Source organism: Stenotrophomonas sp. YJH_SMC_135, from assembly GCF_059372355.1.
In genome coordinates, this window is the sequence record NZ_JCAFVN010000001.1 from 1165650 (window position 1) to 1219880 (window position 54231).

At 66.5% G+C, this 54231-nt stretch carries 58 protein-coding genes, 1 tRNA gene and 1 pseudogene (2 of these 60 running past the window's edge); 40 read left to right on the plus strand and 20 right to left on the minus strand.

The window, feature by feature from the left end; all coding sequences use genetic code 11:
* The 4 genes from AC5P98_RS05860 to AC5P98_RS05875 form a co-directional block, all read left to right on the plus strand.
* Positions 1 to 678, plus strand: the 3' portion of a protein-coding gene (locus tag AC5P98_RS05860) for an APH(3')-II family aminoglycoside O-phosphotransferase (RefSeq protein ID WP_014646913.1). The gene continues 126 nt to the left of window position 1, outside the view; 678 of the gene's 804 nt are visible here — the last part of the coding sequence; the start codon falls outside the window, past its left edge; the stop codon is at positions 676 to 678.
* A gap of 97 nt (positions 679 to 775) precedes the next feature.
* Entirely contained in the window at positions 776 to 1366 is a 591-nt protein-coding gene (locus AC5P98_RS05865; RefSeq protein ID WP_032959994.1) for a TetR/AcrR family transcriptional regulator, read from the plus strand.
* Positions 1363 to 2397 (plus strand): DUF418 domain-containing protein, encoded by a 1035-nt coding sequence (locus tag AC5P98_RS05870; protein ID WP_046430305.1) that lies wholly within the window; start codon positions 1363 to 1365, stop codon positions 2395 to 2397. Before AC5P98_RS05865 ends, AC5P98_RS05870 begins: the two co-directional genes overlap by 4 nt.
* Before the next feature lie 99 nt (positions 2398 to 2496).
* The gene (locus AC5P98_RS05875; protein ID WP_032959991.1) at positions 2497 to 3501 is read left to right on the plus strand and encodes an aminoglycoside phosphotransferase family protein; all 1005 of its coding nucleotides are present in this window, start codon (positions 2497 to 2499) and stop codon (positions 3499 to 3501) included.
* Between the two features lie 109 nt (positions 3502 to 3610).
* Here the strand turns inward: AC5P98_RS05875 and AC5P98_RS05880 are convergent, their stop codons facing one another.
* From AC5P98_RS05880 to amaB, 7 genes are all read right to left on the minus strand, one after another.
* Positions 3611 to 4498 (minus strand): DMT family transporter, encoded by an 888-nt coding sequence (locus tag AC5P98_RS05880; RefSeq protein WP_049406338.1) that lies wholly within the window; start codon positions 4496 to 4498, stop codon positions 3611 to 3613.
* A gap of 32 nt (positions 4499 to 4530) precedes the next feature.
* Positions 4531 to 5592, minus strand: a complete 1062-nt coding sequence (murB, locus tag AC5P98_RS05885; protein ID WP_049406332.1) for a UDP-N-acetylmuramate dehydrogenase — start codon at positions 5590 to 5592, stop codon at positions 4531 to 4533.
* An 8-nt stretch (positions 5593 to 5600) separates the two neighbouring features.
* Positions 5601 to 6656, minus strand: coding sequence for a quinone-dependent dihydroorotate dehydrogenase (locus AC5P98_RS05890; RefSeq protein ID WP_049406334.1), 1056 nt, complete (start codon positions 6654 to 6656; stop codon positions 5601 to 5603).
* Between the two features lie 8 nt (positions 6657 to 6664).
* Positions 6665 to 7435, minus strand: a complete 771-nt coding sequence (locus AC5P98_RS05895; RefSeq protein WP_049406336.1) for a class I SAM-dependent methyltransferase — start codon at positions 7433 to 7435, stop codon at positions 6665 to 6667.
* Between the two features lie 4 nt (positions 7436 to 7439).
* A complete protein-coding gene (locus tag AC5P98_RS05900) occupies positions 7440 to 7724 on the minus strand; it encodes a DUF4190 domain-containing protein (protein ID WP_014646921.1) in 285 nt (94 codons plus the stop codon).
* 300 nt (positions 7725 to 8024) lie between these two features.
* Entirely contained in the window at positions 8025 to 8864 is an 840-nt protein-coding gene (locus tag AC5P98_RS05905; RefSeq protein WP_049406558.1) for an SDR family NAD(P)-dependent oxidoreductase, read from the minus strand.
* A complete protein-coding gene (gene amaB, locus AC5P98_RS05910) occupies positions 8864 to 10396 on the minus strand; it encodes an L-piperidine-6-carboxylate dehydrogenase (protein WP_014646923.1) in 1533 nt (510 codons plus the stop codon). Before amaB ends, AC5P98_RS05905 begins: the two co-directional genes overlap by 1 nt.
* A gap of 183 nt (positions 10397 to 10579) precedes the next feature.
* Between amaB and AC5P98_RS05915 the strand changes: the two genes are divergently transcribed.
* The 3 genes from AC5P98_RS05915 to AC5P98_RS05925 all read left to right on the plus strand — a co-directional run bounded on the left by AC5P98_RS05915 (position 10580) and on the right by AC5P98_RS05925 (position 12972).
* Positions 10580 to 10656 (plus strand) — tRNA-Arg (locus tag AC5P98_RS05915).
* A gap of 287 nt (positions 10657 to 10943) precedes the next feature.
* Positions 10944 to 12065: a nucleoid-associated protein gene (locus AC5P98_RS05920; RefSeq protein WP_049406556.1), complete on the plus strand. Its 1122-nt coding sequence runs from the start codon at positions 10944 to 10946 to the stop codon at positions 12063 to 12065.
* The gene (locus AC5P98_RS05925) at positions 12055 to 12972 is read left to right on the plus strand and encodes a GTP pyrophosphokinase (protein WP_080354530.1); all 918 of its coding nucleotides are present in this window, start codon (positions 12055 to 12057) and stop codon (positions 12970 to 12972) included. Before AC5P98_RS05920 ends, AC5P98_RS05925 begins: the two co-directional genes overlap by 11 nt.
* Before the next feature lie 31 nt (positions 12973 to 13003).
* On the opposite strand, the gene AC5P98_RS05930 is transcribed toward AC5P98_RS05925, so the two are convergent.
* The 3 genes from AC5P98_RS05930 to AC5P98_RS05940 all read right to left on the minus strand — a co-directional run bounded on the left by AC5P98_RS05930 (position 13004) and on the right by AC5P98_RS05940 (position 15075).
* The gene (locus AC5P98_RS05930; protein ID WP_053091706.1) at positions 13004 to 13993 is read right to left on the minus strand and encodes a tyrosine-type recombinase/integrase; all 990 of its coding nucleotides are present in this window, start codon (positions 13991 to 13993) and stop codon (positions 13004 to 13006) included.
* 180 nt (positions 13994 to 14173) lie between these two features.
* On the minus strand, positions 14174 to 14491 hold the full coding sequence (locus tag AC5P98_RS05935) for a hypothetical protein (RefSeq protein WP_495229905.1): 318 nt from the start codon (positions 14489 to 14491) through the stop codon (positions 14174 to 14176).
* Positions 14488 to 15075, minus strand: coding sequence for a hypothetical protein (locus AC5P98_RS05940; protein ID WP_049406547.1), 588 nt, complete (start codon positions 15073 to 15075; stop codon positions 14488 to 14490). The genes AC5P98_RS05935 and AC5P98_RS05940 overlap by 4 nt, the downstream gene beginning before the upstream one ends.
* A gap of 86 nt (positions 15076 to 15161) precedes the next feature.
* Between AC5P98_RS05940 and AC5P98_RS05945 the strand changes: the two genes are divergently transcribed.
* Positions 15162 to 15383: a hypothetical protein gene (locus AC5P98_RS05945; RefSeq protein ID WP_049406545.1), complete on the plus strand. Its 222-nt coding sequence runs from the start codon at positions 15162 to 15164 to the stop codon at positions 15381 to 15383.
* A 5-nt stretch (positions 15384 to 15388) separates the two neighbouring features.
* Here AC5P98_RS05945 and AC5P98_RS05950 read toward each other — a convergent pair whose 3' ends face one another.
* Together AC5P98_RS05950 and AC5P98_RS05955 are read right to left on the minus strand one after the other, a co-directional pair.
* Complete coding sequence (locus AC5P98_RS05950) at positions 15389 to 17503, minus strand: DNA cytosine methyltransferase (RefSeq protein ID WP_049406543.1); 2115 nt, start codon at positions 17501 to 17503, stop codon at positions 15389 to 15391.
* The gene (locus AC5P98_RS05955) at positions 17496 to 17699 is read right to left on the minus strand and encodes a hypothetical protein (protein ID WP_049406541.1); all 204 of its coding nucleotides are present in this window, start codon (positions 17697 to 17699) and stop codon (positions 17496 to 17498) included. Before AC5P98_RS05955 ends, AC5P98_RS05950 begins: the two co-directional genes overlap by 8 nt.
* A gap of 64 nt (positions 17700 to 17763) precedes the next feature.
* On the opposite strand from AC5P98_RS05955, the gene AC5P98_RS05960 reads away from it, so the two are divergent.
* On the plus strand, positions 17764 to 18450 hold the full coding sequence (locus AC5P98_RS05960; RefSeq protein ID WP_049406539.1) for a hypothetical protein: 687 nt from the start codon (positions 17764 to 17766) through the stop codon (positions 18448 to 18450).
* A 55-nt stretch (positions 18451 to 18505) separates the two neighbouring features.
* Here AC5P98_RS05960 and AC5P98_RS05965 read toward each other — a convergent pair whose 3' ends face one another.
* Positions 18506 to 18718 (minus strand): hypothetical protein, encoded by a 213-nt coding sequence (locus tag AC5P98_RS05965; protein ID WP_049406537.1) that lies wholly within the window; start codon positions 18716 to 18718, stop codon positions 18506 to 18508.
* A gap of 61 nt (positions 18719 to 18779) precedes the next feature.
* Here AC5P98_RS05965 and AC5P98_RS05970 point away from each other — a divergent pair, with 61 nt between their 5' ends.
* From AC5P98_RS05970 to AC5P98_RS05980, 3 genes are all read left to right on the plus strand, one after another.
* Positions 18780 to 19487, plus strand: coding sequence for a hypothetical protein (locus tag AC5P98_RS05970; RefSeq protein WP_049406535.1), 708 nt, complete (start codon positions 18780 to 18782; stop codon positions 19485 to 19487).
* 304 nt (positions 19488 to 19791) lie between these two features.
* On the plus strand, positions 19792 to 20670 hold the full coding sequence (locus tag AC5P98_RS05975; protein ID WP_234413146.1) for a hypothetical protein: 879 nt from the start codon (positions 19792 to 19794) through the stop codon (positions 20668 to 20670).
* A 630-nt stretch (positions 20671 to 21300) separates the two neighbouring features.
* Complete coding sequence (locus tag AC5P98_RS05980; protein WP_049406532.1) at positions 21301 to 21765, plus strand: GNAT family N-acetyltransferase; 465 nt, start codon at positions 21301 to 21303, stop codon at positions 21763 to 21765.
* Between the two features lie 7 nt (positions 21766 to 21772).
* Here AC5P98_RS05980 and AC5P98_RS05985 read toward each other — a convergent pair.
* A pseudogene (locus tag AC5P98_RS05985) lies at positions 21773 to 22332 on the minus strand (GNAT family N-acetyltransferase).
* A gap of 146 nt (positions 22333 to 22478) precedes the next feature.
* On the opposite strand from AC5P98_RS05985, the gene AC5P98_RS05990 reads away from it, so the two are divergent.
* Positions 22479 to 23372 (plus strand): helix-turn-helix domain-containing protein, encoded by an 894-nt coding sequence (locus tag AC5P98_RS05990; protein ID WP_049406528.1) that lies wholly within the window; start codon positions 22479 to 22481, stop codon positions 23370 to 23372.
* Positions 23373 to 23457: 85 nt separating this feature from the next.
* On the opposite strand, the gene AC5P98_RS05995 is transcribed toward AC5P98_RS05990, so the two are convergent.
* Together AC5P98_RS05995 and AC5P98_RS06000 are read right to left on the minus strand one after the other, a co-directional pair.
* The gene (locus tag AC5P98_RS05995) at positions 23458 to 23817 is read right to left on the minus strand and encodes a response regulator (RefSeq protein WP_014646927.1); all 360 of its coding nucleotides are present in this window, start codon (positions 23815 to 23817) and stop codon (positions 23458 to 23460) included.
* Complete coding sequence (locus AC5P98_RS06000; RefSeq protein ID WP_401733632.1) at positions 23807 to 24970, minus strand: two-component system sensor histidine kinase NtrB; 1164 nt, start codon at positions 24968 to 24970, stop codon at positions 23807 to 23809. Before AC5P98_RS06000 ends, AC5P98_RS05995 begins: the two co-directional genes overlap by 11 nt.
* A 151-nt stretch (positions 24971 to 25121) precedes the next feature.
* Between AC5P98_RS06000 and AC5P98_RS06005 the strand changes: the two genes are divergently transcribed.
* From AC5P98_RS06005 to AC5P98_RS06025, 5 genes are all read left to right on the plus strand, one after another.
* Positions 25122 to 28235, plus strand: coding sequence for a response regulator (locus tag AC5P98_RS06005; RefSeq protein WP_049406526.1), 3114 nt, complete (start codon positions 25122 to 25124; stop codon positions 28233 to 28235).
* Positions 28232 to 29056 (plus strand): CheR family methyltransferase, encoded by an 825-nt coding sequence (locus tag AC5P98_RS06010; protein ID WP_049406524.1) that lies wholly within the window; start codon positions 28232 to 28234, stop codon positions 29054 to 29056. Before AC5P98_RS06005 ends, AC5P98_RS06010 begins: the two co-directional genes overlap by 4 nt.
* A complete protein-coding gene (locus AC5P98_RS06015; protein WP_032957669.1) occupies positions 29056 to 29631 on the plus strand; it encodes a chemotaxis protein CheB in 576 nt (191 codons plus the stop codon). Before AC5P98_RS06010 ends, AC5P98_RS06015 begins: the two co-directional genes overlap by 1 nt.
* Positions 29628 to 30761, plus strand: coding sequence for a hybrid sensor histidine kinase/response regulator (locus AC5P98_RS06020; RefSeq protein WP_032957670.1), 1134 nt, complete (start codon positions 29628 to 29630; stop codon positions 30759 to 30761). The genes AC5P98_RS06015 and AC5P98_RS06020 overlap by 4 nt, the downstream gene beginning before the upstream one ends.
* Before the next feature lie 83 nt (positions 30762 to 30844).
* Complete coding sequence (locus tag AC5P98_RS06025) at positions 30845 to 31273, plus strand: BLUF domain-containing protein (protein ID WP_049406521.1); 429 nt, start codon at positions 30845 to 30847, stop codon at positions 31271 to 31273.
* Positions 31274 to 31276: 3 nt separating this feature from the next.
* Here the strand turns inward: AC5P98_RS06025 and AC5P98_RS06030 are convergent, their stop codons facing one another.
* Positions 31277 to 31600, minus strand: coding sequence for an ArsR/SmtB family transcription factor (locus tag AC5P98_RS06030; RefSeq protein ID WP_049406519.1), 324 nt, complete (start codon positions 31598 to 31600; stop codon positions 31277 to 31279).
* An 86-nt stretch (positions 31601 to 31686) separates the two neighbouring features.
* On the opposite strand from AC5P98_RS06030, the gene AC5P98_RS06035 reads away from it, so the two are divergent.
* From AC5P98_RS06035 to AC5P98_RS06045, 3 genes are all read left to right on the plus strand, one after another.
* Positions 31687 to 32124: a YeeE/YedE family protein gene (locus tag AC5P98_RS06035; RefSeq protein WP_049406518.1), complete on the plus strand. Its 438-nt coding sequence runs from the start codon at positions 31687 to 31689 to the stop codon at positions 32122 to 32124.
* Complete coding sequence (locus tag AC5P98_RS06040) at positions 32121 to 32534, plus strand: DUF6691 family protein (RefSeq protein ID WP_014646936.1); 414 nt, start codon at positions 32121 to 32123, stop codon at positions 32532 to 32534. Before AC5P98_RS06035 ends, AC5P98_RS06040 begins: the two co-directional genes overlap by 4 nt.
* 67 nt (positions 32535 to 32601) lie before the next feature.
* Positions 32602 to 33654: a linear amide C-N hydrolase gene (locus AC5P98_RS06045; RefSeq protein WP_014646937.1), complete on the plus strand. Its 1053-nt coding sequence runs from the start codon at positions 32602 to 32604 to the stop codon at positions 33652 to 33654.
* Here the strand turns inward: AC5P98_RS06045 and AC5P98_RS06050 are convergent.
* Positions 33651 to 34457 carry a DUF6491 family protein gene (locus AC5P98_RS06050; RefSeq protein WP_049406516.1) on the minus strand — a complete coding sequence of 269 codons (807 nt, stop codon included), beginning with the start codon at positions 34455 to 34457 and terminating at the stop codon, positions 33651 to 33653. The genes AC5P98_RS06045 and AC5P98_RS06050 overlap by 4 nt on opposite strands.
* Positions 34458 to 34560: 103 nt before the next feature.
* Between AC5P98_RS06050 and AC5P98_RS06055 the strand changes: the two genes are divergently transcribed.
* Positions 34561 to 35256, plus strand: a complete 696-nt coding sequence (locus AC5P98_RS06055; RefSeq protein WP_049406514.1) for a helix-turn-helix transcriptional regulator — start codon at positions 34561 to 34563, stop codon at positions 35254 to 35256.
* A 167-nt stretch (positions 35257 to 35423) separates the two neighbouring features.
* Positions 35424 to 36374, plus strand: a complete 951-nt coding sequence (locus AC5P98_RS06060) for a DMT family transporter (RefSeq protein ID WP_032957678.1) — start codon at positions 35424 to 35426, stop codon at positions 36372 to 36374.
* Between the two features lie 9 nt (positions 36375 to 36383).
* On the opposite strand, the gene AC5P98_RS06065 is transcribed toward AC5P98_RS06060, so the two are convergent.
* Entirely contained in the window at positions 36384 to 36704 is a 321-nt protein-coding gene (locus AC5P98_RS06065) for a hypothetical protein (RefSeq protein ID WP_162292848.1), read from the minus strand.
* 27 nt (positions 36705 to 36731) lie between these two features.
* Between AC5P98_RS06065 and thrA the strand changes: the two genes are divergently transcribed.
* The 3 genes from thrA to thrC are packed head-to-tail and all read left to right on the plus strand — an operon-like array spanning position 36732 to position 41463.
* Positions 36732 to 39236 (plus strand): bifunctional aspartate kinase/homoserine dehydrogenase I, encoded by a 2505-nt coding sequence (thrA, locus tag AC5P98_RS06070; RefSeq protein ID WP_032957680.1) that lies wholly within the window; start codon positions 36732 to 36734, stop codon positions 39234 to 39236.
* Positions 39233 to 40147, plus strand: a complete 915-nt coding sequence (locus AC5P98_RS06075; protein WP_049406512.1) for a homoserine kinase — start codon at positions 39233 to 39235, stop codon at positions 40145 to 40147. Before thrA ends, AC5P98_RS06075 begins: the two co-directional genes overlap by 4 nt.
* 29 nt (positions 40148 to 40176) lie before the next feature.
* Positions 40177 to 41463: a threonine synthase gene (thrC, locus tag AC5P98_RS06080; protein ID WP_049406510.1), complete on the plus strand. Its 1287-nt coding sequence runs from the start codon at positions 40177 to 40179 to the stop codon at positions 41461 to 41463.
* Positions 41464 to 41565: 102 nt separating this feature from the next.
* On the opposite strand, the gene AC5P98_RS06085 is transcribed toward thrC, so the two are convergent.
* A complete protein-coding gene (locus AC5P98_RS06085) occupies positions 41566 to 42318 on the minus strand; it encodes a Crp/Fnr family transcriptional regulator (protein ID WP_010482595.1) in 753 nt (250 codons plus the stop codon).
* Between the two features lie 127 nt (positions 42319 to 42445).
* Here AC5P98_RS06085 and hisS point away from each other — a divergent pair, with 127 nt between their 5' ends.
* The 14 genes from hisS to AC5P98_RS06155 form a co-directional block, all read left to right on the plus strand.
* Positions 42446 to 43843 carry a histidine--tRNA ligase gene (gene hisS / locus AC5P98_RS06090; protein WP_049406507.1) on the plus strand — a complete coding sequence of 466 codons (1398 nt, stop codon included), beginning with the start codon at positions 42446 to 42448 and terminating at the stop codon, positions 43841 to 43843.
* 26 nt (positions 43844 to 43869) lie between these two features.
* On the plus strand, positions 43870 to 44136 hold the full coding sequence (locus AC5P98_RS06095) for a hypothetical protein (protein WP_230374597.1): 267 nt from the start codon (positions 43870 to 43872) through the stop codon (positions 44134 to 44136).
* A gap of 198 nt (positions 44137 to 44334) precedes the next feature.
* Positions 44335 to 44643, plus strand: coding sequence for a YerC/YecD family TrpR-related protein (locus AC5P98_RS06100; protein WP_005416326.1), 309 nt, complete (start codon positions 44335 to 44337; stop codon positions 44641 to 44643).
* Between the two features lie 34 nt (positions 44644 to 44677).
* Positions 44678 to 45589, plus strand: a complete 912-nt coding sequence (gene hisG, locus AC5P98_RS06105; RefSeq protein WP_049406503.1) for an ATP phosphoribosyltransferase — start codon at positions 44678 to 44680, stop codon at positions 45587 to 45589.
* Positions 45586 to 46881 (plus strand): histidinol dehydrogenase, encoded by a 1296-nt coding sequence (hisD, locus tag AC5P98_RS06110; RefSeq protein WP_046430361.1) that lies wholly within the window; start codon positions 45586 to 45588, stop codon positions 46879 to 46881. Before hisG ends, hisD begins: the two co-directional genes overlap by 4 nt.
* Positions 46878 to 47972 (plus strand): histidinol-phosphate transaminase, encoded by a 1095-nt coding sequence (gene hisC, locus AC5P98_RS06115; RefSeq protein WP_049406501.1) that lies wholly within the window; start codon positions 46878 to 46880, stop codon positions 47970 to 47972. The genes hisD and hisC overlap by 4 nt, the downstream gene beginning before the upstream one ends.
* Entirely contained in the window at positions 47969 to 49042 is a 1074-nt protein-coding gene (gene hisB / locus AC5P98_RS06120; protein ID WP_049418914.1) for a bifunctional histidinol-phosphatase/imidazoleglycerol-phosphate dehydratase HisB, read from the plus strand. The genes hisC and hisB overlap by 4 nt, the downstream gene beginning before the upstream one ends.
* Positions 49039 to 49641, plus strand: coding sequence for an imidazole glycerol phosphate synthase subunit HisH (gene hisH / locus AC5P98_RS06125; RefSeq protein WP_032957991.1), 603 nt, complete (start codon positions 49039 to 49041; stop codon positions 49639 to 49641). The genes hisB and hisH overlap by 4 nt, the downstream gene beginning before the upstream one ends.
* Positions 49638 to 50372, plus strand: coding sequence for a 1-(5-phosphoribosyl)-5-[(5-phosphoribosylamino)methylideneamino]imidazole-4-carboxamide isomerase (gene hisA, locus AC5P98_RS06130; protein WP_014646952.1), 735 nt, complete (start codon positions 49638 to 49640; stop codon positions 50370 to 50372). Before hisH ends, hisA begins: the two co-directional genes overlap by 4 nt.
* A complete protein-coding gene (hisF, locus tag AC5P98_RS06135; RefSeq protein ID WP_014646953.1) occupies positions 50366 to 51142 on the plus strand; it encodes an imidazole glycerol phosphate synthase subunit HisF in 777 nt (258 codons plus the stop codon). The genes hisA and hisF overlap by 7 nt, the downstream gene beginning before the upstream one ends.
* Positions 51132 to 51752 carry a bifunctional phosphoribosyl-AMP cyclohydrolase/phosphoribosyl-ATP diphosphatase HisIE gene (hisIE, locus tag AC5P98_RS06140; protein WP_014646954.1) on the plus strand — a complete coding sequence of 207 codons (621 nt, stop codon included), beginning with the start codon at positions 51132 to 51134 and terminating at the stop codon, positions 51750 to 51752. The genes hisF and hisIE overlap by 11 nt, the downstream gene beginning before the upstream one ends.
* 154 nt (positions 51753 to 51906) lie before the next feature.
* Positions 51907 to 53496 (plus strand): calcineurin-like phosphoesterase C-terminal domain-containing protein, encoded by a 1590-nt coding sequence (locus AC5P98_RS06145; protein ID WP_049404074.1) that lies wholly within the window; start codon positions 51907 to 51909, stop codon positions 53494 to 53496.
* Positions 53497 to 53532: 36 nt separating this feature from the next.
* Complete coding sequence (locus tag AC5P98_RS06150; RefSeq protein WP_005409434.1) at positions 53533 to 53817, plus strand: hypothetical protein; 285 nt, start codon at positions 53533 to 53535, stop codon at positions 53815 to 53817.
* A gap of 84 nt (positions 53818 to 53901) precedes the next feature.
* On the plus strand, positions 53902 to 54231 hold the 5' end (the start) of the coding sequence (locus AC5P98_RS06155) for a glucokinase (protein WP_032957988.1). 693 nt of this gene lie beyond the right edge of the window; only the first 330 of its 1023 coding nucleotides appear in the window; it begins with the start codon at positions 53902 to 53904; its stop codon lies off the right edge, out of view.

Genomic DNA, 54231 nt, shown 5'->3' on the forward strand with positions numbered 1-54231 from the left:
CGCCCGGGACAGGCTGATGCGTTCCTGAAATCGGAAGTGATCGATGCCTTCAGTGAGCTGGGCGATGAGATCGCGCGCCTGCGCTGGCTGCAGGCGCAGGGCCAGCCGGCACCAACGGTAATTGCCACCGCCGAAGAAGCGGGCCGGCGCTGGTTGCTGATGAGCGCGCTGCCCGGCCGCGACCTGGCCTCGTCGCCTGAGCTTCCGCCCCAGCGCCTGGTGGAACTGCTGGCCGATGCGCTGCGGGGCCTGCATGCCATACCGGTGGCGGCCTGTCCGTTCGACCAGCGGCTGGCCTCGCGCCTGCAGGCCGCGCAGGCACGGGTCGAGGCGGGCCTGGTCGACGCCGATGACTTCGATGACGAGCGCCTGGGGCAGAGCGCACAGCAGGTGTTCGCCGAACTGCGCGCTACCCGGCCCAATCACGAGGATCTGGTGGTCAGCCACGGCGACGCCTGCCTGCCGAACCTGCTGGCAGCCGAAGGCCGTTTCAGCGGCTTCATCGACTGTGGCCGGCTGGGTGTGGCCGATCGCTACCAGGATCTGGCGCTCGCCGCGCGCAGCCTGGTCCACAACTTCGGCGACACGCGCTGGGTCGCGCCGCTGTTCCGGCGCTATGGCGTTGTGCCCGACGAACGGCGGCTGGCGTTCTACCGTCTTCTCGACGAGTTCTTCTGAAACCGCACAGGGCAGCGTAGGGCAGGGCTGAACGGTGCCCTGCTAGCGGATCCGCGCGCCCTTAAAAATGGACGAACGTTCGTTCACTATTTGTGGCATGAACCGGACTGACCGCAACGAGCAACGCATCGCGCAGATCCTGCAGGCCGCCCTGCAGTGTTTCCTCGTCAAGGGCTTCCACCAGACCAGCATGCGTGACATCGCGCAGGCGGCCGGCGTCAGCCTCGGCAATCTCTACAACCACTTCCCGGGCAAGGAGGCGATCATCCTTGCGGTGGCCGTGGCCGAAGGCGAGGAACTGGCACCGTTGCTGCAGCGACTGGCCGCGTCCGATGGCGAGCGCGCACGGGTGCTGGTTTTCCTTCAGGACTTCCACGCACTGTGCCAGCAACCGGAGTGGGCAACGCTCGCCGTCGAAGTGCTGGCCGAGAGCGCACGCAATCCGGCCGTGGCCGAGGCATTTGCGGCCAATCGCAGGCAATTGCAGGCGACGCTGGCCGAAGCCCTGCAGCAGGTGGCACGGCGCGAACGTCGGCGCCCCGTGCTGGCCCCGGCACTGCAGGCACAGGTGCTGCTGGATGCCATCGAAAGCGATGCCCTGCGCCGAGGGCTGGGCGAAGCCGGGGGCACCGATGAGGCATCGCTGGATCTCGGCCTGCTTGCGCTGCTGCTGGGCGCACGCGCATGAGCGCCGTCGACCGGCGACTGCACGGCGTTGATCTGGCGCGTTACCTGGCCTTGGCCGGCATGGTGCTGGTCAACTTCCGCCTGGCGATGGCCGTGCCGGCAGAGGGCGCCGGATGGTTGGCAGGCGTCTTCCACTTTCTGGAAGGCAAGGCTTCGGCGACGTTCGTTACGCTGGCCGGGTTGGGCCTGGTACTGGGCACGCATCGGCAGGGTTGGTGGCCGGCCAGTGTGCAGACCTGGCGGCGCGCACTGTTCCTGCTGGTGCTGGGCCTGCTCAACCTGACGCTGTTCCCGGCCGATATCCTGCATTACTACGCGGTGTATTTCGCGCTGGCCGTGCTGTGGCTGCGGGCCTCGCCGCGGGTGTTGCTGGCCAGCATCGTGGGGATCGCGGCCTGTTCGTTCTGGGCGTTGCTGCACTGGGACTACAGCCAGGGATGGAACTGGCAGACGCTGGAATACGCCGGTCTGTGGCAATGGCCGGGCGCGGCCCGCAACCTGCTGTTCAACGGGTTCCATCCGCTGCTGCCGTGGCTGTGCTTCTTCCTGCTGGGCATGCTGCTGGCGCGGCTGCAACTGTCGCAACCGCGGGTCCAGCGCGCGCTGCTGGTGCTGGGCCTGATGCTGATCGTGGCTGGACATGGCGTGCAGCAGCTTGCGCAGGGAACGCCCTGGCAGGCGTGGCTGGGAACGCAGCCGATGCCACCGGGACCGGCCTACGTACTCACAGGCGCGGGCGCGGCCTGCAGTGTCATTGCCGCCTGCCTGTGGCTGACGCGTGTACGACCGGGTGACTGGCTGGAACCGTTCACCGCGGCCGGGCGCATGACCCTGACCCTGTACGTCGGCCATATCCTGCTGGGCATGGGCACGCTGGAAGGCCTGGGCCTGCTTGATGGCAGCGCGTCGCTCGCGTCGGTGCTGCTGTGGGCATTGTTGTTCCTGATGCTGGCCACGGGCGCAGCGTGGCTGTGGTCCTGGCGGTTCGCGCGGGGCCCATTGGAAGCGGTGATGCGACGCGTCGCCGGCTAGCACTTTGGTCGCGCAGGCACGATGTTGTGACGGACATGTCTGTGTCGCGGCCCGCGCATCTGCGATAGTGGCGGCAGGTAATACTCTCCGCTTGCATCCATGTCATTCGCTTCGGCGCAGCATCTCGGCGAAGTCCTTCAGCAGTCCTATGGCATCACCGCCAATGCCGTGGTGCCACGCCCGGTTGGCGCCGATGCCAACGCCAGTGTGTATCGCATCGATGCACGGCGCGGGCAATGGTGGTTGAAGTGCCGCAGTTACCAGGTTGCCCCTGCCGTCTGGGACACCCTGCATTGGCTGCGCGGCACGCTGGGCATCGAGGAAATCGTCGCGCCCTGGCCGGCCCTGACCGGTGGAGCGTCAGTGCAGCGCTGGGGCCTGCAGTTCACCCTGTTCCCGTATGTGGAAGGCCAGTCCGGCTTCGAGGCGGCGTTGAGCCGCACGCAGTGGCAACGATTGGGCGAGGTGCTGCGGCGCCTGCACGAGGCGTGCCCGCCACCGGCGCTGCAGGAGGCGCTGCCGAGCCTGCGGATGGAAACCGCGGCGCTTGATACGGTCGGGCAATGGCTGGCCGGCGAGGGCCTGGCGGCCGCCAGGGATGGGCTGGGCCGGGCCTTCGTATCCGTCTGGGACCAGCAGCATGCGCGCATCGCGGCGCTGCATGCGCAGGCACTGCAGCTGCACGCGGCGTTGCAGGATGTCCCGGTGCGGCTGCACCTGTGCCACACCGACCTGCATGCCGGCAATCTGCTGATGGGCAATGACGGCAGCCTGCACCTGATCGATTGGGATGGCCTGTCGCTGGCCCCGCGCGAGCGCGACCTGATGTTCATCGGTGGCGCGGTCGGTGGGCGCTGGGGGCGCGAGAACCCGTTGGGATTCGAGGAAGGCTATGGCAGTGACCGCGGCGATCCACGCTGGATCGCCTGGTACCGGCACTGGCGCATCCTGCAGGACCTGATCGAGTTCCAGCAGGTCCTGCTGGGCAGTGATGGAGAGGACCGTTCGCCGCAGCTGCGCCGGCAGTCGCTGCATTTCCTCAGCGAACAGTTCGCACCGGGCAATGTATTCGACGCGGCAGAGCGGGTGTATCGCGCGCTGTAGATCCACGCCATGCGTGGATGGCATTTCCACGATGAACCCTCACGCTGCGCGATGAGTCGAGCATGGCTCGGCTCTACAGGGGGCCGCGGTGTCTGCGCGGGGTGTGGATCTACTCTGCGGGCTTGGCCGCTGCAGAGGCCGCCGCGCTTGCAGCGCGGCGTGACAGCACGGCTTCGCGGTGGGCGATGTAGGCGTTGGCGGCGAGGATGATGCCGGCACCGATGATCGTCCAGCGGTCCACCGTTTCGTTGAACAGCAGCCAGCCGAACAGCGTTACCAGTGGCAGCTGCAGGAAGCTGATCGGGGTCAAGGCGGAGACTTCGCCCAGCCGTAGCGCGCGGGTCCACAACAGCTGGCCGACGGTGCCGAGCACGCCGGTGGCCAGCAGCCACAGCCAGGCCGACCCGGTTGGCCAGGCCCAGACGAACAGCGCCGGCACCAGCGACAGCGGCACCCAGAACACGTAGGTATAGAGCACCACGGTATCGGCACTGTCGACGCGGGTCAGCTGCTTGATCTGGATCGCCACCAGCGAGCTGAGTACCGCCGCACCCACCGCGACCAGGCTGCCGGCGGTGAAGCCGGCGGTGCCGGGACGCACGATCACCAGCACGCCGATGAAGCCGACCACGACCGCGGCCCAGCGGCGCACGCGCACGGTTTCACCCAGCCACAGCACGGCGGCAATGGTGACGAACAGCGGCGTGGAATAGGAGAGCGAAACCGCCTGCGCCAACGGCAGGTGACCCAGCGCCCAGAATGCGCACAGCATCGAGCCCAGGCCGATTGCACTGCGCACGAAATAGCGTGGCAGCTGCTGCGTCTTCAAGGGCGCACGGCCGGGCCGCAGCAGCATCGGCAGCAGCGCCAGCAGGCCGAAGGCGTTGCGGAAGAACGCCACTTCCTGGGTGGGCACGTAGCGCGTGGCATAGCGGATCGCCACCGCCATCAGGCCGAACGCCATCGTGCTGCCGAGCATCAGCAGCGCCGCCCGCATCGGGGTGGCGCTGGGGGAAAGGGTGGGGCTGTTCACCACTGTGCGCCGAGCAGGCGGGGCTCCGGTTCGATCGGCACGCCGAATTTTTCCAGCACCGAGGCCGAGATGCGGCGCGCCAGCGCCAGCAGTTCAGCGCCGCTGGCATTGCCGTGGTTGACCAGCACCAGCGCGTGGCTGGGGGCCACGCCGGCATCGCCGTCGCGGAAGCCCTTCCAGCCGCAGGATTCGATCATCCAGGCTGCCGAGACCTTGCGCTTGTCGTCCTGCTCGGCCGGGAACACCGGCAGGTCGGGGAAGTGCTGCAGCAGCACGTCGACCTGTTCCAGCGGCAGCACCGGGTTCTTGAAGAAGCTGCCGGCGTTGCCCAGTACCTCCGGGTCGGGCAGCTTGCGGCGGCGGATCGCGATCACCGCGTTGGCCACGTCCACGGCGCCCGGCAGCTCCACGCCCTGCGCCTGCAGCTCTTCGCGGATGCCGGCGTAGTCCATGCGCAGATCGTGCAGCAGTGGCAGTTTCAGTTCGATGGCAGTGATCAGGTAGCGATCGGGCTGTTGCTTGAACACGCTGTCGCGGTAGGCGAAACCGCACTGTTCGTTATCCAGGCGCACCCAGGCCTGCTCCTGGCAGTCCCAGGCTTCGACCGCCTGGATGAACTCGCCGACCTGCGCGCCATAGGCGCCGATGTTCTGGATCGGTGCGGCACCGGCGGTGCCGGGAATCAGCGCCAGGTTTTCCAGGCCGGACAGGCCTTCCTGCAGCGACCACATCACCAGGCCATGCCAGGGCACGCCGGCGCCGGCGCGGATCACCGCGTGGTCGGCGCGGTGTTCAAGGAAACTGATGTCGCGGTTGCCGAACACCAGCACGGTACCGGGCAGGTCCTCGGCGATCAGGACGTTGCTGCCGGCACCCAGCACCAGCAGTGGGCCGTTGGCCACCTCGGGCAGTGCCAGCACCTCCGGCAGCAGCGCGGCATCGTGCAGTTCCAGCAGCTGTTCCGCATTGGCCTGCACGTGGAAGGTATTCAGTGCCTGCAGCGGCGCATTGCGGGTGAGTGTCCAGCGCAGCGGGGCGTTGCCGTCGATGGTGTCCATGGGCGCGCTCACAGTGGGGCCACCGCGCCGCGGCTGGGCGCTTCGCGGCGGCGACGGATCGCCTCCACGCATTCGGAAACCAGCGCCGGTCCACGGAAGATCAGGCCGCTGTAGCACTGCACCAGCGCGGCACCGGCCGCCATCTTGGCCACGGCATCGGCACCGGACAGGATGCCGCCGACGCCGACCAAGGGCACCGACTCGGGCAGGCGCGAGCGCAGGCGGCGCAGCACCAGCGTGGACTGCTCCAGCACCGGCGCACCGGACAGGCCACCGGCCTCGTTGGCCAGCGGATCGCCGGCCACCTTGCTGTGGTCGATGGTGGTGTTGGTGGCGATCACGCCGTCCACCTGCAGCTCGCCCAGCACGCGGGCGGCGGCATCGATGTCGCGCTCGCTGAGGTCCGGCGCCACCTTCACCAGCATCGGCACGCGGCGGCCGTGCTGGGCCGCGAGATCTTCCTGGCGGTCGCGCAGTTGGCTGACCAGCTGGCGCAGCGCGGTTTCTTCCTGCAGTTCACGCAGGCCGGCGGTGTTGGGCGAGGAAATGTTGACAGTGATGTAGTCGGCCAGCGGGTACACCTTGTCCAGGCAGGCGATGTAATCGTCCACGGCCTGTTCGTTGGGGGTGTCCTTGTTCTTGCCGATGTTGATGCCGAGCAGGCCTCGGCGGTTGCGCGCGCGCTCGACGTTGCGCACCAGCGCGTCCACGCCCGCATTGTTGAAGCCCATGCGGTTGATGATCGCGTTGTGATCCGGCAGGCGGAACAGGCGCGGCTGCGGATTGCCGGCCTGCGGGCGCGGGGTGATCGTGCCGATTTCGACGAAGCCGAAGCCGAGCGCGAACAGCGCATCGATGTGCTCCCCGTTCTTGTCCAGGCCGGCGGCCAGGCCGACCGGGTTGGGGAACGTCAGCCCGAACACCGTGCTGGGCATCGGCGCGATGCGTGCGGCCAGCAGCGGCGTGGTGCCGGTGCGATAGGCCAGGTCCAGTGCGGACAGGCCAAGGCCGTGGGCGCGCTCGGCGTCGAGCGAGAACAGGAAGGGGCGGGCAAGCGAATACATGCGTCGGTTCAGTCCAGCGTGCCGAGGAAGGCTCGGGTTCGATATTCAAAAGCGACCTGGCCGTCGACCGCGTGGGCGGCGAACAGGTGCTGCAGAGCGTCGATCATCGGTGCGTGGCGCGGATGACCGGATTGAGGGGCGTAGGAGGAGGACAGCAGGCGCCCGCGCAGGGCGTCGAAGTCCAGGTGCTGCACGTTCGGCAGCTCCACCCTGCCGCGCAGGCCAGCGCCGAACCAGGCCTGCATGGTGGCGTCGTCCTGGTAGCGCTCGGCCACGGCGGTGTAGTCGGTGCCGTAGTCCAGCAGCAGCTGTTCGTAGCCGACCAGGAACGGGCTGGCATCGAGGAGGCGAGAATTCCAGTAGATGAGGGCCTGGCCGCCGGGGCGGAGGATGCGCTGCCACTCGGCGCGTACCGCCACGGTGTCGAACCAATGGAAGGCCTGCGCGACGCTGACCAGGTCGATGCTGGCATCGTCCAGTGCGGTGGCCTCGGCGCGGCCGTCCACCGCACGGAACTGCGGGTACTGCGGTGCCAGCCATTCTTCGGCCGCGCCGCGCATGGCCGCATTGGGCTCAACCGCGACAACGGGATGGCCGCTGGCCAGGAACAGGCGGCTGGAAATGCCGGTGCCGGCGCCGATGTCAGCCACACGCACCTGCTGGCTGACACCCATCGGGCCGTGCAGCCACTCCAGCAGCGCGGGTGGGTAGTCGGGCCGGTAGCGGACGTAGTCGGCGACGCGGCTGCTGAAGCGTTCAGTGCTGTCGGAGGCGGTCATGGCGTCAGTTCGACACCGCCGCCAGCCACGCCAGGCCGCCGAAGAACAGGATGAAGACCACGATGGCGGCAAGTGCCGCGCCGACCATGACCCAGCCCAGCACCAGGCCGGTGACGGCCAGGCCATCGCCTTCCAGTTCGTGCGGGCGGCGGCGGATTTCGGCGCGGGCCATGTGGCCGGTGATGATGGCGACGATGCTGGCCACGAAGGGCAGGACGGTCCAGCTGGCGATGCCCATGACCAGGCTGACCACGGCCAGGGCGCTTGTCTGTCGGGGTGCCACGCTCATCGGGGTCCTCCTTGGCAGTGTGCACATGATAGTGCCTCTGCCCCGGCAATCCCATGCCCGGCGGATGCGATGGCAGGCGTCGCCCCTGGCCGGCGAATGGGATTTCGGCCCTGGTCGGCGTCGACCTTGGTCGACGAAAGGGATATCGGCCTTGGTAGGCGTCGACCTTGGTCGACGAAGGGATTTCGGCCCTGGTAGGCGTCGACCTTGGTCGACGAAGGGATTTCGGCCCTGGTAGGCGTCGACCTTGGTCGACGAAAGGCATGCCAACCAGGCTTGGCGGCTACCGAAGTGCCGGTATCAGCCCATCAACACCTGGCCGCCATCCACATTGAGCACGCTACCGGTGACCCAGCGCGCCAGCGGCGAGCACAGGAACAGCGCGGCGTCGGCGATCTCGCGCGGGTAGCCGAAGCGGCCGAACGGAATCTTCGCCAGGGTGCCGTGGTACAGCGCGGGGTCCTCGACGCGACGACGGTCCCAGAGGCCGTCATCGAACTCGATCGAGCCCGGGGCGATGGCATTGACCCGGATCCGGTCCTTGGCCAGCGCCAGCGCCTGTGACGTGGTGTAGTGCGAAAGCGCCGCCTTGGCCGCAGCATACGGCGCGCCACCGGGGCGCGGCTGCTGCGCGGCAATCGACGACAGATTGAGGATGCAGGCGTCGCTGGAGGCACGCAGCCATGGCAGTGCCAGGCGCGAGGCACGCACGGCCGCCATCAGGTCGATCTGCAGGCTGGCGGCCCAGCCGTCCTCGTCATCGGCCATGCCGTAGCCGGTGGCATTGTTGACCAGCACATCGATACCGCCGAGGGCATCGGCGGCGGCCTGCAGCCAGGCCTGGATCTGGCCGGGATCGGCCAGATCGGTGGAGAACGCGTGCAGTTCGAAGCCCTGCGCCCGTGCATCGGCACGCAGGGCATCCAGGCCGGCCTGGCCGCGGGCGCAGGCCGAGACCTGTGCGCCGGCGCCGGCAAAGGCCAGCGCCATTTCACGGCCAATGCCCTTGCTGCCGCCGGCGATGAGCACGCGGCGGCCGCTGAAATCGAGGGTCGGAGCCCCTGCGGGGATCCGACCCCTCGCTGGGGCCAGATCCCCGGAGGGGCTCTGGCCCACGGACGTGTCCGCGTCGTTCGCCATCACAGGTCGAACTTGATGCCCTGGGCCAGCGGCAGCGAATCCGAATAGTTGATGGTGTTGGTCTGGCGGCGCATGTAGACCTTCCACGCATCCGAACCGGACTCGCGGCCACCGCCGGTGTCCTTCTCGCCACCGAAGGCGCCGCCGATCTCCGCACCGGACGTGCCGATGTTGATGTTGGCGATGCCGCAGTCGCTGCCGGCGGCCGACAGGAACTTCTCGGCAGTCTTCAGGTTCTGGGTGAAGATCGAGGACGACAGGCCCTGCGGCACGCCGTTCTGCATGTCGATGGCTTCATCGAGGGTGTCGTACGGCATCACGTACAGGATCGGCGCGAAGGTCTCGTGCTGCACCACGGCGTCGCTGTTCTTCAGGCCGGAGACGATGGCCGGCAACACGAAGTTGCCCGGGCGGTCGATGCGGCTGCCACCGGTTTCGATGGTGCCGCCGGCCGCCTTGGCCTGGGCGATCGCATCGAGGAACTGCTGCACGGCGCCTTCGCTGTTCAGCGGGCCCATCAGGTTGGCCGCATCGGTCGGGTCGCCGATCTTGCCTTCCACCTGCTTGTAGGCCTTGACCAGGGTGGCCAGCACGTCGGCGTAGATCGAGCGGTGCACGATCAGGCGGCGGGTGGTGGTGCAGCGCTGGCCGGCGGTGCCGACGGCGCCGAACACGATGCCCGGCACGGCCAGCTTCAGGTCGGCGGTTTCGTCCAGGATGATGGCGTTGTTGCCGCCGAGTTCCAGCAGGCAGCGGCCGAGGCGGCGCGCGACCTTCTCGTTGACGGTGCGGCCGACCTGGGTCGAGCCGGTGAAGCTGATCAGCGGCACGCGGCGGTCATCGACCATCTTTTCCGACAGCGCGGTGCCGGCATCGTTGATCAGGAAGAAGATGTCCGGGAAGCCGGCTTCGCGCAGCGCGTCGTTGCAGATCTTCAGCGAGGCGATGGCGGTCAGCGGCGTCTTGTTGGACGGCTTCCAGATGCACACGTCGCCACAGATGGCGGCCAGGAACGAGTTCCAGCTCCACACCGCGACCGGGAAATTGAAGGCCGAGATGATGCCGACCAGGCCCAGCGGGTGGTACTGCTCGTACATGCGGTGGCCGGGGCGCTCGGAATGCATGGTGTAGCCGTACAGCATGCGGCTCTGGCCCACGGCGAAATCGGCGATGTCGATCATCTCCTGCACTTCGCCATCGCCTTCCGGCTTGCTCTTGCCCATTTCCAGGGCAACCAGCGAACCCAGGGCGTCCTTGTGCCTGCGCAGTGCTTCACCGCACAGGCGCACGGCTTCACCGCGGCGCGGGGCCGGCGTGGTGCGCCAGACCTTGAAGGCTTCCTGGGCGCGGGCAACGACGGTCTCGTACTCGGCCTCGGTGGTCGCGCGGACCTGCGCGATCGGCTCGCCGGTGGTCGGGTTGACCGGGGTGATCAGCTCACCGCTGGTCGCGCTCGACCACTCCCCGTTGCCCAGGTACGTGCCAGCGTTGATCGCGTCCAGGCCAAGGGACTTGAGCAGCTCGGAAGACATGCAGACTCCTGTATTTCGTTACGTTGTTTGGCGCCATCGCGGGCAGGTGGGGGACGCGATGAACTGAATCGCCGATGGTAGCAGAGCGCCCCGGCCGGCCATGGTGCAACGCGCCAGCCAGGCCTGGCCGAACATGAATGCTTGGAGGGCAGGGCACGTTGCCTGTAAACTTCCCGGCTGCATGGCCCCGTAGCTCAGCTGGATAGAGCGTCCCCCTCCTAAGGGGAAGGTCGCCCGTTCGAATCGGGCCGGGGTCACCATAAATCAAAGGCTTAGCCTTGCGTGCGGCGTGTCGGCATGGCATTGAATGCCATGATTCGACGGCCGTTTGGCACAGATGGCACAGGGCGAGTCGGGCTTGGCGCGTGCGGATGAGACGTCCCCCGCGAATGTCCTCGCGCCGACGGATAGCGAGCTTCGCTATAGCGAACTGCTCTGATGTGACTTCGGACACGATTTTGGGTAAAAGGGGGCTGTCGTCGACCCTCGACGGCCCGGTCCGGGGGGGGCCGGCCAGGATCCTCCCGCCAAAGATGGATGTCTGGGGATGAACGTTGCAGTTGCCATTGCGCCGGTTTCCGTGAAGCCGGCAACAGCACTTGATACGTCCAATTTGCTGATCGACGAGATCATTTCGCATCGGGTGTATGCCAAAGATGCAAAGAAGGTGGTGAAGCCTCCCCACCTGAAGGACGAACTCATGATCCTTCCGGGCGAGGGGGTCGACGCGCTGCAGCAACGCCTCACCAAGGCATTCGGCAGTCGGTCCCATGGAATTGAGCTTTCGATTGAGCGCGACGATGCCGGCAGCTTCATGCAGCTCGGCGCGCATGCCATTGCGCTGCTGCCGAAGGCGGACTTCATATCCGCTTCGAAGACTATGGCTATCAATCTTTCAACTGCTCAAGCGAGCACTAGCGGTCTCTCAGGCATCGTTTTCGTAATTAGGGGGCGCATGGGTGCAGCATCGAAACGTTTTGTCTCGGTGATCAAGGCTGAGCTTCATGATGGTTTCGGCTCATCTGACGACGCTGAGGATGCTGCATTTAAATATTTGAAGAATCTAGCTTTAACGCCTTCGCAGCGCTTGTATAAAGTCGGGTTGCTGCTTGAAGAGACGCCTGTACCTGCCACCATCCTTGGTGATTATAGTCGGGCGAATTACAGAGGTTTTCTGTTTGATCATCTGATCACTGCTACGGAGACCCGATCTGCTGCAGCTTATTTCTATCAAGCATTCCTCGGCATGGGAATACAAAAGTCTTCGAAGAAGCTGACCCAGGACTTTTATGAAAATGTCAGAGCATTTATCGCATCTTCTCCATTGTCTGAGGATCAGCGTTGGGAGCTAAAAGAGGCGCTTCGAGTGGAGCTCCGCAGTACGTCGGCTGTAATAAGTGCTTCGGATTTTGCCGAGCAGAACATGCCTACCGAGGAAATTCGGGATTCGTTCCTTGATTTTATGGATGCCAGGTCTTTCCCCAAGGCCGCCGTTGCGAAGGACGTCGAGTTCGTAAAATCGAAGCTGCGTCGTCCGCGGAAGCTGAGTTTTACAAGTGGCGTCAAGATCATCATTCCGCCGGACTCTGAAAAATGCGTCGTCGAAGTTGTTGATCAGAACGACGAGCAGGCTACGGTTGTGGTTCGTGGTACTTTCCATGAAGAGTGATCTCGACATCGGCGATTTCATCATCGAAAATCGAGCCAGTCTGCAGGAATGGGGAGATCTGATCGCTGCTGCTATCGGGGACAAACACGGCGATTCGTTCAAGGTTCCTGCCACTCCTCGCGTGAAAGATCCGGACTCTGCACGAAAGAAGCAACTGAAAAAGCAGTACGCCAATCCCGTGGTTGATATGACTGACTTGGTTGGAGTTCGCTTCGTCGTGCTCACCTCTGACGAACTTGGTCCGATCCTGGAGACGATCGAAACCAGCGATTGCTGGAATCATAAGCAGACACGTGACCCGAACGCTGAGGCCAGAGAGAATCCGGCGACGTTCGGTTATCAATCGCATCACTATGAGCTGCGACCTACTAATGGAGCGCAATGGTGCTGTGAAGTGCAGGTTCGTACATTGCTTCAGCACACTATGGCTGAGCTCTCTCACGACGCCATCTATAAGTCTCCCATCCCAGTGCCGTCTCAGGCTGAGAGATTGGTAGCTCGTAGCATCGCTCTCATGGAGACGACCGATGAGCTAATGTGCATGGCAATGGACACGATTCGCACTGCTCAAGCTCCTTTTGAAGCAATGAGAAAAGAGGCTCTTGTTCAAGCGTCTTCGGTTGGCGGAGCCGGTGCGGATTTGTTGGATGACTTGTTCGAAGCCTATCCCGAATCCATTACGTTTGAAGGGCTAGCGGAGTTCAGAGATTTTATTCGTAGCCGCAGCTACATTCTGGAAAGGATCGCATCGCGCAAAGGGCGCGGCGTCTTTGCCTTCCCAGCATCTACGCTGTTGGTCTATTGGCTCGCATTCAAGCATCCTCGTAGTACATCGAGGCACTGGCCCTATCCGGGCTCAGTTAGAGATCTAGAAATGATCTACTCGGATCTCGGCATAGGTCGTTAGAATAACGAGCGCGAAGGCGCGAAGCTGGACTTTAGAAGTGCAGCTTCGCAACCGCGCTTTCATCCCCATCGGGGGTTAGATGGGCGTAGAACTTCTCAGTGGTCGCATAGTCTGCGTGTCCCGCAAGAATCTGAATGCGACGCAATGGCACGCCAGCCATCGCCATGTGAGCGCAGAAGGTGTGGCGTAGCCTATGTAGGTGCCCGCCAACACCGGCGTGCTCGGAATCTTTTTTAAACCAGTCCGACACAGTGTCCTTGTGCACCGTAACCAGCGGGTCAGGCAGATGACGTAGCGCCCACCTGGCGTAGCGGTTGAGGGGAACCTCCCGCCACTTCCCTGACTTCGTCCGTCCTTCGCCGTTCTCGTCCGGATCGCTCTCCACTAGGAGGCGGCCGGCCACGACCGAGCTTTTTTCCAAGCCGATGATCTCGCCCCGCCGCAGCCCGGTGTGGGCCATAAAGAGCCAAAGCGGCGCCCGACTAGGGTTCGCCCTATACAGCCGGCGCATCGCCGCGCGGTCATAGAACTTGACTGCCACGCTTCGCACGCCGCGAGGCGCCTTCACGGAGGCCAGAGGGTTCACGTCCAGCTCTTTCCATTCGACACCGCGGTTGAACGCCGCCTTCAGCCGTCGAATCTCCTTCCCCACAGTCTCCTTTGCCGCCTTGTCGTCCAGCAGCCTAGCGCGCTTGTACTGCTCCACCTCGACCGCTCGGATGCTGTCGATCGGCCGGTGGCCGAAGCGCTCGATGAAGCGCTTCACCTCACTCCTGGCTTTCGAGATGGTGGTCGGGTGCTCGGCCTCGTACCAGTCCAGATACCACTCCAGGTAGTCGCGAACCTTAGGTAAGCGCGCCAAGATCCGCACCCCATGGGTCAGCTCTGCTTCTTTCGCGGCACGTATTCTCTCCGCCTCACGGGCGTCAGGTTGCCCAATGGACCGGCGAAAGCGCTCGCCGCCTTCCGCCCAGTCGAGATAGGCCTTGCTACCCCGCCAGTAGAGTCGAACCTTTGCCATTCCTCTGCACCTTGGATCGCGGCATAGAGCGCCGCCTTTTCGTACAACTGCTTTCCCATGAAGCGGCGGGGAGTGAGTCCGTAGCACATGGCGTTCTTCCTGAACTGGCTATTGGAGACGCCGCAGTAGTGGGCGGCCTCCTCAACGGTCAGCCAATCCTTCCCTGACAGATCGAGCCTTTCAGCGGCGCCCATTGGCGCCTCCCGCGGCTTTCCTCCGGGCCGGCGCCTGCTCGGCGAGGCTGAGGTTGAACTGCACGATGTTGTCGGGGACGGCCGCCGGAGACAGTGGCCGCGCGCTGCGGGGCGGATGGTTGAGCCGGCGCCATGCCGCGATGGCTGCGTCGGGATCGGCATGCTTGCTGGTCGACCTGCAGGCGCACTCGACCATGTGGCCACCGCCGGCGGAGGCGCAGCGCCTGTCGTGGATGTGGCGCGCGCGGTGGCCGGCGGTGCAGTTCGGCAACCCTTCCGGGTGGCTGATATGTTCCTGGGTCATGGCTTCTTGCACTCCTCGATGTGGGCGACCAGCTTTTCCAGCAGCAAGGCGGCTTGCTCGGCCCTCCTGCGGCGTTCGTAGGGGTTGAGGTTCGGACGGGCATCCCTGAGCCATTCCAGCGGCTCGACCAGCCACTGCGGGTCGAAGGGCAGCAGAGTGCGCGGGTCGACCTTCTCGACCAGCGGGGAACAATCGGGGCCCGCCCAGTCCTCGGGATCACCGCACCTGGTGCACACGCCTGCCTTGAAGGCGTGGTCGCGTTCCGGCTGGATGACGCGCGGGGATTCCCACAGGGCTCGCACGACCCAGCCGCGCTGCGCGGCGTGATAGAAGTGCTCAGGGGTGGCAGTCACCCAGCACCCTGGCCCCACGTCGTTCTTGTTGCGGTACTCCCAGCGCACGGGCGGTTGCGAGTACAGCTCCTGCAGGAGGGTGTCGCTCCACTCGCGAACCTGATCGGCAGAGATGGGTGCGCCGGCGGCGCCCAGGCGGCGCATGGTGGTGACGACCGCGGCGACAGGCGACGAAGCCTTGGTGACTTCAATCGCGGTCGCTGGTGTTGTTACATGGGCATGTGTCGTCATGTCAACTGTTCGTGCAGCGAAACGCTTGTTTGCGAAGGGATGAGCGTTGTAAGTTCAGAAGAGCCGTCAGCACTGGAACTAACGTTATGAATTTCGAACAAGTCGACATGCTCGAGGTGCAACTTTTCGCCGCGGGGCGCCGCTTCACGGCACTGCTTAAGATCGAGTCGTCGAGTCGCGTGCATGTCAGGGAAATCTGTCTGGAGAGCGGGGAGGTCTTTCCCACCCATCACGTCCCATACTCCAGTGTGGAAGAGGCAAAGAACGCCGCACGGGGAACTGTTGAGGATTGGGCTAATGGCACCTGATGCAGTCATGCTGCCTCCGCGATACCGGCCTGCACACGGTCCAGATTGGCCTCGGCCAAGGCGCGTAGCGGCGGCGGGCTTACACTGTTGCCTACCATGCGGACGGCGGCGCTGGTGCTGAGCGGCGTGCCGTTGGCCGTGCGATCGATGATGTATCCGGGTGGGAATCCTTGGGCGCGGTACAGCTCGTGCGGCTTGAGCATGCGCAGGCCGATATCCACGATCACGTAGGGTGTGCCCTGGATGTGGACGGTCACCAGTGCCAGGCGATCCTTGGTGGTCACCGTGTCCACGGGGTCGTGCAAATCCACAGCGATGCCGCTGCCGTAGTACTTCACCAGGAACGCTGCGACGCGCAGGGCGCCGGCTTCCTGCTCAGGACTGAGGGTGCATTCAACCAACGTCTGATTGCCGGCGCTGGTGATGGTTGGCACTTGACCTGCACCGCCTGCGCCGCAGTGCGCACTGGTGTTGGTCACCAGGTGGGCGGTGACCAGGCGTTGCTGACTACCGCTGGCAGTGATGGTGCTTACCGGATCTCGCGTATCGTTGCCCGCGCCCTGGTAGAAGCCACCATTGGCCTGTTCGAGGAAGGCTGTAGCCACTGCGTGCCCGCCGCTGCCGCTGGCGGTCACGGTTCCCACCGGTACGCGCGTGTCCTTACTACCGGTGCCCCAGCGCTTGGGGCCGTCTGGCCGACCTTCACCGTGCGCGGCCTGGACCATGAAAGCGGTGGAGACGCCAAGGGCATGCGCGGCACCGGCCGGGCGTGCGGCACCAGCACCAGAAGTTATCGTCGGCACCGGCTCGGTGGCGGCCGTGCCGATGCTGTCGCCTCGGAACTTCACCAGGTGCGGCGCGGCCACAGCGTGCTTCACACCGCCCGCGACGATCGTGCCCAGCGGCTGCTGCAGGTCCAGTGCACGCGGGGCCTTGCCCTCGCGCTCGCCGTAGCCGGTCTGGACAAGCGTCGGAGATACCACCGAGAAGTGGCCACCCTTCACCCCGGCGCAGACCGTGCGCAGCGGCTCGTCGGCGCGCATAGAGCCGAGGGCATGGCTGCTGTTCGCATGCTCGGCGATGAAGGGGGCTAGTTCCGGCGCTGCCAGCATCAGCTCACCGCGGTGGGCAGCGGTGATGGTGCGCATGGGATCACGCACGTCGTGTCCGCATTCGCCGCCATGGTGCGTCACCGGCACAATGAAGGGATCGGCTGAGTTGATGACGTGGCGCATGATGCCCTTGGCGATGCGGCGCATGGTGGCATCGGCCAGCGGCCGAGCGCGGGTGAAGATGGACGGGCAGGGGATGGAGAAGTCCAAGCAGTCGGCAGCGGTTACGCGCGGCTTCTGGCCCGGTGCGGGCCCGTGGCTGGCCTCCGGCCACACGATTGCCTCGCCGTCGCGGCGGCCGAGCAGGAACGGGCGTTCGCGGCTGGTGCCGGCGCCGTAGTCGCTGGCCACCAACTTGCGCCATTCGACTGCGTAACCCAGCGCACGCAGGGCGGCCACGAACTGCCGCCAGGTGCGGCCGCTATGGCATTTGTCCGGCACCAGCTGCTGGTTCTCGACCGGAACGCGCTCGCCGCGCGCTGCCACTGTGCCATCCATCTTGATGACGCGGCCGGTTTCCTTGCAGCGCTTCGCCACCAGCGGGCCCCAGGTAAGGATCTGCCAGACGTTCTCCATGGAGATGATGCGCGGCGCGGTGTTGGTCCCGTGCAGTCGATCAGCGCGCAGCAGCTGGCCAACCCACTTCAGCACCACCCACGACAATGCGCGGGTCTTGCGGCTGCGCGGCTGGCCGCCCTTGGCCTGGCTGAAGTGCGTGCAGTCCGGCGAGGCATGAAACCAGCCGATGGGCCGGCCGGCCACGTCCACGCGCGGGTCGGCGTGCCAGATATCCTCGCGGTGGTGCTGGGTCAGGGGGTGGTTGGCGGCGTGCATGCCGATGGCCAGCTCGTCGTGGTTGTAGGCCAGGGCGGGATCGATGCCGAGGGCCTGCTTGAGCCCTTCCGATGCGCCGCCACCGCCGGCGAACAGATCCACGACGATCTCGCCGGGGCGCAGGCGGGAGCGCTGCGGCATGGGGAAGTTGAAACCGCGGGAGCCGTCAGCCATTGGTATCTTCCTCGTCGTCTTCCTGGTCGCCGTCATCGGCGTCCATGCAGGTGGAGCAGGTGTGTTCGCCGCGGTGCCACTCGCCGCAGTCGTTCCAGCAGAAGCCGTTGCCGCAGGTCTTGCAGACACCGGCATCGGCGAGGTCGAGCGGCTCATCGCAGACGCAGCACAGCCCGATAGGCATGCCCTTACCCATGGGCCCGCTCCGTGTGCAGCGGGGCCATGGCAGAATGCCGGACAGTCCACAGGGGGATCAGGGAATGAGCATGTTGGATGGCGTTAGTCAGTGCTGGCCCATCGCGCACGATTGCCATATCTGGTGGGAAGCGTGGAGCGCGATCGGAGCGCTCGCCGCAGTTCTCACTGGCATAACGGCTATCGGTGTTGCGTGGGTAGGAATAGGCGTGACTTCCGCCTCTGCATACGCGGTTTGGAGGCTTGGGATAGCCGCCAACCGAGCAAGCCAAGAGGCTACGCGCATTGCTGGAGTGCAAGCCGAACGGACAAGCTACAAGGAGGACACAGAGCAACTTCTGGTGTTGGTCCAGGTGGCCCCTGAGTTGGTCAACGTGCGCATAAAAGTTGAGCGCATTTTGGCTGGTTTGAACCACGACAGCTTGGGTGGAATGGCGTTTGCGACGGACAAGGAATATCGAGACGCATTTCTTGCGGCGGCTGAAAAGCTGTCGTTGCCGATCCTTGGGGAGATCACTGGACGTCTGCACTACGTTGACCGTCCAACAGCGGCTCGGATGCTCAGGATCAAGGGCGTGGTGGAAACTGTTCAGGCTGATTGCAGGATTTTGAATGGCCAAGAGTCGGAAGAGGAATTGCTGCACTTCCACCGGACTGTTTTTGTCACACTGAGACTGGCCGTCGCTGATCTGACCGCCGTATGTGGCGAGTGTGAGAAGGCTATGGCTCGACTCCAACTGGTCAACCACTAGGAGGCAAGAACGCACGCTAGGCATTCTGGTGCTGTTAGGCAGGATGGGGCACAACTCACTCATACCTGCATGTCCTTTTGTTGGTGGTGCGCGCGCTGTGCGCGGCGAGGTGTTCCCAGCGTTCGGCTTCGCCCAGGTAGAACTCGTGGCGTTCCTGTCGGACGGTGGCGGTGAACTGCACGTCGTGCAGTGCGTGCTCGGCGGCTGCGCGGTTGGCCGCTGCCATGCGGGCCGGGTCGTGATCGAAGATGTCGAGCTGGTTACTCACGGCACGCCTCCGGCCGTCTGCTCATGGCAGAATTCCAGCTAGGCCACATGGGGATCAGGGAATGAGCTGGTGGAAGGGGGTTAGTACGTGCCCAGAGTTGGGTATCGACGGCTGCGTCGTTTGGTGGGATGGATGGGCGGTTGTCGTCGCCGTCGTCGCGGTTTTTGCGACCATCTTTCTCGGCGTAGCTACGCTTTGGCTGGGGCGGCAGGCGAATCGTCTTGGAGATCAAGCCAATGCGCTTTCCCAGATGGCATTCAATTCTCAGCGCGAAGCTGAGAAGGTAAGGCAGGACGCCGAGCGCGATCTCCGCAATCGTGAGAAAGCAGTTGCTTTGGCCTACTGCAACGTGGAACTTAAGGAGCTGCAGCTGCGGACGATGGTGATATATGCGTTTATGGGGCTGGGAGCAGATTTCTGCGAAGATGCTTTCGTTGGAAGCATCAGTACACGCGAGCTTCTCAGTAAGAACGCGAAGAATCTCAAGACTGATCGACTTCGGTCTCTTCTGGGTAGGTTGCACGCTCTGCCCGAGGAGGAAGGCGTGGACCTGGCTCGCTTGCTTGGCATCTGCGCAAGTGTTCAGGACCAACTGGCCCTGGCGGCGAAATCTCGCCTGGAGCCCTCCGATGAAGTCGGGTTGCGGCGCCTTCGAGAGACACATTCGCGGCAGCGGGCATCTTTGAAGCGTGCAAATGAGATCGCCAAAAAGTACTCGGATATGGCAGCCGAAGCCATTGGAGAACATGCTGCTAGTCCTGGACGCTGAAGTGGTTGCCGGCTTGTGGAAATCTCGCCGACTGCGCCGGCCGGGCGGTTGCTCGGTGCGTGTCGTCGGCGGGCAGCGGTGTTCGTGCTTTCTCTGCCGAGCGCTGCCGCATCTCCTCGCAGAACGCGGGCCATCCGGGCGGCGCCGCAGCACAGGTGATCTCAGTACCTGGCATTGGCTGTGGTTATCGCGATCGCGATGGAATTGCCGACCTTTTTTCTTACCAAGCGATTGGGATAGCATCGACTTGGCTTTCGAGGGAAAGAAGCCTCGATCGCCGATCGGTCTAACATGCAGATGGACAATGCTTTTGAAATACGCTCTTGCTGGGATGCTTGGATTTGTTGGCTTAGGCGCTCTTGTCGCAGACGTGAATGCTGCCGCTGTCCGATGCGACACCTGTCGAATTGATGGTGACTATCGCGCTGAGGCCGTTCGTCAAGGGCCCGGGACTCACCTGATTTTTAATGTTACTGACAACCAGATTCAGCAGTACTACGTTGGTACAAGCTCCGGTGGCGGCGGTGGTGGCATTGAGCCGAGAGCCGCAGGACCTCTGGTTGTGCGGGAGACTCCACCGGCGGGTGCCGTTGAAGAGGTGAACCGAGCTCATCGCGTACAAGTCGTTGGTGGTGGCACACTTCGTCCCACGTTCATCGTGCCAATCGCGACGCTCGGCCTCAATCCGAGCGCAAGTGCTATGACGGCTTACGAGTACGTATCGGACTACAACCTCCGTGCAATGGTCGAAATTGCGACGGGTAGCACGGATGTCATTTCCAAGGTGGTCGGAACCGACGTTTTCACGGCAATGGCCGACCTACTCCAGCACGTTACGAACTACACAGGCCTGCGCGATCAAGCGAGGATCATAATGAAGGTCGTGTTTAAGGACGGCTCCTCGGTTGTTGTCGTCGTCAACCTCGAGCATCAGAATGGACAGTCCGAAGTCGGTAGTGAGCGTACCGCCGCAGGGCAGTTGATTCCGACCGATATTCAGCAGGTGAATGGTACTTGGACTGACTACGGCGGAGAGAATCTTGCAAGGATGGTCACCCATCTTCAAGGTCTCGGTGCAACGATGTCGGCATCTGGCCCGTCGTCGACCGGTAGTGTCAAGGCAATTACCTGTAGTGGCGCCGGGGTCGCTAAGGTTTGCAACGTCGAATATATGATCCGCTGATGGCGTGTTGGTCGACTTGCAATAGGCAAATGGGGCCGCTTTAGCGGCCCCATTTTGTTTGAACTCTCAATTGGCTTCTTATTTCTTGCGGCGACTGAGCGCAAGGACTATCGCAATAATCGCTACTGGGATCAGGATAACCGCCAGTAGGATGATCCAATGCCAGATGCTGAAACCACCCATGCTTTATATCCCTATGAAGTGACGCTTGGATGGTAGCATCTCGAAGTCGATGCCTCTAAAGCGTGATTCGTATCGAATGACACAGATCAACCTCGCTGCCGCACGCTAGGATGCAGCACGACCGTGGTGCTTGAGCGGCGCCGTGCGAAGGAGTTGAGTCGAGCACGCCCATCGAGTCCACGCCAGCGGCGGCGAGTCGCTCGACCATCCCAGCGAAGGCGTGCAGGTCGATGCCCGATTCGGTCACCGGCGTAAGAGGCAAGGCGCTGAGGCCGTGGATCATGCCGGATCCCGAGGGCAGAAGGAAAAGAGGGGTTGTCAGGTGTGTCGGCGGTGGACGATCGGCATTGCTTATTGCCCTGGGACAAAATTCAAGCGCTGCCGTGCAACGTGATTCGGCCACCGGGATCGCGCACCATGGCGGCCATCCTTCCTTGCGCGCACGCCATGAGTGAGTACCTTCGCCCCGTGCAGCCCCCGCACTACGCCGTCATCGGTGCGTGGCTGGATTCGGCCAGCGCAACCCAGCGCTGGGCCGGTCCTGGAGTGCTGTATCCGCTCGCGGCCGATGCATTCGCGCACGCACTGCAACTGCAGCAGCGCCCGGGTTGGGTGCTGCTGGATGCGCATGGCCACTGCCTTGGTTTCGGCCAGTACTGGCCAACGACCTCCGGCACGCTGCACCTGGGCCGCATCATCGTTTCGCCGCGGGCACGCGGGCGTGGACTGGGACGTGTACTGATGCAGGCGCTGATGGCGCAGGCGTTGCAGTCGCCCGGGGCGGAGCGGCTGACCTTGCGTGTCTATCGTGACAACGTCGCGGCGGTGACCCTGTACCGCGACCTGGGCTTTCAGCCGATGGAAGACGCTTCGACGCCGGAACTGCTGTTCATGCAGCACCGTGCCGGCTGAGTGGTGATCACGCGCGCAGCACGGAAGCCTGTTGCGCCTGCCATTGCTCGCGGGTGATGCGGCTGATGTGTTCGGTGTGGTGTCGCCGAGGAAGCTGTTGAACTTGTTCACTTCGGTGTGGTGATGCTGGAAACCGCATTTGCTCTGTACGCTCAGGGACTGCAGGTTGTCGGCGAAGTAGCCGCACCACAGTGCGTCCAGGCGCAGGCCGAGGAAGGCGTGCCGCATCACTTCGCGCACTGCTTCGGGCACCAGGCCGCGCCCCCAGTACGGTACGCCGATCCAGTAGGCGATCTCGCCTTCGCGTTCGCCGATCTCGAAGTTGCTGTCGGCACCGATCAGGATGCCGACGCAGCCGATGGCGCGGCCATCTTCGCGGCTCTGCAGGGCATAGACCTCCGGCCGGTTGAACACGGTGCGGATGATCTCGCCACTTTCCTCGACGCTGGTGTGGGCTGGCCATCCGGCGATGGACCCGACGCGCAGGTCGCGGGCGTATTCGTACAGGTCGACGGCGTCGGTGTCGCGCCAGGGGCGCAGGATCAAGCGTTCGGTATGCAGCGGCATTGCCGTTCCAGGGGCAGGAAGAGAGCGCACAGGCTAGGCCGTGCCGCGTTACCGGCACAGGGCGGGACCTTGATGTTTTCGGTACTTTTCACAACTGCCTCGTTGGCGCAGGTATGCTGTGCCCCGGATTCCAGCCGGATCAGCCAATGGACCGCATACCCCAGCTTCTGGATCAGGACGAATCGATGCGCCTAGAGGTCAGTACGCTGGCCGAGGGGCAGGGGGTTCCGCTGTCGTTCGGGCACGCGTATCTGGCGGTACTGGTGTGCGTGTCCGGGCGTGCGCGCTTCGCGCTGAACTTCCGTGAGGTGGCGGTGCAGCGGCACGACGTGCTGGTGCTGGCCGAGGACACGCTGGCGCTGCTGCGGAAGCGATCGCGTGGCTTCCTGGCGGTGGTCTGCCTGATGCCGAAGGCGCTGGCGTCGGAGGTGGCCTACGTACTGCCCAACGCGCTGTTCAAGTTCCTGCATGAGCATCCCCATTGCGTGCCGTCGCCGCTGGAGGTGCCGCTCCTGCAGGGCTGGCTGCAGCAGCTGATGGACGCGCAGCATACTGGGGGCCGCTATCGGCACGTGATGCTGCGCAATCTACTGCAGACCTTTTTCCTGAAATTCGCCACGCTGTTGCCGGCACAGAAGGGGGCCGCAGCGCCGGTCAGCCGGCGCGAGCGCCTGGCCTGGAATTTCTGGGAACTGGTCGGCCAGCGCAGTACCCGCCAGCGCGACGTGCAGTCCTATGCCGATGCGTTGTGCATCACGCCGTTCTATCTTTCACAGCTGACCCGCGAGTGCTTCGGTGAAACACCCAAGGCGTTGATCGACCGCCAGGTGGTGCTGGAGATCAAGGCGCTGCTGAGCTACAGCGAGCTGCCGATCGGGCGCATCGCCGAGCGATTGTGCTTCGAGGATGCGTCCTACCTGTGCCGCTACTTCCGGCGGCACACCGGGCAGTCGCTGACCGGCTACCGCCGTGCGGGGCAGGGCGGCGCTAGTGGGATACGAACAGCGGTGCCGGCACTTCGGACAGCAGATCCTCGGTAGCCCCGCCCAGCACGCGTTCGACCACGCAGTCGCGGCGGTAGGGCCCCAGCACCCGCAGATCGGCTTCGCCAGGCCTGGCGAAAGGTCAATCCTGCTTCAACAGCTCGACCAGCTGGCGCAGGCGATAGGGCTTGGGCAGGAACTCCACCTGCTCCGGCAGCGGCGGCAGCTGCGAGCGCGCGTAGCCGGAGGACAGGATCATGCGTGCCTGCGGCTGTTCGCGGGCGACGTGCTCGCTCAGTTCGATGCCGGACATGCCGTTGGGCATGCTGACATCGCTGAACACCACGTCAAAACGCGCCTCGCCCTTGAGCAGCTCCGCCGCCTCGTGGCCATCGGCGGTGGTGGCGACCTCGATGCCGAAATCGCGCAGGGCCAGGCCGATCATCTCGCGCAGATCGTTCTGGTCCTCCACCATCAGTACGCGGATCGGTTCATCGGTCATGGGTTGCTTCCTCTGATGCGGGTAACAGCAGGCTTACCGTCGTGCCGACACCGGGCGTGGTGGACACATCGACGAAGCCGCCGCTCTGGGTAGTGAATCCGAACACCTGGCTCAGGCCCAGGCCGCTGCCCTTGCCGATGTCCTTGGTGGTGAAGAAGGGCTCGCTGGCGCGCTCGGCGATGTCGGCCGCCATGCCATGGCCTTCGTCACAGACGCTGAGGGTGACATAGCCGCGTTGCAGCGTAGTGTCCGCATCCGGGTCGAGCCGATGTTCCAGCGCGGTGCCGATCAGGATGCGCCCGCCATCGATGGTGGCCTCCACGGCATTTGCCACCAGGTTGGCCAGGGCAGCCTGCAGCTGCATCGCGTCGGTGCACACCTGCGGCAGGCCCGGCGTGAGGCAGGCGTCCAGCGTCACCGTGGGCGGGCAGGCGCGCTGCAGGCCCGGCAGCCATTGCTGTACCAGCGTGTTGATGTCCAGCGGTTCGCGGATCAAGGTCTGGCCCGTGCTGAAGGCCAGCAGCTGGCGGGTCAGCAGGGCGCCGCGGTCGGTGGCCGCCTGCGCAGCGTCCAGCAGCTCGGCGGCGCGTGCATCGTCACCGCGGACGCGTAGCGACAGCAGGTCCAGTGCGTTGCCGATGGTGGTCAGCAGGTTGTTGAACTCGTGCGACAGGCCGCGGCTGAGCCGGCCGACCGTCTCGAACTGCTGGGTGTTGCGCAGCGCACGCTGGGCATCGCGCAGCAGTCGCTGTGCCTGCCATTGCTCGGTGATGTCGCGGGTGATCTTGACGAAGCCAAGCAGTTCGCCCGCTTCGACGACCGGCTCGATGACCACGCTGGCGCGGAACGAGGAGCCATCGCGGCGTACCCGCCAGCCCTCGCTGGCAACATGGCCCTGCTGCGCCGCGAGGCGGAGCAGGCGCTGCGGTTCGCCGGCCTCGCGCTCGGTGGCCAGGTAGAAACGACCGAAGTGCGTACCCACCACTTCATCGGCTGAATAGCCCTTGATGCGCTCGGCGCCCGGGTTCCAGCTGCAGACGATGCCTTCAGGATCAAGCAGGTACAGCGCATGGTCGCGCACGCTGTCGATCAGCAATCGCAGTTGTCGGGAAGGGTCCGTCAGCACGGACATCGTAGAGGCAGCTGCGTCCACGTGTAGATAAGTGTTACCCCTGTGAGGGACGTGAAGCTAGGCATTCAAGTGTGAAGGATGCGTGCACACCTGACACGTGCCATTTGTCCTGTGCGGCTGAATGCGACACGGAGTACCATCTTCCACCCTTTGCCTTCTGGAACCGACCTGCATGCGTCCTGGTGCGACTACGCGTGACCGCTGGATCTGGATGACCTCTGCCGTATTGCTGGCGGCGACCATCGCGCTGGAACTGGTGGTGCCGCTGGGATACGCGGTCTGGCTGGCCTATTTCCTGGCCGTGGGCGTCACGGTGTTCCAGCGCAGTGCGCGCGCGCCGTTCGTGGTCGCGATGATCGCCTGTGTCCTGCTGGTGATCGGCTTCAACGTGGCGCCCGCCAGCAACAACTCGTCGTTCTCGTTCGTCAACCGCACCATCGGTGGCTGCGCCTTCCTGATGATCGCGCTGATCGTCTCGCGCGCCATCCAGGCCCGCCGCCAGGCCATGCGCGCGCTCTGGCTGCAGGAGGCCGAGAACACGGTGGCGTCGAGCCTGCGCGGCGACCTGGGGCCGGAGCAGATCGCCGAGGCGGCTGCGACGAGCCTGGCCGGGCAGCTGGACGCGGAGGTCGGTGCGGTCTATCGGCTGGAAGGCGGACGGCTGCAGCTGACCGGTGGCATGGCGCTGCCTTCGGGAGCGCCGGCCTCGCTGGCCCTGCACGAAGGGCTGGCCGGGCAGGTCGCTCGTGATGAACGGATCCGCCACCTGCATGGCGACGATGCCGCCGTGCTTGAACTGCAGACCAGCCTGGGCCGGCTGCCGGTGCGCGAGCGCATCCTGGCGCCGCTCAGCAGCGACGGTGCCGTGGTCGGCATCATCGAACTGGGCCGCGCCCGGGTCGGTGAACAGCGTGATCTGGATCGCGAGCTGCTGGAGCGCTGTGCCGAGACCATCGGCTTGGCGCTGCGCGCATCGCTGTTGCGTGCGCAACTGGTGGTGCTGCTGGAAGAGTCGCAGCGCCAGGGCGAGGAGCTGCAGGCCCAGCAGGAAGAGCTGCGCGTGGCCAACGAGGAACTGGAAGAGCAGAGCCGCAGCCTGCTGCAGTCGCAGAGCCACCTGGAAGAACAGCAGGCCGAGCTGGAACAGAGCAACGTGCAGCTGGAAGAGCGCACCCACGAGCTGGAGGCGCAGAAGCAGGCGCTGCTGGTCGCGCAGAGCCAGCTGGTGCGCAACAGCAACGAACTGGCCGCGACGTCGCGCTACAAGTCCGAGTTCCTGGCCAACATGTCGCACGAACTGCGCACGCCGCTGAACAGCTCGCTGATCCTGGCCAAGCTGCTGGCCGACAACAAGGACGGCACGCTCACCGAAGAACAGGTGAAGTACGCCCGTGCGATCCTCTCGTCCAACAACGATCTGTTGGCACTGATCAACGACATCCTCGACCTGTCGCGCATCGAGGCCGGCCATGTCGAACTGTCCGATGAAGTGGTGGTGGTCGACAGCGCGCTGCAGCGCCTGCGCGAGACCTTCGAGCCGATGGCGCGGCAGAAGGGCCTGGCCCTGCAGATCGAAGCCGATGCGCTGGCACCGAGCCAGCTGGTGGTCGACAGCCAGCGGCTGCAGCAGATCCTGAAGAACCTGCTGGCCAACGCGGTGAAGTTCACCGAGCACGGAAAGGTCAGCCTGCACGTGCGTGCGGCCGGCAATGGCCGCATCCGGTTCGAGGTCTGCGACACCGGCATCGGCATCGCCCGCGAGCAGCTGGACGTCATCTTTGAAGCCTTCCGCCAGGCCGACGGCAGCACCCGCCGTCGCTACGGCGGTACCGGCCTGGGCCTGTCGATCTCGCGCGATCTGGCCGAGCGCATGGGCGGCCAGATCCAGGTCGACAGCGAGCCCGGGCGCGGCAGCTGCTTCATCCTGGAGCTGCCATTGCAGGGCGCCCCCGCGGCGAGCGCAGCCGAGGCTGCCGAGGCCCCCGTGGCAGTGCCGGCGCCGGCACGGACACCGGCCGTGCTGCCGCCCGCGCCGGTGCGCGCTGCCACTGCGTCGGCGCCGGCCACTGCGTCGGCCGGCGTGGCCGACGACCGCGGCCGCCGCCAGCGCGCCGGGCGCCTGATCCTGGCGGTCGAGGACGATGCCACGTTCGCCGAGGCACTGGTGGCCCTGGCCCATGAACTGGACTTCGACTGCGTGGTGGCGGGTACGGCGGAAGAAGCGCTGACACTTGCCAGTGAGCTGCGTCCGAACGGCATCCTGCTTGATATCGGCCTGCCGGACGTGTCGGGCCTGAGCGTGCTGGAGCGCCTGAAGCGCAACCCCGAAACCCGGCACATCCCGGTGCATGTGGTCTCGGCAACGGACCGCAGCCAGGTGGCGCGCGAGCTGGGCGCGATCGGCTTCGCGATCAAGCCGACCACGCGCGAGCGGCTGGTGACGGCCATCGAGCAGCTGGAACAGACCAGCCAGCGCGACGTGCGGCGCCTGCTGATCGTCGAGGACGACAGCGAGCTGCGCAGCAACCTGGAACTGCTGCTGGGCCGCGACCAGCTGCAGATCGTCGCGGTGGGCACCCTGGCCGGTGCACTGGAACAGCTCAGCACGGTCACGTTCGACTGCATGGTGATGGACCTGTCGCTGCCCGACGGCAGCGGCTACGACCTGCTTGAACACATGGCCGGCAACGATGAGGTCGGTTTCCCGCCGGTGATCGTCTATACCGGCCGCGCGCTCAGCCGCGAGGAAGAGCAGCGCCTGCGCCGCTATTCCAAGAGCATCATCATCAAGGGTGCGCGTTCGCCGGAACGCCTGCTGGATGAAGTGACCCTGTTCCTGCACAGCGTCGAGGCCAGCCTGCCGACCGACCAGCAGCGCCTGCTGCGCGAAGCGCGCCGTCGCGACACCGTGCTCGATGGCCGTACCGTGCTGCTGGCCGAAGACGATGTCCGCAACATCTTCGCGCTGTCCAGCGTGCTCGAACCGCTCGGCGTCACGCTGGAGATCGCGCGCAATGGCCAGGAAGCGGTGGATCGCCTGGCCGAGCGCGAGGTCGATCTGGTGCTGATGGACATCATGATGCCGGAGAAGGATGGGCTGGCCGCGATGCGCGAGATCCGCGCGCAGCGCCACCTGCAGGACCTGCCGATCATCGCGCTGACTGCCAAGGCCATGCCGGACGACCGTGAGCGATGCCTGCAGGCCGGTGCCAACGATTACATCGCCAAGCCCATCGATGTCGACAAGCTGGTCTCGCTGTGCCGTGTCTGGTGCTCGCGGCAATGAACGAGCAGGCGCTGTTCGACCTGGAACTGAAGGTGCTGCTGGAAGCGCTGTACCAGCGCTACCACTACGACTTCCGCAGCTACGCGGTATCGTCGCTGCGGCGGCGCATCCGCCAGGCCATGCAGCGCTACGAGTGCGAGCGGCTGGCCGACCTGCAGCACCGCCTGCTGCACGAGCCGGACCTGTTCGCGCAGGCGATGCAGTTCTTCACAGTGCAGGTGTCGGAGATGTTCCGTGACCCGGCCTATTTCCGTGAGCTGCGCGAGCAGGTGGTGCCGGTGCTGCGCACCTATCCCTCGGTGAAGCTGTGGGTGGCTGGCTGCAGTACGGGCGAGGAAGTGTGGTCGCTGGCGATCCTGCTGCACGAGGAGGGCCTGCTCGAGCGCAGTATCGTCTATGCCACCGACATCAATCCGGCAGCGCTGGCCACCGCCGAAGCCGGTGCCTATGGCATCGACCGCATGGCCCAGTTCAGCCGCAACTACCTGGCGGCCGGCGGCACCGCTTCGCTCTCCGACTACTACGCCACGGCCTACGATGGCGCGGTGTTCAACCGCCAGCTGCGCCGCAACGTGGTGTTCGCCGACCACAGCCTGGCCACCGACACCGTATTCTCCGAAGTGCACCTGGTGTCGTGCCGCAACGTGCTGATCTATTTCAACCGCGACCTGCAGGATCGCGCGGTGGGCCTGTTCCGTGATGCGCTGGTGCATCGCGGCTTCCTTGGCCTGGGCAGCAAGGAGTCGCTGCAGTTCGGGCGCTACCACGGTGCGTTCGAGGTCTGCTCGCGCGAGCATCGCCTGTACCGGAAAGTCGCCTGATGAGCCTGCCGATACGACCGGCCGTGCTGGTGATCGGGGCCTCTGCGGGTGGGGTCGCAGCGCTGCAGACGGTGCTTGGCGCGCTGCCTGCGGCACTGCCGGCGCCGGTGCTGGCAGTGCTGCACCTGCCACGCGATCGCAGCAGCCGCATCGCCGAAGTGCTGGCGCCGTACTGCGCGCTGCCGGTGCGCGAGGCCGAAGACAAGCAGCCGCTGCAGCCTGCCACGGTGACCTTTGCGCCACCGGACTATCACCTGCTGGTGGAAGACGCCGGTTCGCTGGCGCTGTCGGTGGACGCACCGGTGCTGTTTTCTCGCCCGGCCATCGATCCGCTGTTCGAGTCGGCGGCGGCGGTGTTCGGCGCGCAGGTGCTGGCCCTGCTGCTGACCGGTGCCAGCAGTGATGGCAGCGAAGGCGTGGCCGCCGTGCGCGCCGCTGGTGGCCGCGCCTGGCTGCAATGTCCCGAGGAGGCCGAGGCATCGATGATGCCGGCCTCCGCCCTGCAGCACGCTGGCGCCGATGCCGTGCTGCCCCTTGAACTGATGTGCCGTCGCCTGAAGGAGTTGTTTGCATGAACCTGTTGCCACCGGACCCTGCGCAGTCGCAGACCCCGGTCAACCTGCTGATCGTCGATGACGTGCCGCAGAACCTGGTAGCCATGCAGGCGCTGCTGCAGCGCGAGGGCGTGAACCTGCTGCTTGCGGGCTCGGGTGCGCAGGCGCTGGAGCTGCTGCTGGAGCACGAGGTGGCGCTGGCATTGCTGGATGTGCACATGCCGGAGATCGATGGTTTCACCCTGGCCGAGCTGATGCGCGGTTCGCACCGCAGCCGCGATGTGCCGATCATCTTCCTGACCGCCTCGCCGGATGACCCGGTGCGTGCCTTCAAGGGCTACGAAACCGGTGCGGTCGATTTCCTGCACAAGCCGGTCGCACCGCAGGTGATCCTGAGCAAGGTCAACGTCTTCATCGAGCTCTACCAGCAGCGCCAGCTGCTGAAGGCGCGCAACGAGGCGCTGGAACGTTCGCTCAAGCTGAACGAGACGATGGCGGCCGTGCTCACCCATGACCTGCGCACGCCGCTGTCGGCGATCCTGCTGTGTGCCGACAAGCTGGCGCTGGAGCTTCCAGAGGACAATGCCGGTGCGCAGCAGACCCTGAAGCACCTGGAAGCCAGCACCCTGCGCATGGCGCGGATGGTCGAGCAGCTGCTGGACTTTTCGCGGATCCGCAGCGGCGGCCTGCGCCTGCAGGCAAGTGCCTGCGATCTTGCGGAAGTGACGCGTGCCGTGGTGGCCGAAGCGGGCAGCGCCCACGGCCACGCACGGGTGCATCTCGACATGCAGGGCGATACCCGCCTGCAGGGTGATCTGGATCGGCTTGGCCAGGTCGCCGCGAACCTGGTCGGCAACGCGCTTACCCATGGCAGCGAGGCGAGGGTGGAGGTGGACGGCCGCGATCCGCGCAGCGTGCTGCTGCGGGTAAGCAACGCCGGGCGGATCGACGACGCGCTGCTGCCGCGATTGTTCGAGCCGTTCAAGGCCAGTTTCCACCCCAGCAATGGCCTGGGGCTGGGCCTGTACATCGTTGATCAGTTCGTCCGCGCGCACGGCGGCCACATCGGCGCGCGCAACGAGGCGGGGCAGGTGGTGTTCGAGGCGACGCTGCCACGGCGCTCTGAAAGCCCGGCAACGGCGGCCAGCTGAATCCTTCAGCAAGCGACGCGTGGATCTGAGACGGGCTCGTCCGCAACTGCTACCGTGGCGGCAGATATTGCCAAGGAAGCACCATGCCACTGCGTGCGATCGCCTATGTCAGCCGGGCGCTGCCGGATCTCTCCGCTCGACGGCTGCAGGCGCTGGTCGACGATGCGGCCCGCTTCAACAAGATGGCCGGCGTGACCGGCGTGCTGCTGCACGACGGCGGGCGTTTCCTGCAGTACATCGAAGGGCCGCCGGATGGCATCGGTTCGGTCTACGAACGCATCCTGCAGGCCGGCAGCCATATCGACATCATTGAACTGGCGCGCGGCCGCTTGGGCCAGCGCCAGTTTCCGTACTGGTCGATGCGCGCGCTGCCGGTGGAGGAGGCGCTGTTGCGCCAGCTGTCATCCTGTGACTGGTCGGGCTTTACCCGTACGCTGCAGGGTGATCGCTCCGCGCCGACGCCGGTGGACCTGCTCGACAACGTTGTGCAGCCAGCACTGCACGCCGGCTGAGCGTCAGCCCGAGGCGCCGCCGCCGCAATAGGCGGCATGCAGCGCCTGCAGCACGCCCAATGCGGGCCCTTCCTGCATGCGGTAGTGGATGGCCTGTGCTTCGCGCCGGGTCGCCACGATGTCCATATCGCGCAGCACAGCCAGGTGCTGCGACAGCGCGGACGCACTCAATCCGGTCAGCGCCTGCAGCTCCGGTACCGGCGCTTCGCCTTCGACCAGGCGGCACAGCACGCGCAAGCGGGCAGGATGGGCCAGGCGCTTGAGCAGGGCAGCGGCCTGCGCGGCGTGCTTGGCCATCGCGGCACTGTCGAGCGGGGTGCTGGGCATGGTTGACCTTTTTGTTTAGACGTGTCTAATTTAGATAAATCTAAATAAAAGGACAATCCCATGAAGGGCGTGAATGAGGGCAGGGCATGAACCTGCCGTGGACTGCGGTGGCCGGCGGTGGGTTGATCGGCGCCGCCGCAGTGCTGTTGCTCGCCACCCTCGGGCGTGTGGCCGGTATCAGCGGGATCGCCGCAGGCAGCCTGCGCGCAGCGGAAGGCGAGCGCGGATGGCGCTGGGCCTTCCTGTCTGGCCTGCTCGCGGCGGCCGGGCTGGTGCTGTGGTGGCAGTCGCTGCCCGAAGCGTTGCCGCGGGTACAGTTGCGCGATGCCTCGCCTGCCTGGCAGTTGATCGGCGCCGGCCTGCTGGTGGGCTTCGGCACCCGCTTGGGCAGTGGCTGTACCAGTGGTCACGGCGTCTGTGGCATGGCTCGCGGCTCGAAGCGCTCGCTGCTGGCGGTGCTGGTGTTCATGGCCTGCGCGATGCTGACGACGTTCCTCATCCGCCACGGCGGAGGCCTGGCATGAGCCGCGCGACAGGGGCCGCGGCAGCGGCGGGTGCGCTGTTCGGTGCGGGGCTGGCGCTTTCGGGGATGACCGACGCGCGCCGTGTGCTCGGCTTCCTCGACATTGCGGGTGATTTCGATCCCACCCTGGTGTGGGTGCTGGGCTCGGCGCTGCTGGTCAGTGCGGTCGGCCAGCGCTGGGTGCTGCGCCGCGCGCAGCCGTGGTTCGCGGTGCGCTTCCAGCTGCCCAGTGCGCGTGATGTCGATGCGCGCCTGCTGCTGGGCGCCGCACTGTTCGGTATCGGCTGGGGATGGGCTGGCTATTGCCCGGGACCGGCCATCGCCGGGCTGGCAGTCGCATCGCGTGAAGCGCTGTGGTTCGTGCCTGCGATGCTTGCAGGTTTCTGGCTGCACGATCGGGTCGTACGCTGAGGCTTCACCCCTGTGTCACCCTGCGTGCGGTCAGATCCGGGGTTCACGGGGAAAGGAGCACAACGACATGGTACGGATGAAGTGGACGGGCAGGGCAATGCTGGCGGTCGCACTGGCCGCTGCGGTGGCACCGGCGCTGGCCTGCACGCGCGCGGTGTACCTGGGTGACAACGGTGATGTGATCACCGCACGCTCGATGGACTGGAAGGTCGACGTGGCCACCAATCTCTACGTGCTACCGCGCGGCATCGCGCGCACCGGCCAGGCCGGACCGAAGTCGCTGGCCTGGACAGCGCGCTATGGTTCGGTGGTGGCCACCGGCTACGACGTGTCGACCACCGATGGCATGAACGAGAAGGGCCTGGTGGCCAACCTGCTGTGGCTGGTCGAATCGGAGTATCCGCAGCAGCGCGGCAACAAGCCGGGACTGGCGATTTCGCTGTGGGCGCAGTATGTGCTGGACAATTTCGCGACCGTGGATGAGGCAGTGGCGGCGCTGAAGCGTGAGCCGTACTCGATCGTCACCGACAAGGTGCCGGGCGAGGACCGCCAGGCAACGCTGCATCTGTCGCTGTCCGACGCGAGCGGCGACAGTGCCATCGTCGAGTACATCGGGGGGCGCCAGGTGATCCACCATGACCGGCGCTACCAGGTGATGACCAACTCGCCGATCTTCGAGCAGCAGCTTGCACTCAACAGCTACTGGCAGCAGATCGGTGGCACGGTGATGCTGCCAGGTACCAACCGCTCGTCCGACCGCTTCGCGCGTGCGTCGTTCTACATCAATGCCATTCCCAAGGCCGAGGACCCGGTGGAAGCGCTGGCCAGCGTGTTCAGCGTGATCCGCAATGCGTCGGTGCCGTATGGCATCACCACGCCGGGCGAGCCGAACATCTCATCGACGCGCTGGCGCACGGTGGCCGACCACAAGCGGCGGTTGTACTTCTTCGAATCGGCGCTGACCCCCAACACCTTCTGGATCGATCTGAACAAGGTCGATTTCGGCGGCCAAGTGCTCAAGCTCGACCTTGGCAAGGACCAGCGCAACACGTTCGCCGGCGATGCATTGGGTCACTTCGTACCCAGTGCACCGTTCGCCTTCCTCGGCGTGGACGGCTAGCGCGAGGCCTGGTCCGGCGCGTCCTTCGGATAGACCGCCAGCACGCTGCAGCCCGGGCGGGCGAAGCGCGGCGTGCTGGCGCGCATGTCGCCGGGGATTCCGGACGGCGTCTCCACGATGCGATCGCCCGGATTGCCACAGATCAGGCCGTTCTGGAAACCGGACTGGAATTCCACCGAGGTCGCCCCGGCCAGGATCGAGCAGCTGCCGGCCAGTTCGACGCGGTAGTAGCGATTGCCGCCATTGCGGCGCGGATTGGTCTCCACCACCACGCCTTGCGGATCCTCGTTCCAGCTGCGCACATGGCGGGTGGCGAAGCAGAACGCTGGCGAGGCCTGGAAGGTATGGCGCGGGCTGCTGCCGCCACGGCTGGGCTTGCCTGTGGCGGTCACGTTCACCGGCGGCAGGGTGGCCGCGTACAGGCGGCTGCTCTGGCGAGCGGTGCTGGCGAACTCCCGGTTGTCGATGGGGGTGACACTGCCGACGCCGCAGCGGCGGCCATCCACCATCACCTGTTCACTGGGGCGGCCGCAGGCCCAGCCCGAAGGCGCCTCCAGCCGCAGTGCGCTGGCTTCGTTGACACCCGGGCAGGCTGCGCTGAAGTCGATGCGGAAGGCCTGGCCCCTGCCATCACGGACCGCGATGGCGGTCGGTGTCTCCTGCTCGACCTGGCGTACGTCACGTGCGTCCAGGCAGTGCGGTGCAGGTGCGATGCGCTCGGCGGCCGATGGCGCGGATGGCGCCTGGGCCAGGGCGGCCAGGGGTAAGGCGCTGGCCAGTGCCAGCGGAAGCAATCGGATCATGCTGTTCATCCTGCCATCCCTGCGTCTGTAACTGGCTGGAACATAGCATGGCCGGTGCCGGGGCCGCGTTGCAGGGAAATGCCAGCACGCGCACACTCGTCATATGGGCGCGATCTTCCACCTGCGGCACTACGGCCAGGCCACCGGCCTGGACCGTCATGACTACGCGCAGTGGGTGCTGCCGCTGCAGGGCGAACTGCAGTTCGAGATGCAAGGCCGCGGTGGTCGCCTGGACCTGCTGCAGGGGGCCTTCGTCGCGGCTGGCGAAGCACACGACCAGATGGCCGATGGCCCGAATGCTTTCGTGATCGTCGACTGCCCCCCGGGTGTGCTCGATGACGGTACCCAGGAACACCTGTGCCGCCAGCGCTGGCTGCATCTGCCACTGGCGCTGCGACAGCGCCTGGCGCAGGTGTGTGAGGGCCAGGCACTGCCGGCCCTGTTGCCGCAGCTGCTCCAGGTGTTCGCACCGGCGGGCAGTGGTGCGCGCCTGCAGGGCCTGTGCGCGGCGGTGCAGGTTGATCCGGGCCAGGCGTGGCCGGTAGCACGCATGTCCGCCTTCGTCGGCGTCAGCGAAAGCCGGTTGCATGCGCTGTTCCAGCCGGAGTTCGGGCTGAGCCCGCAGGCCTGGCTCAGTGCAAGCCGGTTGCGTTGGGCCAAGCACCAGCTGCGTACCAGTGCGGCGCCGATCAGCGATATCGCGCTGGCGGCAGGCTATTCCGAGCAGAGTGCACTGACCCGTGCGCTGCGTCGTGAGTGCGGGCAGACGCCGGCCGCCTGGCGCAGGGGCGCCATCTGACCTGTAGAGCCGAGCCCACGCTCGGCTGCCCTTATCTGCACAGCGGCCAATCGCAGCCGAGCATTGGCTCGGCTCTACAGAGATGACAAGGCAATAGCCTCGGTCAAGAGCGCCCGCTGGCCAGCGCTTACACTGCGCGGCCCGTTCTCTTCCCCCGAAGAACCCGAATGCGCAACAACCCGATGGCCCTGGGCATCGCCAATGGCGTTGCCGCTGGCGCGCTGTGGGGCGTGGTCTTTCTCGCGCCCGCCGTGCTGCAGTCGTTCAATGCCCTGCAACTGTCCGCCGGTCGCTACCTGGTCTATGGCCTGATTGCCATCGCTCTGCTGCTGCCGCGCTGGAAGCGGCTGGCACCGCGGCTGGGCCGCGCCGAATGGTTCGGGCTGCTGTGGCTGAGCCTGGCCGGCAACCTGGTGTACTTCCTGCTGCTGGCCACGGCGGTGCAGTGGGCCGGTGGCGCGGCGGCGTCATTGATTGTCGGCCTGATTCCGGTGGTGGTCACTGTGGTTGGCGTGCGCGAGCAGGGCGCGGTGCCGTTGAAGCAGCTGCTGCCGGCGCTGGGCCTGTGCGTGCTCGGCGTGGCGCTGGTGGGCTGGGAAGCATTGATGTCCGAACACCTCGCAACACCGTGGCGGCAGCGCCTGATTGGCCTGCTCTGTGCGTTCGGCGCGCTGTTCTCGTGGGCGCTGTACTCGATCGGCAACAGTCGTTGGCTGGCGCGCCGGCCGGACCTGTCCAGCCACGACTGGTCGTTGCTGACCGGCGTCACCACTGGCGGCCTGGCCCTGCTGCTGGTGCCGATGGCCTTCATCGGCCACAGCGGTACCCACACCGCGGCGCAGTGGAGTGGCTTCTGGGCGATCAGCGCCGGCGTGGCAGTGGTGGCCTCGATCCTCGGCAACGCGTTCTGGAACCGTGCCAGCCGCCTGCTGCCATTGACCCTGACCGGGCAGATGATCGTGTTCGAGACGCTGTTCGCGCTGGCGTATGCCTTCGCCTGGCAGCAGCGCTGGCCCTCGCTGCTGGAGGCGCTGGCGATCGTGTTCCTGGTGGCCGGCGTGATGCTGTGCGCGCATGCCCATCGCTCGCCACGGGCGATCGCCGAACATGCAGGCTGAATGTGGGCGTCAAGCGTGCTGATACCGGCTTGGTCTCAGATGCAACCAAATGCCGGCACGTTGGCCGATGATCGCCGCAATGATTTTTTGCATCGCAGCACTTGACAGCGGACCGGCGCACAGTGTTTTCTGTGCGTCATGGTCCTTGATGCCGCCCACGCCAGCCTGATCGCCCCCGCCATTGCGGGCCGTCCGACTGCGCCGGTCGCCACCACCACCATTACCACCACCACCGTCACCACTGCCCTGGTGCGGCCCGTCGTCTTCGTGTAACTCCCGAAAACCACGGCCCCGCACCATCCAGGTGGCGGGGAAACTCGACACCTGCATGCGACGGGGCCTCCTACCGAGGTCTGCATGTCTTCCCACGCCCCCGCCCATCCCGTTGCCCCGGCCGATCTGGCTGCACCGTCCACTGTCGTGCACAAGTTCGGCGGCACCTCGGTGGCCGATGCCGAACGCTATCGCCATGTTGCCGGCCTGCTGCTGGCCCGTCCTGAGTCGCTGCAGGTCACTGTCGTCTCGGCGATGAAGGGGGTCACCGACGCGCTGATCGATCTGGCGCAGCTGGCGGCAAAGGGTGACCAGGGTTGGCGCGAGGCCTGGCATGCCCTGCGCGCGCGCCACCGTGGCGCCGCCGTGGCGCTGCTGGGCGAGCAGGTCGGCGAGACGGTCGAATGGATCGACGCCCGCTTCGATCAGCTGGCCGAAGTGCTGGCGGCGCTGGCGGTGATCGGCGAGCTGCCGCGCGAGGTGCTGGACCGCGTGCAGGGCCTGGGCGAAGTGTTCTCCGCGCAGCTGCTTGGCACCCACCTGCGCGCCTTGGGCGAAGACTGTGCGGTGCTCGATGCGCGCGATGTGCTGGTGGTCGGGCATGGCGAGCTGGGCGTCGATGTCGACTGGGAAGCCAGCGCCGACCGCCTCGCGCAATGGCGCCTTCAACATCCTCAGCCGCGCCTGGTCGCCACCGGTTTCGTCGCGCGTGACCGTGATGACCGCATCACCACCCTGGGCCGCAACGGCAGTGACTACTCCGGCGCGATCTTCGCCGCGCTGTTCAATGCCGATGAACTGCACATCTGGACCGACGTCGACGGCGTGCTGTCAGCCGACCCGCGCCTGGTACCCGAAGCCGTGCAGCTCGAATCGCTCAGCTACGACGAGGCCTGCGAACTGGCCTACTTCGGCGCCAAAGTGGTGCACCCGCAGACGATGTCGCCGGCGATCCGCCTGGGCCTGCCGATCTTCATCCGCAATACGTTCCAACCGGCGCATCCGGGTACGCGCATCAGTGCCGAGCGCTCGCCGCGTGGGCCGGTAAAGGGCCTGACCCTGAGCCCGGGCCTGGCCCTGTTGAACCTGGAAGGCACCGGCCTGATCGGCGTGCCAGGCACTGCAGAGCGCGTTTTCGCTGCCCTGCGCCAGGCGCAGGTGTCGGTGGTGATGATCTCGCAGGGTTCGTCGGAACATTCGATCTGCTGCGTGGTGCGCGCCGCCGAAGCTGCACGTGGCCGCGAGGCGCTGCTGCATGCGTTTGCGCATGAGCTGTCGGTGGGCCAGGTGCAGCGCGTGCAGGTCAGCGAGGGCGTCAGCGTTCTGGCGGCGGTGGGCGACGGCATGGCCGGCCAACCTGGCGTGGCGGCGCGCCTGTTCGAGGCGCTGGGCCGCGCGCAGGTGAACATCCTGGCGATCGCGCAGGGCTCGTCCGAGCGCAACATTTCGGTGGCGGTGGACAGTGCCGATGCCACCCGCGCCCTGCGCGCCGCGCATGCCGGCTTCTGGCTGTCGCCGCAGACCTTCGCGGTGGGCGTGATCGGGCCTGGCAACGTCGGTGCCGCGCTGCTGGACCAGCTGCTGGCCGCGCGCCCGCAGTTGCTGGCCAAGGCCAATGTCGACCTGCGCCTGCGCGCACTGGCCTCGCGTTCGCGCATGCGGCTGGATGCGGATGGGCTGCATGCCGACTGGCGCGAAGCCCTTCAGCAGGCGGGTGAGCCCAGCGATCTGGATCGCTTCACCGAACACCTGCTGGCCGCGCACCTGCCGCATGCGGTGGTGATCGACTGCAGTGGCAGTGCCGAGGTGGCCGAGCGCTATGAGGGCTGGCTGGCAGCCGGCATCCACGTGGTCACACCGAACAAACAGGCCGGCGCCGGGCCGCTGCCGCGCTACCAGCGCATCCGCGCCGCGGCGGCGGCCAGTGGTGCGCGTTTCCGCTACGAGGCCACGGTGGGCGCGGGCCTGCCGGTGATCACCACGCTGCGTGACCTGGTCGATACCGGTGACGAGGTACTGGCCATCGAAGGCATCTTCTCCGGCACGCTGGCCTGGCTGTTCAACCGCTTCGATGGCAGCCAGCCGTTCTCGCAGCTGGTCGCGCAGGCGCGGTCGATGGGCTACACCGAGCCGGACCCGCGTGACGATCTTTCGGGCGTGGACGTGGCGCGCAAGCTGGTGATCCTGGCCCGCGAAGCCGGCCACGCGCTCAGTCTTGAGCAGGTGGAAGTGGAAAGCCTGGTGCCGGCGCTGCTGCGCGAGGGCAGCGTGGATGACTTCATGGCGCGGCTGGGCGAGTCCGACGCCAGCCTGCTGCAACGCCTGCAGGATGCGCGGGCGCGTGGCGCGGTGCTGCGCTATGTGGCACAGCTGGGTGCTGACGGTGCCTCGGTGGGCCTGCAGGAACTGCCGGCCGATCATGCCTTCGCCAACCTGCGGCTGACCGACAACGTGGTGCAGTTCCGCACCCGTCGCTACTGCGACAACCCGTTGGTGGTGCAGGGGCCGGGTGCGGGTCCGGAGGTGACGGCAGCGGGTGTGTTCGCGGACCTGCTGCGGGTCGCCGCCGGTGAAGGAGCGCGGCTGTGATCGCACGTGCGTTCGCGCCTGCCTCGGTGGCCAACGTGGCAGTGGGCTTCGACATTCTCGGCCATGCCATTGCCGGTATCGGCGATACCGTGAGCGTGCGCCGCATCGACGAGCCGGCGGTGCGGATCGATGCGATCCGTGGCAGTGCCGTCGCGCTGCCACTGGACGCCGCCGGCAACACCGCCGGGGCTGCGCTGATGTCGCTGCGCGAAGGCCTGGGCCTGGATTTCGGTTTCGCAGTCGAGATCGACAAGGGCATCCCGTTCGGTTCCGGCATGGGCGGTTCGGCAGCGTCGAGTGTCGCGGCGCTGGTCGCCGCCAATGCGCTGCTGCAGGCCCCGTTGCCGCGCGAGGCGCTGTACCCCTACGCGCTGGATGGTGAGGCGGTGGCCAGTGGTGGCCGTCACGGTGACAACGTCGGCCCGCTGCTGCTGGGTGGCCTGGCGCTGTGTACGGCCGATCGCCTGTTGCCGGTCCCGGTGCCTGCCAGCTGGCACAGCCTGCTGGTGCATCCGCACGCGGTGCTGGAAACGCGCCGTGCCCGCCAGGCCCTGCAGGGCAGCTATGCGCTGGGCGAGTTCGTGGCCCAGAGCGCGAACCTCGCGCTGGTGCTCAGTGGTTGCCATCGCAGTGATGCGACGCTGGTACGCGCGGGGCTGCGCGATGTGCTGGTCGAACCGCGACGGGCCGGATTGATTGCCGGCTTCGAGGCCGCCCGTGATGCAGCGCTGTCGGCCCATGCAATGGGCGCGGGCATCTCCGGTGCCGGACCCAGTGTGTTCGCCTGGTTCGAGGATGCCGACCAGGCCCGTGCCGCCGTGGCGCCGGTGCAGGCAGCGTTCGCTGCGGCCGGCTTCGACAGTGACGCCTGGGTATCGCCGCTGGATGCGCCGGGAGCCCGGCTGTGCTGAATCCTTCCCCTTCTCTGGAAACCGATCCCATGCAATTTGTTTCGACACGCGGGCAGTCTCCCGCCGTTGGCCTCAGCGCGGCGATCGCCGCTGGATTGGCGCCCGATGGCGGGCTGTATGTTCCCGCGCATCTGTCGGCCGCGCGCAAGCTGCAGGCCGGGGCGACCCTGGCCGATACCGCCGCCGATCTGCTGGCACCGTTGTTTGCGGGCGACGCACTTGAGACTGCGCTTCCGGGGATCTGCCGCGAAGCGTTCGACTTCCCGGTGCCGCTGCGTGCACTCGGCGAGGGTGACCATGTGCTGGAGCTGTTCCATGGGCCGACGGCGGCATTCAAGGATATCGGCGCGCGCTTCCTGGCCGGTACGCTGTCGCGGCTGCAGGTCGGCAAGGATCGCGATCTGACGATCGTCGTCGCCACGTCCGGCGATACGGGTGCCGCCGTTGCGGCGGCCTTCCATCGCCAGCCGGGCGTGCGCGTGGTGGTGCTGTATCCGGAGGGCCGCGTGTCTCCGCGCCAGGCGCATCAGCTCGGTTGTTTCGGCGACAACATCCAGGCCCTGCGCGTGACGGGCGTATTCGACGATTGCCAGGCGATGGTCAAGCAGGCGCTGGCCGACCGCGAACTGCAGGCGCAGGTGCCGTTGAGCTCGGCCAACAGCATCAGCCTGGGCCGACTGCTGCCGCAGATGAGCTACTACGCGCATGCAGCGTTGACCCACTACGCCGCGCATCGTCGCCGGCTCAACCTGGTGGTGCCGACCGGCAATCTGGGCAACGCGATGGCGGCCGTGCTGGCGCGCGCGCTGGGCGTGCCGATCGGCCAGATCGTGCTGGCCACCAATGCCAATGCCGTGCTGCCGGCGTACTTCAATGGTGGCGACTACCAGCCGCAGGCCAGTGTGGCGACGGTGGCCAATGCAATGGACGTGGGTGCGCCGAGCAACTTCGAGCGACTGCGCTGGCTCTACCACGGCGACGACGCAGAGCTGCGTGCAGCTTTCCGCGCGTTCGCGGTGGATGACGTGACCATCCGCGCGACGATTGCCGCAGCGCATGCCAGCCGCGGCGAGCTGTTCTGCCCGCACACGGCGACGGCGGTGAAGGTGCTGCAGGATCTGCGCGCGCGCGGTGCCAAGGGCGACTGGGCGGTGGTGGCTACGGCGCATCCAGCCAAGTTCGAGGCTGTGGTCGAGCCGCTGATCGGCGAAACGGTGGCGGTGCCGCCTGCGCTGGATGCGTTGCTGCAGCGACCGGCGCACGCCGAACCATTGGCGGCGGATTACGCGGCGTTGCGCGAGGTGTTGCTGCGTTGATCGCAGATGGAGGCGGGTGCCGGCCAGCGGCCGGCACCACCCGTGTTGCATCCTTCCGGTAGTGCCGGCCGCTGGCCGGCAACCCAACCAACCGCGATACGGTCAGATCAACCCTTCACCGGCCAGCGTGCGCAGCCCATCCTCGTCGAGGATCTCCACCACGTTCAGGTGGGGCAGGGCGATCAGCCCCTGCTGGCGCAGCTTGGTGAAGGTGCGGCTGACCGTTTCCATGGTCAGGCCCAGATGGTCGGCGATATCGCCGCGGCCCATCGGCAGCGACACGCGCAGGCCGTCGCCCCCCAGCTTGGCCTCGCGCGCGGCCAGGCGCAGCAGGAAATCGGCCAGCTTCTCGGCCGGCTGCAGGCGTGCCAGCGCCAGCGCAGCATCCTGTGCGGCATCCAGTTCCTGGCAGGCGCGCTGCAGCAGCTTGCGCTCCAGGTGCGGGAAGCGGCTGCGCAGGGCCTTCATCTGTGGCAGCGCGACACGGCACACGCGGCTGTCGGCGATGGCCTCGATGTCGTAGCGATGGTGGTCGCTGCCGCTCAGGCCCAGGTAGTCGCCGGGCAGCACGAAACCGTTGATCTGGCGCCGGCCGTCGGCCAGGGTGCGCACCAGGCGCAGTGCGCCGGCGGTCAATGTATAGACATGGTCGCGCTCTTCGCCGGTGCGGGCCAGCGTGCTGCCCATGCTGACCTGCTGCGAGACGGTGACCTGTTCCAGCGCCTGCACTTCGTCTGGCGACAGCGCCGAGCACACCGCAAGGTGCCGAACCGAGCAGTGCAGGCAGTCCAGCGTGGTGCAGGACGGCGAGGCGGGATCGTTGGTGGCGGGCGGAGCGCCGGAAGGCCGTGACATGTTGCGGGGGGCGTATCGCGGGCGGGGAGGGCCTTATGATACTTCAAGCGGCCGTTCGACCCTGCCGGAGGCGGGGGCGCTAGAATGTTGCCCCCTCCCACGTCCCGTTCCAGCAGGAGTTCCGCCCGTGATCAAGCCCCGTACCCCGCCCGGCACCCTTGAGCTGCTGCCGCGCGAGCAGATTGCGTTCCAGCGCATGCTGGACGTCATCCGCCGCAACTACGAGCGCTTCGGGTTCCTGCCGGTGGAGACGCCGGTGTTCGAGCTGTCCGACGTGCTGCTGACCAAGTCCGGTGGTGAGACCGAGCGCCAGGTGTATTTCGTGCAGTCCACCGGCGCGCTGGCCAACGCGGCCGAGTCGGGCGACCGTTCGCTGCCGGAAATGGCGCTGCGCTTCGACCTGACCGTGCCGCTGGCACGCTACGTGGCCGAGCACGAACACGAACTGACCTTCCCGTTCCGCCGTTACCAGATGCAGCGCGTGTACCGCGGCGAGCGTGCCCAGCGCGGTCGTTTCCGCGAGTTCTACCAGTGCGACATCGACGTGATCGGCAAGGACAGCCTGAGCGTGCGGTACGACGCTGAAGTGCTGGCGGTCATCCATGCGGTGTTCTCGGAACTGCGCATCGGTGACTTCAGCATCCAGCTGAACAACCGCAAGCTGATGCGCGGCTTCTTCGAGAGCCTGGGCGTGGCTGAAGGCGAGCGCCAGCTGGCGGTGCTGCGCGAAGTGGACAAGCTGGACAAGCGTGGCGCCGATTACGTTCGCGAGACGCTGGTGGGCGAGGGCTTCAACATCCCGGCAGAACAGGTCGAGAAGATCCTGGCCTTCGTCGCTGTGCGTTCGCAGGGCCATGCCGATGCGCTGGCGCAGCTGGCCACGCTGGAAGCCGACGCCGGTTCTTCGGAGATCCTGCGTACCGGCGTCGCCGAACTGCGCGAAGTGCTGCAGCTGGTGCAGGCGCTGGGCGTGCCGGAAACCGCATACTGCCTGAACTTCTCCATTGCGCGCGGCCTGGACTATTACACCGGCACCGTCTACGAGACCACGCTGACCGACCACCCGCAGATCGGCTCGATCTGTTCGGGCGGCCGTTACGAAGACCTGGCCAGCCACTACAGCAAGTCGAAGCTGCCGGGCGTGGGTATCTCCATCGGCCTGTCGCGCCTGTTCTGGCAGCTGCGCGAGGCGGGCCTGATCGACGGCATCGAAGCCAGCAGCGTGCAGGCGCTGGTGGCGCTGATGGACGAGCAGGGCATGCCGCAGTCGCTGGACATCGCGCGCCGCCTGCGCGCCGGTGGCATCAATACCGAAGTGCAGATGGAGCCGAAGAAGATCGGCAAGCAGTTCCAGTACGCGGCCAAGGCCGGCATCCGCTTCGTGGTGCTGGCCGGTGAAGACGAGCTCGCGCGCGGCGTGGTGGCGGTGAAGGACCTGCTGCGTGAACAGCAGTTCGAAGTGTCGCGCGACGAGCTGGCCAGCACCCTGCTGGTGGAGCTGGAGCAGTCCAGGGCAATGGCGTGATGCGGGCCGCCGCAGGGGCGCTGTGCGTGCTCCTGCTGGCGGGCTGCCAGAGTGACCCGGTGCTGCGCAGTGATCGGCTGGGCCCGGCGCAGTACCGGCTGCAGGTTGATCGCTGTCACGTGATCGACCGCGCGCAGCTTGAGGGCGACCTGCGGGCCCTGGCCTCGCGGACGTGCCCGGCGGGTGCAGGGGCGTTGCAGAACATCCAGTCCCTGCCGAGCCGGCAGGGCAGCCTGTTCGGGGAGTGCCTGCGGCGCGGGACGCTGCAGGCGGAGGTGCGTTGCCTGCCCTGAGTCGAGCCAGGTTGTTGATTTGAAAGCAGAACGCCCGCCCTTTGGTGGGCGTTCTGCGTTTCCGGCATCCGGTCCAGGGGTCAGATCCGTTTTCCTCTGGAAAACGGATCTGACCCCATGAGGCTCCGATTTGACGCACTGCGCAAGAATGCGTTAATGTACTAACGCGCTATTACATTGATGCATGGACCCGACCCCGTGAAAGCCCGCCCCGAGATTGCCGCCAAAGACCCGAAGGCCGACCTGGAAGCCCTGGCCCGGGCCTTTGCCGCGCTGCGCGAGCCGGAGCAGGTCGAGGCATTCCTGCGCGACCTGTGCACCCCGGCCGAGCTGGAGGCCATGGCCGACCGCTGGAAGGTGGTGCCGCTGCTGCAGCAGGGCGTGCCGTACCGCGAGATCCACGAGCGCACCGGCGTCAGCGTGACCACCACCGGACGGGTGGCACGCACGCTCGAGCACGGCCATCGAGGCTATGCCGCCGCCATCGACCGCCTTGCTTCGCGCTGATCCGCGCCCCGTTCCGAACTTCGAGACCTCCCCCATGAGTGCATCCCAGGCAGCGCCGGCACGAGACCGGCTGCGTATCGCCATCCAGAAGAGCGGCCGGCTGGCCGAGCCCGCCCGCAACCTGCTCAGCGCCTGTGGTCTGAGCTGGCGCGAGAGCCGCGACAAGCTGTTCTGCTACGGCGAATCGCTGCCGGTGGACCTGTTGCTGGTGCGCGACGACGACATCCCCGGCCTGATCGCCGATGGCGTCTGCGACCTCGGCATCGTCGGTCGCAATGAACTGGACGAGCAGGCCGCAGCACGCCGCCAGATCGGCCTGCCGGACGCCTACCAGGCGCTGCGCGGGCTGGGCTTCGGCCAGTGCCGGCTGATGCTGGCGGTGCCCGAGGAATGGCAGTGGCAGGGTCCGGCGCAGCTGGCCGGCACCCGCATCGCCACCAGCTACCCGGCCATCCTCAAGCAGTGGCTGGCGGAGCAGGGCGTGGACGCGCAGGTGGTCGAGCTGTCCGGGTCGGTGGAAATCGCCCCGCGCCTGGGTACCGCCGACCTGATCTGCGATCTGGTCTCCAGCGGCGCCACGCTGCGTGCCAACCAGTTGACCCCGGTACACAACCTGCTCGACAGCGAGGCGGTGCTGGCTGGTGCGGTGCGCGTGCCGGATGACGCACGTGCATCGCTGCGCGCGATGCTGCTGCGCCGCCTCGACGGCGTGGTGCAGCGCCAGGACCGCAAGCTGCTGATGTTCCGTGCCAGCGAAGATCGCGTCGACGCGCTGGCGCAGCTGCTGGCCGATGCCGAGCCGCTGGTGCGGCTGCCGGCCGATGGTGGCGCGCTGCGCCTGCAGACCATGTGCCCCGGCCCGCTGAGCTGGCAGCGCATGGAAGAACTCGAGCGTGCGGGCGCGCAGGGCCTGATGGTATTGAGCGTGGAGCGGTCGCTGGCATGAACCGTCTGATCTGGTCCCGACTTGATGAGGCCGCGCGCAGCGCGGCATTGACCCGCCCGGTGCAGGCCGTGGCGCAGCAGACCCGCGATGCCGTAGCGGCCCTGATCGCGCAGGTGCGTGCACAGGGCGACGACGCGCTGCGTGCAATTACGGCGCGTTTCGATGGCGTCGAGCTGGCCTCGTTTGAAGTTTCCGAAGCCGAATTCGCCGCTGCCGAAGCCGCCGTGCCCGCCGAACTGCGACAGGCGATGGTGGACGCCGCCGAACGCATTGCGCGCTTCCACGCCGCTGGCATGGGCAAAGGCTATGCAGTTGAAACCGCGCCGGGCGTGGTCTGCGAACGCATGCTGCGGCCGATCGGCCGGGTGGGCCTGTACGTACCGGCTGGCAGCGCGCCGTTGCCGTCCACCGCGTTGATGCTGGGCGTGCCGGCGCAGCTGGCCGGTTGCCCGCAGGTGGTGCTGTGCACCCCGCCGCGCGCCGACGGCAGTGCCGATCCGGCAGTGCTGGTAGCCGCCCGCCTGACCGGCGTGCAGCGCGTGTTCAAGCTGGGCGGCGCGCAGGCGATCGCGGCGATGGCCTATGGCACGGCCAGCATTCCGGCCTGCGACAAGCTGTTCGGGCCGGGCAACAGCTTCGTTACCGAAGCCAAGCAGCAGGTCGCACAGGACGGCGCCGCCGCCATCGACATGCCTGCCGGTCCTTCGGAGGTGCTGGTGATTGCCGATGCTGGCGCCAATCCGGCGTTCGTCGCCGCCGACCTGCTGTCGCAGGCCGAGCACGGTCCGGATTCGCAGGTGCTGCTGCTGACCGACGACGCCGTGATGCTGGCGGCGGTCGAAGCCGAGGTTGAGCGCCAGGTGGCCCTGCTGCCGCGCCAGCAGATCGCGCGGCAGGCACTGTCGGCATCGCGGCTGGTGCAGGTTGATTCGTTGGACGAGGCGTTCGCGATCAGCAACCGCTATGCACCAGAACACCTGATCCTGGCCCTGCGTGATCCGCGCGCATGGCTGGACAAGGTGCAGGCGGCCGGCTCGGTGTTCCTGGGCGATTACACCCCCGAAGCACTGGGTGACTACTGCAGCGGCACCAACCACGTATTGCCCACCGCCGGTGCCGCGCGTGCCTACAGCGGCGTGAGCGTTGCCAGCTTCCAGAACCTGATCAGCGTGCAGAGCGCCAGCGCCGCCGGCCTGGCCGCGATCGGCGGCTGCGCGCGCATCATCGCCCGTGCCGAAGGCCTGGATGCGCACGAGCGTGCCGTTGCGTTGCGCATGGAGGTGGCGGCATGAGCGCGGCGATCGATGAGGTGCTGGCACTGGTGCGCCCGGACCTGCAGGCCTTCGCCGGCTACAGCTCGGCACGCAGCGCGGCGGTGCAGGGCGAGGTCTGGTTGAATGCCAATGAGTCGGCCTGGGCCAATGCGGCCGATCCCGCAGGCAGCAGCCGGCGCTATCCGGAGCCGCAGCCGCTCGCGCTGCGCGAGGGACTGGCGGCGCTGTACGGCGTGACGCCACAGCAGCTGCTGATCGGTCGCGGCAGCGACGAAGCCATTGATCTGCTGGTGCGCGCGCTGTGCGTGCCGGGTCGCGATGGCGTGCTGGTCACGCCGCCGGTGTTTGGCATGTACGCCGTCTGCGCACGCCTGCAGGGTGCCGCCTTGATTGAAGTGCCGCTGGTGGACAGCGAGGATGGACTGCGCACCGATCTGGATGCGGTGATCGACGCGGCCAAGGCGCAGGGTGCCAAGCTGGTGTTCCTGTGTGCGCCGTCGAACCCGGCCGGCAGTGACATCGCCCTGGATGAGGTCGAGCGCGTGGCGGTTGCGCTGCGCGGGCAGGCGCTGGTCGTGGTGGACGAGGCCTATGTCGAGTATGCACAACGGCCGTCGGCGACCACGTTGCTGGCCGCGCACGCCAATCTGGCGGTGCTGCGCACGCTGTCGAAGGCGCACGCGCTCGCGGCCGCCCGCGTTGGCACGCTGATCGCTGCCCCGGAGCTGATTGCCCTGCTGCGTCGCTGCCAGGCGCCGTACCCGGTGCCGACGCCGTGCGCGGAACTGGCCGTGCAGGCACTGCAGCCGGCCGCGCTGGCGCGCACCGCCGAGCGCGTGACCACGGTGATCGCCGAGCGCGAGCGCCTGCGTGCAGCCCTGGTCGGCCTGCCCGGCGTGTGCCGGGTGTATGCCTCGGCCGGCAACTACCTGCTGGTCCGCTTCGCCGATCCCCAGTCCGCGTTCGATACGCTGCTGGCTGCAGGCGTGGTGGTGCGCGACCAGCGCGCTGCGCCGCAGCTGGGTGATGCGCTGCGCATCAGCATCGGCAGCCCCGAAGAGAATGGCCGCGTGCTTGCGGCCCTGTCGGCGCGGAGGGCCGCAGCATGACCCCGATCCTGTTCATTGACCGCGACGGCACCCTCATCGAGGAGCCGTCCGACTTCCAGATCGACGCCTACGAAAAGCTGCGCTTCGTGCCGCAGGTGATCCCGGCGCTGCTGAAGCTGCGTGATGCCGGCTACCAGTTCGTGATCGTCACCAACCAGGACGGCCTCGGCAGCGACAGCTACCCGCGCGCCAGCTTCGATGGCCCCAACGACCTGATGCTGCAGATCTTCGAGAGCCAGGGCATCACCTTCCGTGACGTGCTGATCGATTCCAGCTGGCCGCAGGACAATGCGCCGACCCGCAAGCCAGGCATCGGCCTGATGACCGCCTACCTGCAGGACCGCAGCATCGACTGGGCACGCTCGGGCATGGTCGGTGACCGCATCACCGACCTGCAGTTTGCCGACAACCTCAACATCCGTGGTTTCCAGCTGCGCACCGCGCAGTTTGGTGGGGAGTGGGACTGGCCGGGCATCGCCCATGCGCTGGCCGACGCGCCGCGCACCGCCGTTGTCCAGCGCAACACCAAAGAAACGAAGATCCGCGTTGAGCTCGACCTGGACCGCGCGGGCGATGCACGCATCGCCACCGGCCTGCCGTTCTTCGACCACATGCTGGAGCAGATCGGCAAGCACGGCGGCTTCGCGCTGGACATCCAGGCCGAGGGTGACCTGCACATCGACGAGCACCACACCATCGAGGACACCGGGCTGGCCCTGGGCCAGGCCCTGCGCGAGGCGTTGGGCGACAAGCGCGGCATTGGCCGTTACGGCTTCACCCTGCCCATGGACGAGACCCTGGCCAGCGCTGCGCTGGACTTCAGCGGCCGTCCCTATTTCGTGTTCGAGGGCGAGTTCAAGCGCGAGCGCGTGGGCGATATGCCGACCGAGCTGGTGCCGCACTTCTTCCGTTCGCTGTGCGATGCCAGCGGTTTGAACCTCAACCTGCAGGTGCGCGGCGACAACGATCACCACAAGGTGGAGGCCTGCTTCAAGGCGCTGGCGCGCGCGCTGCGTCCGGCGCTGGCCCGGCAGGGCACGGCACTGCCGAGTACCAAGGGGGCGTTGTGAGCGATGTTGCGCTGATCGATGCCGGTGGCGCCAACCTGGGCTCGGTGCGCTACGCACTGGAGCGCCTGGGCGCGACGGTGCGGCTGGTGCGCGATGCGGACGGCCTGGTTGGTGCGCGGCGGGTGATCCTGCCCGGCGTCGGCGCCGCCGGTCCCGGCATGCAGCGCCTGCACGCTCAGGGCCTGGTGGAACCGCTGCAGCGACTGGAGGTGCCGTTGATGGGCATCTGCCTTGGCATGCAACTGCTGTTCGAACGCTCCGAGGAAGCGGGCGTAGAGACACTGGGACTGATTCCGGGCGTGGTACGCAAGCTGGTGCCGGCCTGTGGCATCCGCGTGCCGCACATGGGCTGGAACCGCCTGCTGCCGCTGCGCGAATCGCTGTTGCTGCAGGGCGTGCCGGAACGCGCCAGCGCCTACTTCGTGCACAGCTATGCGGCGCCGCTCAATACCCACACCGTCGCTGCCTGCGACCACGGTGGCCTGTTCACCGCCGTGGTGGAGCAGGGGCGCTACTACGGCGCACAGTTCCATCCCGAGCGCTCCGGCGAGACCGGCTCGCTGATGCTGCGCAACTTCCTCGAGGGCACTGCTGCATGAGTTTCATCGTCTACCCCGCGCTGGATATCCGCGACGGCCGCGTGGTGCGGCTGCGCCAGGGCGACTACGCGCAGGAAACCTCCTATGGGGATGACCCTCTGCCGCGCGCGCAGGCCTTCGCCGCGCAGGGCGCGCAGTGGATGCATCTGGTCGACCTGGATGCCGCACGGGCCGGTGGCTACACGCTGGCGCCGCTGTTGGCATCCATTCGTGCGCAGACCCCGCTGCAGGTGCAGACCGGCGGTGGCGTGCGCGGCCGCGACGATGTGGCGCGCATCCTCGACGCTGGCGCCGGCCGCGTGGTGGTGGGTTCGCTGGCGGTGCGTCGTCCCGATGAAGTGGTCGGCTGGCTGGAGGAATTCGGCGCCGATCGCATCACGATTGCGCTGGACGCGCGCCAGGACGCACAGGGGCAGTGGCAGCTGCCGGTGCACGGATGGACCGAGAACGCCGGGGTGACCCTGGATGACCTGGCCCGGCGCTACGCGCGCGCCGGCATGCGCCATCTGCTGTGCACCGACATCGCCCGCGACGGCATGCTGGCCGGGCCCAACATCAGCCTCTACCAGCACCTGTCGGCGCTGTTGCCGGGTGTGGCGGTGCAGGCGTCCGGTGGCATCCGTGACGTGGCCGATGTGGCCGAGGCGCGTGCCGCCGGCTGCGGAGGTGCCATCCTCGGCAAGGCACTGCTGGAGCAGCGCATGGACCTGAGCGAGGCGTTGGCATGTTGAGCCGCCGCATCATTCCGTGCCTGGACGTGCGCGATGGCCGCGTGGTCAAGGGCGTGCGCTTCCGCGATCACGTCGACATGGGCGACATCGCCGAGTTGGCACAGCGCTATCGCGACCAGGGCGCGGACGAGCTGGTGTTCTATGACATCGGCGCCAGTCCCGAGGCACGGTCGGTTGACGTCGCCTGGATCGAGCGCATCGCGCGCCTGATCGACATTCCGTTCTGTGTGGCCGGTGGCATCGACAGCGTGGAAACCGCGCGCCGCGTGCTGTTCGCCGGTGCCGACAAGGTGTCGATCAATTCGCCGGCGCTGGGCCGGCCGGAGCTGATCACCGAGCTGGCGGACGAGTTCGGCGTGCAGTGCGTTGTGGTGGGGGTCGATTCGGTGCGCGAGGCCGACGGGCAATGGCGGGTGCGTCGTTTCAGCGGCGATCCGGACAAGACCCAGGCGGTGCCGCTGCGCACGCTCGACTGGATCGTCGAAGCGCAACGGCGTGGAGCCGGTGAGATCGTGCTGAACTGCATGGACAGCGACGGTGTGCGCCGTGGCTACGATGTCGTGCAGCTGCAGCAGGCGCGGGCGCTGTGCCAGGTGCCGCTGATTGCCTCCGGTGGTGCCGGAGCGATGGAGCACTTCGCCGACGCCTTCGACCAGGCCGACGTCGACGGTGCGTTGGCGGCCAGTGTGTTCCACAGCGGCGCCATCGCCATTCCAGAATTGAAGCGCTACCTGCGCGGACAGCAGATCGAGGTGCGGGATGTCTATTGAAGTGAGGCCATCGCTGGATGCGCTGCAGGCGCTGGACTGGGGCAAGGGCGACGGCCTGCTGCCGGCCGTGGTGCAGGATGCCGATACCCTGCAGGTGCTGATGCTGGGCTATGTCAGCGCCGAATCGCTGGCGGCTACGCTGGCCATCGGCCACATGACCTTTTTCAGCCGCAGCAAGCAGCGGTTGTGGACCAAGGGCGAGCAGTCCGGCAACGTGCTGGTGGTGCAGTCGATCCGTGTCGACTGCGACGCCGATACGCTGCTGGTGATGGCGCGCCCGGCCGGGCCGACCTGCCACACCGGTGCCGAGAGCTGTTTCGACCAGGCGCCGAAGGATTTCCTGGGTGGGCTGGGCCAGCTGGTGGCCATGCGTGACGCGCAGCGCCCTCCCGGCAGCTACACCACCAGCCTGTTTGAAGGCGGCATCCGCCGCATCGCGCAGAAGGTGGGTGAGGAGGGCGTGGAGACCGCATTGGCCGCCGTGGCGCAGGATGATGAGGCATTGCTGGGCGAGGCGTCGGACCTGCTGTACCACCTGCTGGTGCTGCTGCGCGCGCGCGGGCTGTCGCTGGATGATGCGCGCGCGGTGCTGGAAAAACGCCATCGTTGAAGCGTGGTAGTGCCGGCCGCTGGCCGGCAACCAGCCGATGCCCGACGATCATGAGGTTGCCGGCCAGCGGCCGGCACTACCGGGAATGCGTCACCGCGTGCGCGATGTCATCAACGGAATCTACAATAGGCGGTCTTTCTTTCCCGGACCGCCCATGAAACTGCCTGCCGCCTGGCTGTGCTGCCTGTTGCTGACCTCGCCGGCCTGGGCCGCGGACACCGTGGTCAGCGGCAAGGTCTATCTGGAGCGTGACGGCAAGCCCGGCCGCGGTGCGACCGATCCGGGCCTGGCCGGGGTGCAGGTTTCCAACGGCGAGACCATCGTCAAGACTGCCGCTGACGGCAGCTACAGCCTGCCGGTGCGCGACGGCCAGACCGTATTCGTGATCAAGCCCGATGCCTACGCCTTCCCGAAGGCGGCGGACGGCCTGCCTTCGTCCTGGCGCCACTACCGCCCGAACGGCTCGCCGGCGCTGAAGTACGGGGGCATCGCCGCGACCAGCGACGTCACCCGCAACTGGGACTTCGCCCTGCAGTCGGATCGGCATGACAGCCGTCGTGGTTTCCAGATGCTGGTGTTCACCGATTCGCAGACCGCCAGCCTGAAGGACATCGGCTACTACCAGCAGTCGATCGTGGCGCCACTGGTCGGCCAGACCAGGGCACGCATGGGCACCACCCTGGGCGACATCGTCAACGACGACCTGACCCTGTACCCGGCGATCAACAAGGTCACCACCGAACTCGGCGTGCCGTGGTTCCACGTGCCGGGCAACCATGACCTCGACTTCGATGCGGCCAGCGACGAACACTCACTGGACAGCTGGCGCAACATCTACGGCCCGGACACCTACGCGGTGGAAGAGGGCGGCGCCAGTTTCGTGTTCCTGGACGACGTGGTGTACGACCCCAAGGCCAGGCCGAAGTACATCGGCGGCCTGCGCGAAGACCAGTTCGCCTTCCTCGCCAGCTACCTGAAGGGCCTGCACAAGGACCGCCTGCTGGTGCTGGGCATGCACATCCCGCTGTTCGACGCGGCGCCGGGGCGCGAGACCTTCCGCCATGCTGACCGCCAGCGCCTGTTCGACCTGCTGAAGGACTTCCGCAACGTACTGGTGCTCAGCGGCCACAGCCACACCCAGCAGCACGTCTACCACGGCAAGGCCGAGGGCTGGAACGGCGACAAGCCACTGCACGAATACAACGTCGGTGCCAACTGCGGTGCGTTCTGGTCGGGCGTGAAGAATGCCGCTGGCGTGCCGGACAGCACCATGAGCGACGGCACGCCGAAGGGCTATGCATTGCTCGACGTGGCCGGCAACGGCAGCTATCGCCTGCAGTACCGCGTGGCCGGCAGGCCGGCCAGCGAGCAGATCGGCCTGCACGCGCCGAAGGTGCTGCGCCAGGGGGCCTACCCGGCGTGGGGTGTCTACGCCAACGTCTACATGGGCGAGGATCGGAGCGTGGTCGAGTACCGTGTCGATGGCGGCGCCTGGCAGCCGATGAAGCAGGTCAGCCAGCCCGACCCGCGCCTGATGGTGGAGAACGTGGCCGATGATCTGGCCAGCAGCCTGCGCGGCTACGACCGTTCGCCCGAGGCCACTGCGTCGCCGCACCTGTGGCGTGGCGCGCTGCCGACCGATCTTGCAGTGGGCAGCCATAAGGTCGAGGTACGCTCCACCCAGCCTGATGGCGCAGTGTTCACCGCCACCACCAGCTACAGCCTGCAGACTGCCCAGCCCTGACCCCCGCGCACCAGCGCTCCAGCGAAAGGACCCCGCATGGATATCCGCTTCATGGCCGGCACCACACCGGTGACCCTCAGCCGCCACTGGTTCACCGGCGCGATGCTGCTGCAGAGCGCCACCGAGAAGGTCTGGGTGCAGCACCCGCTGCATCCGGGCACCCACTTCTCGTTCTCGCTGGTACAGTCGTGGCTGCGCCACATCGCCGGCCACGAAGTGCTGGTCGAGCGCACCCGGCCGCTGTTGTTCGCTGGCTTCCGCCCACAGCGCCTGCGCGTGCTGGTGGATGGGGTGCAGGTGGCCGAACAGGAAGGCATGTAGGTTCACCTGAACCACCGGCGCGCTAGGCAAAGCCGTCCCGATGCCTGAGAATCGGGGCGATTCAATCGATCCAAGCAGGCCAGCGTGACCATCGCAGCAGCGTCAACGGTTTCCTCCGACTCCGCCCGCGGCGGTCTTCCGCGCCGTCTGGTCGTCGCCGATGTCGGCGGCACCTTTGCCCGGCTCGCGCTGGCAGAAACCCGACCCGGCCAGACGCCGCTGTTGGGCAGCCACCGTACCTATGCCTGTGCCGAGCATTCCAGCCTGGCCGCGATCCTCGCCGATTTCACCGCCGGCCTCGGCCAACCGGTGCAGACCGCGGTGGTCGCCATCGCTGGCCTGCTGGATGGCGATGTGCTGATCAACTCGAACCTGCCGTGGACGGTCTCGCTGTCGGCCACCCGCGCGCAGTCC

Excerpts from the sequence above, each read along its gene's own strand:
- AC5P98_RS05865 (WP_032959994.1), top strand. The coding sequence starts at position 776 with ATGAACCGGACTGACCGCAACGAGCAACGCATCGCGCAGATCCTGCAG.
- AC5P98_RS05870 (WP_046430305.1), top strand. The coding sequence starts at position 1,363 with ATGAGCGCCGTCGACCGGCGACTGCACGGCGTTGATCTGGCGCGTTAC.
- AC5P98_RS05875 (WP_032959991.1), top strand. The coding sequence starts at position 2,497 with ATGTCATTCGCTTCGGCGCAGCATCTCGGCGAAGTCCTTCAGCAGTCC.
- AC5P98_RS05880 (WP_049406338.1), bottom strand. The coding sequence starts at position 4,498 with ATGCGGGCGGCGCTGCTGATGCTCGGCAGCACGATGGCGTTCGGCCTG.
- murB (WP_049406332.1), bottom strand. The coding sequence starts at position 5,592 with ATGGACACCATCGACGGCAACGCCCCGCTGCGCTGGACACTCACCCGC.
- AC5P98_RS05890 (WP_049406334.1), bottom strand. The coding sequence starts at position 6,656 with ATGTATTCGCTTGCCCGCCCCTTCCTGTTCTCGCTCGACGCCGAGCGC.
- AC5P98_RS05895 (WP_049406336.1), bottom strand. The coding sequence starts at position 7,435 with ATGACCGCCTCCGACAGCACTGAACGCTTCAGCAGCCGCGTCGCCGAC.
- AC5P98_RS05900 (WP_014646921.1), bottom strand. The coding sequence starts at position 7,724 with ATGAGCGTGGCACCCCGACAGACAAGCGCCCTGGCCGTGGTCAGCCTG.
- AC5P98_RS05905 (WP_049406558.1), bottom strand. The coding sequence starts at position 8,864 with ATGGCGAACGACGCGGACACGTCCGTGGGCCAGAGCCCCTCCGGGGAT.
- amaB (WP_014646923.1), bottom strand. The coding sequence starts at position 10,396 with ATGTCTTCCGAGCTGCTCAAGTCCCTTGGCCTGGACGCGATCAACGCT.
- AC5P98_RS05920 (WP_049406556.1), top strand. The coding sequence starts at position 10,944 with ATGAACGTTGCAGTTGCCATTGCGCCGGTTTCCGTGAAGCCGGCAACA.
- AC5P98_RS05925 (WP_080354530.1), top strand. The coding sequence starts at position 12,055 with ATGAAGAGTGATCTCGACATCGGCGATTTCATCATCGAAAATCGAGCC.
- AC5P98_RS05930 (WP_053091706.1), bottom strand. The coding sequence starts at position 13,993 with ATGGCAAAGGTTCGACTCTACTGGCGGGGTAGCAAGGCCTATCTCGAC.
- AC5P98_RS05935 (WP_495229905.1), bottom strand. The coding sequence starts at position 14,491 with ATGACCCAGGAACATATCAGCCACCCGGAAGGGTTGCCGAACTGCACC.
- AC5P98_RS05940 (WP_049406547.1), bottom strand. The coding sequence starts at position 15,075 with ATGACGACACATGCCCATGTAACAACACCAGCGACCGCGATTGAAGTC.
- AC5P98_RS05945 (WP_049406545.1), top strand. The coding sequence starts at position 15,162 with ATGAATTTCGAACAAGTCGACATGCTCGAGGTGCAACTTTTCGCCGCG.
- AC5P98_RS05950 (WP_049406543.1), bottom strand. The coding sequence starts at position 17,503 with ATGGCTGACGGCTCCCGCGGTTTCAACTTCCCCATGCCGCAGCGCTCC.
- AC5P98_RS05955 (WP_049406541.1), bottom strand. The coding sequence starts at position 17,699 with ATGGGTAAGGGCATGCCTATCGGGCTGTGCTGCGTCTGCGATGAGCCG.
- AC5P98_RS05960 (WP_049406539.1), top strand. The coding sequence starts at position 17,764 with ATGAGCATGTTGGATGGCGTTAGTCAGTGCTGGCCCATCGCGCACGAT.
- AC5P98_RS05970 (WP_049406535.1), top strand. The coding sequence starts at position 18,780 with ATGAGCTGGTGGAAGGGGGTTAGTACGTGCCCAGAGTTGGGTATCGAC.
- AC5P98_RS05975 (WP_234413146.1), top strand. The coding sequence starts at position 19,792 with ATGCTTTTGAAATACGCTCTTGCTGGGATGCTTGGATTTGTTGGCTTA.
- AC5P98_RS05980 (WP_049406532.1), top strand. The coding sequence starts at position 21,301 with ATGAGTGAGTACCTTCGCCCCGTGCAGCCCCCGCACTACGCCGTCATC.
- AC5P98_RS05990 (WP_049406528.1), top strand. The coding sequence starts at position 22,479 with ATGGACCGCATACCCCAGCTTCTGGATCAGGACGAATCGATGCGCCTA.
- AC5P98_RS05995 (WP_014646927.1), bottom strand. The coding sequence starts at position 23,817 with ATGACCGATGAACCGATCCGCGTACTGATGGTGGAGGACCAGAACGAT.
- AC5P98_RS06005 (WP_049406526.1), top strand. The coding sequence starts at position 25,122 with ATGCGTCCTGGTGCGACTACGCGTGACCGCTGGATCTGGATGACCTCT.
- AC5P98_RS06010 (WP_049406524.1), top strand. The coding sequence starts at position 28,232 with ATGAACGAGCAGGCGCTGTTCGACCTGGAACTGAAGGTGCTGCTGGAA.
- AC5P98_RS06015 (WP_032957669.1), top strand. The coding sequence starts at position 29,056 with ATGAGCCTGCCGATACGACCGGCCGTGCTGGTGATCGGGGCCTCTGCG.
- AC5P98_RS06020 (WP_032957670.1), top strand. The coding sequence starts at position 29,628 with ATGAACCTGTTGCCACCGGACCCTGCGCAGTCGCAGACCCCGGTCAAC.
- AC5P98_RS06025 (WP_049406521.1), top strand. The coding sequence starts at position 30,845 with ATGCCACTGCGTGCGATCGCCTATGTCAGCCGGGCGCTGCCGGATCTC.
- AC5P98_RS06030 (WP_049406519.1), bottom strand. The coding sequence starts at position 31,600 with ATGCCCAGCACCCCGCTCGACAGTGCCGCGATGGCCAAGCACGCCGCG.
- AC5P98_RS06035 (WP_049406518.1), top strand. The coding sequence starts at position 31,687 with ATGAACCTGCCGTGGACTGCGGTGGCCGGCGGTGGGTTGATCGGCGCC.
- AC5P98_RS06040 (WP_014646936.1), top strand. The coding sequence starts at position 32,121 with ATGAGCCGCGCGACAGGGGCCGCGGCAGCGGCGGGTGCGCTGTTCGGT.
- AC5P98_RS06045 (WP_014646937.1), top strand. The coding sequence starts at position 32,602 with ATGGTACGGATGAAGTGGACGGGCAGGGCAATGCTGGCGGTCGCACTG.
- AC5P98_RS06050 (WP_049406516.1), bottom strand. The coding sequence starts at position 34,457 with ATGATCCGATTGCTTCCGCTGGCACTGGCCAGCGCCTTACCCCTGGCC.
- AC5P98_RS06055 (WP_049406514.1), top strand. The coding sequence starts at position 34,561 with ATGGGCGCGATCTTCCACCTGCGGCACTACGGCCAGGCCACCGGCCTG.
- AC5P98_RS06060 (WP_032957678.1), top strand. The coding sequence starts at position 35,424 with ATGCGCAACAACCCGATGGCCCTGGGCATCGCCAATGGCGTTGCCGCT.
- AC5P98_RS06065 (WP_162292848.1), bottom strand. The coding sequence starts at position 36,704 with ATGCAGGTGTCGAGTTTCCCCGCCACCTGGATGGTGCGGGGCCGTGGT.
- thrA (WP_032957680.1), top strand. The coding sequence starts at position 36,732 with ATGTCTTCCCACGCCCCCGCCCATCCCGTTGCCCCGGCCGATCTGGCT.
- thrC (WP_049406510.1), top strand. The coding sequence starts at position 40,177 with ATGCAATTTGTTTCGACACGCGGGCAGTCTCCCGCCGTTGGCCTCAGC.
- AC5P98_RS06085 (WP_010482595.1), bottom strand. The coding sequence starts at position 42,318 with ATGTCACGGCCTTCCGGCGCTCCGCCCGCCACCAACGATCCCGCCTCG.
- hisG (WP_049406503.1), top strand. The coding sequence starts at position 44,678 with ATGAGTGCATCCCAGGCAGCGCCGGCACGAGACCGGCTGCGTATCGCC.
- hisD (WP_046430361.1), top strand. The coding sequence starts at position 45,586 with ATGAACCGTCTGATCTGGTCCCGACTTGATGAGGCCGCGCGCAGCGCG.
- hisC (WP_049406501.1), top strand. The coding sequence starts at position 46,878 with ATGAGCGCGGCGATCGATGAGGTGCTGGCACTGGTGCGCCCGGACCTG.
- hisB (WP_049418914.1), top strand. The coding sequence starts at position 47,969 with ATGACCCCGATCCTGTTCATTGACCGCGACGGCACCCTCATCGAGGAG.
- hisA (WP_014646952.1), top strand. The coding sequence starts at position 49,638 with ATGAGTTTCATCGTCTACCCCGCGCTGGATATCCGCGACGGCCGCGTG.
- hisF (WP_014646953.1), top strand. The coding sequence starts at position 50,366 with ATGTTGAGCCGCCGCATCATTCCGTGCCTGGACGTGCGCGATGGCCGC.
- hisIE (WP_014646954.1), top strand. The coding sequence starts at position 51,132 with ATGTCTATTGAAGTGAGGCCATCGCTGGATGCGCTGCAGGCGCTGGAC.
- AC5P98_RS06145 (WP_049404074.1), top strand. The coding sequence starts at position 51,907 with ATGAAACTGCCTGCCGCCTGGCTGTGCTGCCTGTTGCTGACCTCGCCG.
- AC5P98_RS06150 (WP_005409434.1), top strand. The coding sequence starts at position 53,533 with ATGGATATCCGCTTCATGGCCGGCACCACACCGGTGACCCTCAGCCGC.